Origin of the sequence: Spirosoma pollinicola (genome assembly GCF_002831565.1) — a bacterium.
GTDB lineage: Bacteria > Bacteroidota > Bacteroidia > Cytophagales > Spirosomataceae > Spirosoma > Spirosoma pollinicola.
Window position 1 is genome coordinate 3,056,586 of record NZ_CP025096.1, and the last position, 57,671, is coordinate 3,114,256.

The 57,671-nt window shown below is 48.9% G+C and carries 45 protein-coding genes (2 of these 45 cut by a window edge); 8 read left to right on the forward strand and 37 right to left on the reverse strand.

Annotated elements, in window-relative coordinates:
- The 8 genes from CWM47_RS12810 to CWM47_RS12845 form a co-directional block, all read right to left on the reverse strand.
- Window positions 1–1,675, reverse strand: the 5' portion of a protein-coding gene (locus CWM47_RS12810; protein ID WP_240625885.1) for a DUF7133 domain-containing protein. 1,106 nt of this gene lie to the left of the window's left edge; the window shows 1,675 of its 2,781 coding nt (coding positions 1–1,675); the start codon lies at window positions 1,673–1,675; its stop codon lies beyond the left edge, outside the window.
- Window positions 1,676–1,941: 266 nt separating this feature from the next.
- A complete protein-coding gene (locus tag CWM47_RS12815) occupies window positions 1,942–4,128 on the reverse strand; it encodes a c-type cytochrome domain-containing protein (protein WP_100988356.1) in 2,187 nt (728 codons plus the stop codon).
- 121 nt (window positions 4,129–4,249) lie between these two features.
- The gene (locus CWM47_RS12820; RefSeq protein WP_100988357.1) at window positions 4,250–5,701 is read right to left on the reverse strand and encodes a DUF1501 domain-containing protein; all 1,452 of its coding nucleotides are present in this window, start codon (window positions 5,699–5,701) and stop codon (window positions 4,250–4,252) included.
- Between the two features lie 109 nt (window positions 5,702–5,810).
- Window positions 5,811–8,132: a PSD1 and planctomycete cytochrome C domain-containing protein gene (locus CWM47_RS12825; protein ID WP_100988358.1), complete on the reverse strand. Its 2,322-nt coding sequence runs from the start codon at window positions 8,130–8,132 to the stop codon at window positions 5,811–5,813.
- Between the two features lie 98 nt (window positions 8,133–8,230).
- Entirely contained in the window at window positions 8,231–9,667 is a 1,437-nt protein-coding gene (locus tag CWM47_RS12830; protein ID WP_100988359.1) for a DUF1501 domain-containing protein, read from the reverse strand.
- Window positions 9,668–9,914: 247 nt separating this feature from the next.
- On the reverse strand, window positions 9,915–12,278 hold the full coding sequence (locus CWM47_RS12835) for a DUF1549 domain-containing protein (protein WP_240625886.1): 2,364 nt from the start codon (window positions 12,276–12,278) through the stop codon (window positions 9,915–9,917).
- A gap of 117 nt (window positions 12,279–12,395) precedes the next feature.
- The gene (locus CWM47_RS12840) at window positions 12,396–13,892 is read right to left on the reverse strand and encodes a RagB/SusD family nutrient uptake outer membrane protein (RefSeq protein WP_100988360.1); all 1,497 of its coding nucleotides are present in this window, start codon (window positions 13,890–13,892) and stop codon (window positions 12,396–12,398) included.
- Between the two features lie 11 nt (window positions 13,893–13,903).
- A complete protein-coding gene (locus tag CWM47_RS12845; RefSeq protein WP_100988361.1) occupies window positions 13,904–17,086 on the reverse strand; it encodes a SusC/RagA family TonB-linked outer membrane protein in 3,183 nt (1,060 codons plus the stop codon).
- A 580-nt stretch (window positions 17,087–17,666) separates the two neighbouring features.
- Here CWM47_RS12845 and CWM47_RS12850 point away from each other — a divergent pair.
- On the forward strand, window positions 17,667–18,935 hold the full coding sequence (locus CWM47_RS12850; RefSeq protein ID WP_100988362.1) for a hypothetical protein: 1,269 nt from the start codon (window positions 17,667–17,669) through the stop codon (window positions 18,933–18,935).
- A 167-nt stretch (window positions 18,936–19,102) separates the two neighbouring features.
- On the opposite strand, the gene CWM47_RS12855 is transcribed toward CWM47_RS12850, so the two are convergent.
- Window positions 19,103–19,915 carry a helix-turn-helix transcriptional regulator gene (locus tag CWM47_RS12855; protein ID WP_100988363.1) on the reverse strand — a complete coding sequence of 271 codons (813 nt, stop codon included), beginning with the start codon at window positions 19,913–19,915 and terminating at the stop codon, window positions 19,103–19,105.
- Window positions 19,916–20,033: 118 nt separating this feature from the next.
- Window positions 20,034–20,762, reverse strand: coding sequence for a LytR/AlgR family response regulator transcription factor (locus CWM47_RS12860; RefSeq protein ID WP_100988364.1), 729 nt, complete (start codon window positions 20,760–20,762; stop codon window positions 20,034–20,036).
- 311 nt (window positions 20,763–21,073) lie between these two features.
- Between CWM47_RS12860 and CWM47_RS12865 the strand changes: the two genes are divergently transcribed.
- The gene (locus CWM47_RS12865) at window positions 21,074–22,954 is read left to right on the forward strand and encodes a sensor histidine kinase (protein ID WP_100988365.1); all 1,881 of its coding nucleotides are present in this window, start codon (window positions 21,074–21,076) and stop codon (window positions 22,952–22,954) included.
- Window positions 22,955–23,257: 303 nt separating this feature from the next.
- A complete protein-coding gene (locus CWM47_RS12870; RefSeq protein WP_100988366.1) occupies window positions 23,258–27,583 on the forward strand; it encodes an SdrD B-like domain-containing protein in 4,326 nt (1,441 codons plus the stop codon).
- 343 nt (window positions 27,584–27,926) lie between these two features.
- On the opposite strand, the gene CWM47_RS12875 is transcribed toward CWM47_RS12870, so the two are convergent.
- Window positions 27,927–29,030: an endonuclease/exonuclease/phosphatase family protein gene (locus tag CWM47_RS12875; RefSeq protein WP_100993854.1), complete on the reverse strand. Its 1,104-nt coding sequence runs from the start codon at window positions 29,028–29,030 to the stop codon at window positions 27,927–27,929.
- Window positions 29,031–29,398: 368 nt separating this feature from the next.
- Here CWM47_RS12875 and CWM47_RS12880 point away from each other — a divergent pair, with 368 nt between their 5' ends.
- Both CWM47_RS12880 and CWM47_RS12885 read left to right on the forward strand, forming a co-directional pair.
- On the forward strand, window positions 29,399–29,851 hold the full coding sequence (locus tag CWM47_RS12880; RefSeq protein WP_240625887.1) for a YsnF/AvaK domain-containing protein: 453 nt from the start codon (window positions 29,399–29,401) through the stop codon (window positions 29,849–29,851).
- A 47-nt stretch (window positions 29,852–29,898) separates the two neighbouring features.
- The gene (locus CWM47_RS12885) at window positions 29,899–30,855 is read left to right on the forward strand and encodes a YsnF/AvaK domain-containing protein (protein WP_100988367.1); all 957 of its coding nucleotides are present in this window, start codon (window positions 29,899–29,901) and stop codon (window positions 30,853–30,855) included.
- Window positions 30,856–30,957: 102 nt separating this feature from the next.
- On the opposite strand, the gene CWM47_RS12890 is transcribed toward CWM47_RS12885, so the two are convergent.
- The 22 genes from CWM47_RS12890 to lysM all read right to left on the reverse strand — a co-directional run bounded on the left by CWM47_RS12890 (window position 30,958) and on the right by lysM (window position 51,811).
- The gene (locus tag CWM47_RS12890) at window positions 30,958–31,269 is read right to left on the reverse strand and encodes an AtuA-related protein (RefSeq protein ID WP_100988368.1); all 312 of its coding nucleotides are present in this window, start codon (window positions 31,267–31,269) and stop codon (window positions 30,958–30,960) included.
- Window positions 31,266–32,588 carry an acyclic terpene utilization AtuA family protein gene (locus tag CWM47_RS12895; RefSeq protein WP_100988369.1) on the reverse strand — a complete coding sequence of 441 codons (1,323 nt, stop codon included), beginning with the start codon at window positions 32,586–32,588 and terminating at the stop codon, window positions 31,266–31,268. The genes CWM47_RS12890 and CWM47_RS12895 overlap by 4 nt, the downstream gene beginning before the upstream one ends.
- Entirely contained in the window at window positions 32,585–33,880 is a 1,296-nt protein-coding gene (locus CWM47_RS12900; protein WP_100988370.1) for a CitMHS family transporter, read from the reverse strand. The genes CWM47_RS12895 and CWM47_RS12900 overlap by 4 nt, the downstream gene beginning before the upstream one ends.
- Before the next feature lie 114 nt (window positions 33,881–33,994).
- The gene (locus tag CWM47_RS12905) at window positions 33,995–35,620 is read right to left on the reverse strand and encodes a carboxylesterase/lipase family protein (protein WP_100988371.1); all 1,626 of its coding nucleotides are present in this window, start codon (window positions 35,618–35,620) and stop codon (window positions 33,995–33,997) included.
- A gap of 58 nt (window positions 35,621–35,678) precedes the next feature.
- A complete protein-coding gene (locus tag CWM47_RS12910) occupies window positions 35,679–36,557 on the reverse strand; it encodes an alpha/beta hydrolase (protein ID WP_100988372.1) in 879 nt (292 codons plus the stop codon).
- Window positions 36,558–36,786: 229 nt separating this feature from the next.
- The gene (locus CWM47_RS12915) at window positions 36,787–38,340 is read right to left on the reverse strand and encodes an ABC transporter permease/substrate-binding protein (protein WP_100988373.1); all 1,554 of its coding nucleotides are present in this window, start codon (window positions 38,338–38,340) and stop codon (window positions 36,787–36,789) included.
- Complete coding sequence (locus tag CWM47_RS12920; RefSeq protein ID WP_100988374.1) at window positions 38,333–39,067, reverse strand: ABC transporter ATP-binding protein; 735 nt, start codon at window positions 39,065–39,067, stop codon at window positions 38,333–38,335. The genes CWM47_RS12915 and CWM47_RS12920 overlap by 8 nt, the downstream gene beginning before the upstream one ends.
- Complete coding sequence (locus tag CWM47_RS12925) at window positions 39,064–39,345, reverse strand: DUF427 domain-containing protein (protein ID WP_100988375.1); 282 nt, start codon at window positions 39,343–39,345, stop codon at window positions 39,064–39,066. Before CWM47_RS12925 ends, CWM47_RS12920 begins: the two co-directional genes overlap by 4 nt.
- Window positions 39,346–39,401: 56 nt before the next feature.
- On the reverse strand, window positions 39,402–41,330 hold the full coding sequence (locus CWM47_RS12930) for a CocE/NonD family hydrolase (protein ID WP_100988376.1): 1,929 nt from the start codon (window positions 41,328–41,330) through the stop codon (window positions 39,402–39,404).
- 122 nt (window positions 41,331–41,452) lie between these two features.
- Entirely contained in the window at window positions 41,453–41,611 is a 159-nt protein-coding gene (locus CWM47_RS38765) for a hypothetical protein (RefSeq protein WP_170069425.1), read from the reverse strand.
- Complete coding sequence (locus CWM47_RS12935) at window positions 41,595–42,197, reverse strand: zeta toxin family protein (protein WP_240625888.1); 603 nt, start codon at window positions 42,195–42,197, stop codon at window positions 41,595–41,597. The genes CWM47_RS38765 and CWM47_RS12935 overlap by 17 nt, the downstream gene beginning before the upstream one ends.
- Window positions 42,181–42,381, reverse strand: coding sequence for a helix-turn-helix transcriptional regulator (locus tag CWM47_RS12940; RefSeq protein WP_100988378.1), 201 nt, complete (start codon window positions 42,379–42,381; stop codon window positions 42,181–42,183). Before CWM47_RS12940 ends, CWM47_RS12935 begins: the two co-directional genes overlap by 17 nt.
- Window positions 42,378–42,851 (reverse strand): hypothetical protein, encoded by a 474-nt coding sequence (locus CWM47_RS12945; RefSeq protein WP_100988379.1) that lies wholly within the window; start codon window positions 42,849–42,851, stop codon window positions 42,378–42,380. Before CWM47_RS12945 ends, CWM47_RS12940 begins: the two co-directional genes overlap by 4 nt.
- Window positions 42,852–43,009: 158 nt before the next feature.
- Window positions 43,010–43,336, reverse strand: coding sequence for an L-rhamnose mutarotase (locus CWM47_RS12950; protein WP_100988380.1), 327 nt, complete (start codon window positions 43,334–43,336; stop codon window positions 43,010–43,012).
- A 4-nt stretch (window positions 43,337–43,340) separates the two neighbouring features.
- Window positions 43,341–44,732 (reverse strand): L-fucose:H+ symporter permease, encoded by a 1,392-nt coding sequence (gene fucP / locus CWM47_RS12955; RefSeq protein WP_100988381.1) that lies wholly within the window; start codon window positions 44,730–44,732, stop codon window positions 43,341–43,343.
- Window positions 44,733–44,767: 35 nt separating this feature from the next.
- Window positions 44,768–45,553 carry an L-fucose dehydrogenase gene (locus tag CWM47_RS12960; protein WP_100988382.1) on the reverse strand — a complete coding sequence of 262 codons (786 nt, stop codon included), beginning with the start codon at window positions 45,551–45,553 and terminating at the stop codon, window positions 44,768–44,770.
- Between the two features lie 107 nt (window positions 45,554–45,660).
- Window positions 45,661–46,641 (reverse strand): type I phosphomannose isomerase catalytic subunit, encoded by a 981-nt coding sequence (locus CWM47_RS12965; protein WP_100988383.1) that lies wholly within the window; start codon window positions 46,639–46,641, stop codon window positions 45,661–45,663.
- Between the two features lie 24 nt (window positions 46,642–46,665).
- A complete protein-coding gene (locus CWM47_RS12970; RefSeq protein WP_100988384.1) occupies window positions 46,666–48,021 on the reverse strand; it encodes an alpha-L-fucosidase in 1,356 nt (451 codons plus the stop codon).
- 97 nt (window positions 48,022–48,118) lie between these two features.
- Window positions 48,119–49,207: a M20 family metallo-hydrolase gene (locus tag CWM47_RS12975; protein WP_100988385.1), complete on the reverse strand. Its 1,089-nt coding sequence runs from the start codon at window positions 49,205–49,207 to the stop codon at window positions 48,119–48,121.
- Between the two features lie 64 nt (window positions 49,208–49,271).
- Window positions 49,272–50,156 carry a S1 family peptidase gene (locus tag CWM47_RS12980; protein WP_100988386.1) on the reverse strand — a complete coding sequence of 295 codons (885 nt, stop codon included), beginning with the start codon at window positions 50,154–50,156 and terminating at the stop codon, window positions 49,272–49,274.
- 135 nt (window positions 50,157–50,291) lie between these two features.
- Window positions 50,292–51,185, reverse strand: a complete 894-nt coding sequence (locus CWM47_RS12985) for a DUF937 domain-containing protein (RefSeq protein ID WP_100988387.1) — start codon at window positions 51,183–51,185, stop codon at window positions 50,292–50,294.
- A gap of 164 nt (window positions 51,186–51,349) precedes the next feature.
- Window positions 51,350–51,811: a peptidoglycan-binding protein LysM gene (lysM, locus tag CWM47_RS12990; protein ID WP_100988388.1), complete on the reverse strand. Its 462-nt coding sequence runs from the start codon at window positions 51,809–51,811 to the stop codon at window positions 51,350–51,352.
- A 223-nt stretch (window positions 51,812–52,034) separates the two neighbouring features.
- Between lysM and CWM47_RS12995 the strand changes: the two genes are divergently transcribed.
- Both CWM47_RS12995 and CWM47_RS13000 read left to right on the forward strand, forming a co-directional pair.
- Window positions 52,035–53,381: an SGNH/GDSL hydrolase family protein gene (locus tag CWM47_RS12995; RefSeq protein ID WP_100988389.1), complete on the forward strand. Its 1,347-nt coding sequence runs from the start codon at window positions 52,035–52,037 to the stop codon at window positions 53,379–53,381.
- 10 nt (window positions 53,382–53,391) lie between these two features.
- Window positions 53,392–54,183 (forward strand): outer membrane beta-barrel protein, encoded by a 792-nt coding sequence (locus tag CWM47_RS13000; RefSeq protein ID WP_100988390.1) that lies wholly within the window; start codon window positions 53,392–53,394, stop codon window positions 54,181–54,183.
- A 101-nt stretch (window positions 54,184–54,284) separates the two neighbouring features.
- Here the strand turns inward: CWM47_RS13000 and CWM47_RS13005 are convergent, their stop codons facing one another.
- Entirely contained in the window at window positions 54,285–54,902 is a 618-nt protein-coding gene (locus CWM47_RS13005; RefSeq protein ID WP_100988391.1) for a PliI family lysozyme inhibitor of I-type lysozyme, read from the reverse strand.
- Between the two features lie 61 nt (window positions 54,903–54,963).
- Window positions 54,964–55,302, reverse strand: coding sequence for a winged helix-turn-helix transcriptional regulator (locus tag CWM47_RS13010; protein ID WP_100988392.1), 339 nt, complete (start codon window positions 55,300–55,302; stop codon window positions 54,964–54,966).
- Between the two features lie 414 nt (window positions 55,303–55,716).
- Here CWM47_RS13010 and miaA point away from each other — a divergent pair, with 414 nt between their 5' ends.
- On the forward strand, window positions 55,717–56,610 hold the full coding sequence (miaA, locus tag CWM47_RS13015; RefSeq protein ID WP_100988393.1) for a tRNA (adenosine(37)-N6)-dimethylallyltransferase MiaA: 894 nt from the start codon (window positions 55,717–55,719) through the stop codon (window positions 56,608–56,610).
- Between the two features lie 46 nt (window positions 56,611–56,656).
- On the opposite strand, the gene CWM47_RS13020 is transcribed toward miaA, so the two are convergent.
- Both CWM47_RS13020 and CWM47_RS13025 read right to left on the reverse strand, forming a co-directional pair.
- Window positions 56,657–56,950, reverse strand: coding sequence for a rhodanese-like domain-containing protein (locus CWM47_RS13020; protein WP_100988394.1), 294 nt, complete (start codon window positions 56,948–56,950; stop codon window positions 56,657–56,659).
- A 41-nt stretch (window positions 56,951–56,991) separates the two neighbouring features.
- A protein-coding gene (locus CWM47_RS13025) for a T9SS type A sorting domain-containing protein (protein ID WP_100988395.1) crosses the window boundary here: on the reverse strand, window positions 56,992–57,671 show its 3' end. 1,297 nt of this gene lie beyond the right edge of the window; the window shows 680 of its 1,977 coding nt (coding positions 1,298–1,977); its start codon lies beyond the right edge, outside the window — the gene reads right to left on this strand; it ends in the stop codon at window positions 56,992–56,994.

Consider the following 57,671-nt stretch of genomic DNA (forward strand, 5'->3'; position numbering starts at 1 on the left):
TATCCCCTGCTTTATAAACGGTTTCACTGGCCCGAAGTGCCTGGATACGTAAGCGCGGCTCAGGATCGGTCAGCATTTTTTGCACAACGCTCGTTTTAAGTGCGCTCAGCCCTTCGAGCGTCCAGAGCGCATGCGTGCGGGCCAGCGTATTCTTGTTGGTAAGCGCCATAGCCGTCAACTGAGGTACCACCGAAAGATCCTTACGCTGCACCAGCACCTGCTGGGCCATATCGCGCCACCAACCATTCGGATGTGCCAGATTCTTCACCAGATCGGCTGTCTTTTCCGTGTACATGTTGGGTCGGGTTTTATCCCGTTCCTTCCCATCGTACGTGATACGCCAGATGCGCCCCAGACCAACGACTTTATCCAGTTGGTACTGCTCGATTTTTGTCCGCAGATAGGTGCCTTTTTGTGTCCACTGCCCCTCCTGAATGATGCCGTGGTACATATCCGTAATGTATAGCGTACCATCGGGGGCGGTAGTCATATCAATGGGCCTGAACAGCGGGTCGGTAGAGCGCAAAAACTCCGACTGCTGATCCTGGTAAACGTTATGCAGCGTCGTTAATCCCTCCGTAACAACGGGGTTGATCTGGCGAACAATTCGGGCAACGGGCTCGCCGTAGAAGTATTGGCCCTTTAGCTCGGCGGGCAGGCGGTCACCACGGTAAACGTCGTTACCTGCCGAACCCGTTACATGATTCAATGAGCCATCGGGCTGGCGAACTTCGTCCATACCGCCCTGCATGTCGGCCAGTTTTACGGGCGCACCCCAGGGCACATCGAAGCCTTTGGCTAACTCATTGGGTACCTCAAAATTACCGTACTGGATAGGAAACTGGAAATATGAAGGTACACCACTGGCGCCACCCTGAAACCACAACTTCCCGTTATCGTCATGCGTAATACCCCACTGAGCCCGATTAAAGCCCGTTTTTTCGCGGATAACTCCGTTGGGCGTTTCCCGAACCCGGAAGGCATTGACCGTACTATAGAGCCAGTTATCCATACCCCAATACAGGAAAGCCTGCTGGTGTTCGACGTTCCCGGATCGACCATACTTATTGGTAAACAACTCTTTTTTATCGGCCTTCCCATCGCCGTTGGTATCGGTGTATTTGTAGACATTGTCGGCATCGGATTCCATCGTCAGGATGGCATCTTTACCGTAGGGCAACACAAAGCGGGGAAAAATCAGATTATCGACAAAGGCCGTTCCAGATTCGTAGATACCATCGTTGTTTTTGTCTTCCCAGCGCGAAATCCGGCTCGTTGGCTGTAGCTCGTCTTTAGAATCGGCGGTGAGCATATACGTCCGTAGTTCCAGCACATACATACGTCCGTTACCATCGAAGGAAATAGCTGCCGGTTGTTGAATGGCTGGTTCCGTCAATACGGGTTCGATTTTGTAGCCCGGTGGCAACAGAAACAGCTTGGCTTCGTCTGCCGGCGACAGGGGCTGCACAGGCGCTTTGGCCTCTAGATCAATCCCTTTCCAATCCGGATCGTCGGGATTAGCGCCTTCGGGTAACGTTGGTTTGGGCAGGGTATCAGCCACAACGGAATTTTGTTGCAGTCGAATTTGAAGAATTGGGTCAGATCCAATAAAAGACGACATAGCAACTGCCACAAGGGCAACTGTCAGACCGATGGTAGAGAAAGATTTCAGCATAATCTTAGGGTAAATTATACGGCAAATGACTGTCCACTAAGTACCGGTTTCCGTAACAGCAATACGTTTGTGTACTGGTTACTGGTTGTGGGCGAAATTTGTCAATTGGTAGATTGGAGTCCTACACTCACTCTAGAAAGAATAGCTTGCTGTATAATAACAAAGCACTACTTTTTCTGGTGAATGTGCAAACTCAATAGACTACTTAAGGCTAAACACCGACAGATATACCGTTTAACTCGACAAAAAGCTGATGCCTGTTACGGCTAATTGATAAACACCTCATCGACAAGCAACAGGCCCTGATTGCCTTTGTTAGCGTGCCATTCCGGGAGTTTGGCCACTGGTTTCGCAACGATCTTGAGGAACGAAACGGTTTGCGGTTTAAAGGAGCAAACGACCGCCTTCAATATGGGAGTTGCTTTTTTTACGGGCTGCTCGGGCTTGAGCGTCGCAATTAATTTCATCTGTTCGCGACTGTTGCCGCCCCAGATCTCAACCACCGACGGCGGGAAAATACCCGTTTCTTCCTCAACCATGATACGCAAAGCAACAGACGACACAGTAATCGGTTTGTTAAACTCCGAGACCAGTGCCATGTTATTTTTCCGGAATCCGCCCCAGTTGTTAGCCCAGGCGGGACTGTTGGCGTTGAAGGTGCCGAGTTTGCCATCAAAAAACGTGTGCGCACCGTCGGCCTGATGAACGGGATTGAGCGGCAAGAGCAAGTTCACGCTATCGGGTTTGTAAGTGCTTTTGTAAAAATCGAAAGAAGCCACGTTGCTGCCATACCAACCCGACTTATAGGCTTTTGCTTTTATGAGCGTGGGTTGCGTGAGGGTCGTTTGGTTGGCAAAAACCTGTGAATGGAGGCTATCGGGTTCTGTCCCATCGGTTGTGTAACGAATTTCAACACCTTTGATGGGGTGCTTAAGCTGGAGCGGTATAGCCTGAGTGAAAATGGTAGAGCTATTCTTCACCTGTGGCGGATTGAGCTTGATGGGCTCACTGTCGGCTCCATCGAACCCGGCAATGAACTGAATGCTCTTGTAGGCCTTTTGCAACTGCGCTACCTGCGAAGGCGTCAGTTTTGTGTTCCAGACAGAAATCGTTTTGAGCTTTTTGAAGTTGCCAAGCTGTTTTTGCAGGGCATCAAACGTGACGTTTGTACCCGTCAGCGAGAGGGTTTGCAGTTGTTTTAAGGCCGACAGCACCGATAAACCGGCGCCGGTTATGTCCGTAAAATTCAGGTCTAACTTCTGTAGATTCTCGAACTCGCTAACCCGCTTTAAATCAGCATCTTTTACAGGCATTTTGTTGAGATTCAGGTAAACGACCTGCTCTTTAACAGAACTTAATTCTGTTAGTTTATCGGGTGTAAACGTAGCCTTGTTATACAGATTAACCGCCAACGCAGGCGACTCTTTTGCCAGTGGAGCCACCGTCCGATAGTCGTTGTTTAGCCCCTTGACGGTTTCTTCATCTGCCGCATCGAAATCATATTCATCAACGGGCTCAACGGGTTTAAATAAGGCCGATGCCATCAGGCGCAGCGAGTCGGTTGGGGGCAGGTCCAGCAGTTTCTTTTTATGTTCGGCACGGCCTTTTACCCATAGCGCCAGCAGGGTTATTTCCTGTGGGGTAAGCTGGGTTTCCCCCGACGGTGGCATGTGTTTTTTCTCGTCGACCGGCAAATGAATCCGTTCCAGTAGTAAGCTTATGTCGGGCTTACCGGCAACGAATAATTTACCTGTTTTACCGCCCTTCAGCATTCCCTCGATGGTAGCCAGACTCAACTGCCCCTTCAGTTTATCGGGATTGTGGCAACTGATGCACTTTTGTTCAAAAATGGGATGAATCACATCGTCATACACAAGGGCTTTGTCGAGTGCTACGGGAGCCGGTTTGAATCGGCTGCTTATCGGCTCGAACAGGAAATTATCGCCGTGGGTTAAACTGGCCCCATAATGACCCGCACCAATCAGGAACAGCACCGTCACGACTGCACCAGCCTGAGCCATTCGGGGGGTGTACCAGGCCTTGCTCCTACCCCAGTAGATCAGCGAAGCCGCAAAAAAGATAGCGACTCCCGACCATTTGTGCCACTGCAACACCTGACCGCTATACCCATCTTCTTTAGCCAGAAACAGGCCCATGATAACCGTAACCCCCGCCGACAACGCGCCAAGAAGAAGCAGATTGCGCAGAAAGTCGCGATAAAACTCCGCCAGGGCGGGGTTCGACGCGCTGGTTGTCCGAAAGCGAAACGCTTCCATGACCATAGCCAGCAACAGAATGACAATAGGAAAATGAAGCACCAACGGGTGCATACGCCCCATTGGTTGCAGCCAAAGAGGCACCGCAAACCTGTTGTTGAAGAGCAGCAGGAATACAATAAAGATACTCGACGCAAATAACGCCTGCTCCGCAAAACCGATTAGCTTTTTATTCATTTTCAAATCACCAGATTATGCATTAGTTGTACCAAACAGCTTCTAGCTGTTTGAGAGCGGCTAATTACTCGCCAACTTGTTCCTCGACGCAAACAGCTAGAAGCTGTTTGGTACAGTCAAATCACACAAGAATATCATGGACAACTTTCCCCGACACATCGGTCAATCGATACCGACGGCCTAAATGTTTGAAGATTAGCTTCTCGTGGTTCAGCCCCATCTGATTCAGGATAGTGGCCTGAAAGTCATGCACGTGCACCGGATTTTGCACGATGTTGTATCCCATCTCATCTGTTTCGCCATACACGATGCCGGGTTTGATACCACCGCCCGCCATCCAGACAGTAAAGCAGCGCGGGTGATGATCGCGACCGTAGTTATCTTTTGTCAGCTTGCCCTGCGTGTAGCTGGTACGGCCAAACTCACCGCCCCAGATGACCAGTGTTTCGTCCAGTAAGCCCCGTTGCTTGAGGTCGGTTACCAGCGCAGCCGATGCCTGATCGACGTCCTTCGCTTGCTTCGCTATCTCGAATGGGAGGTTGCCGTGCTGGTCCCACCCCTGATGGTACAACTGCACAAACCGCACGCCATTTTCCGATAGTTTACGGGCCAGCAAACAGTTGGCGGCAAAGGTGCCCGGAACCAGACAATCGGGACCATAGAGCTTAATTATATCGTCCGGCTCTTTCGACAAGTCCATTACCTCGGGCACAGCAGTCTGCATCCGGTAGGCCATTTCATATTGCTTCACTTTGGCACTTATTTCTGGATCACCAAACTCCTGATACGATAAATCGTTGAGTTGTGCCAGATTGTCGAGCATATCGCGTCGATCCTGCCGGTCCATACCGTCGGGGTCGCGCAGGTACAAAACGGGGTCCTCGCCCTTGCTGAACTGAACACCCTGGTGAATGGAATCCAGAAATCCGTTCGACCAAAGTTTGGAGTAAACGCCCTGCCCGTTGCCAATTCCGCGAGATAGCAACACGGTGAAGTTCGGCAGGTTTTTGTTTTCGTTTCCCAGTCCATAACTCAGCCACGAACCCATGCTTGGCCGGTTGCCCTGCTGTGAACCCGTTTGCAAAAAGGTAAGTGCCGGGTCGTGGTTAATGGCCTCGGTAAACATGGATTTGACGATGCAGAGGTCGTCCACGATTTTGGCCGTATATGGAAATAAATCGCTCACCCACGCCCGCGATTGACCATATTGCTTAAAGTCGACAAACGAACCTACCAGCGGAAACTCTTTCTGGTTGGCAGTCATGCCCGTAAGCCGCTGCGTTCCCCGAACGGAAGGCGGTATCTCCTGCCCCATCATCTCCCGCAATTTGGGTTTGTAGTCGAACAGTTCCTGCTGCGACGGTGCGCCGTTCTGAAACAGGTAGATAACCCGTTTGGCTTTGGGCGCAAAATGCGGAATACCGGGCGTCAAGCCGTCTTCGGCTCCGCTCCCACTGAACAGATCAGGGATTAGCAAAGAGCCCAGAGCCGCACTACCCAAGCCCAAACTCAGTCGGGAGAGGAAGCGACGTCGGTTAAAATTCAGACCGTGTTCGAGAATTTCTTTTTCCATGAGTCTCGGTTAATTTAATCCCTAAATCTCCTAAAGGAGACTTGAGCTTGACTGTTCTCAACTAAAGTCCCCTTTAGGCCGGGCCGCCGTTGCGGGATTTAGGGGTTTCTCAGGACTTTGTGATGGTTTCTTCCAGATTATAAATGGTCGTCACGACCCTCATTAGCGCTGCCAATTTCGTCTTGTCGACTCTTGCCGGGATTGGGCATTCGCCTACAGCCAATGATCTGGTGACGCTCATTGGCGTGAGTTTTTTCAACTCTTTGTCGTAATAGGCCGTCAATAGCTCCGTCTCTTTTTCGCTGGGTTTCCGGCTCACGATCATCCGAAAAGCTTTACTGATCTTATCGTTTACGCCACTGTTTTCCTGCAACAGCCGGGCCGCCAATACCCGCGACGCTTCCAGCACGGTTGGGTCGTTCATCATAACCAATGCCTGCAAGGGGGTGTTGGTTTTAAGCCGTTTCACCTCGCACAGATCGCGGTTACTGGCATCAAAAATCGCCATCGAAGGCGGAGGGACGGTGCGTTTGATGAGCGTGTACATACCCCGCCGGTACAGGCTTGACCCATGATCCTGATTGTATGCCGACAGCAACCCGCGCCCCGATGTCGCTCCCTCCCACAAACCCGCAGGCTGATACGGTTTTACGCTTGGCCCGCCAATGGTTGGGTTCAGTAGCCCGCTGCTGCTTAACACCAGGTCTTTCACAAATTCGGCGTCAATACGGTAGCGTGGCCCTCGTGCCAGCAATATATTATCCGGGTCGGCGGCTAGTTTCTCGGGCGTAATGACCGCCGATTGCCGGTACGTAGCCGAAGTTACCATCTGTTTCACGAGCCGTTTGATGTCCCAGTTATGCTCCATGAAATCGACCGCGAGCCAGTCGAGCAGAGCCGGGTGCGACGGCAGATCGCCCTGCATCCCGAAATCGCCGGCTGTTTTCACAATCCCTTTCCCAAAAAACTCCTGCCACAACTGGTTCACATATACCCGTGCCGTGAGGGGGTTCTTTTTATCGAACAGCCACTTTGCGAGTCCCAGGCGATTCTTGGGATAGCTGGAATCGAAGGGCAGAATTGCTTTGGGCGTTCCGGGCTGCACTTCCTCGCCGGGGGCATCATACACACCCCGTTTTAGTACAAACGTTTTTCGGGTCGTGTCCAGATCACCCATAACCGATACAATCAGGCGATTGGTATCGCGCTTGTTGACGAACGACAAAATACCCTTCACGTCCTCATCGCTAATTTCCATCAGGGGTTTCTTGGCATAGGTATCCGGCCCGCCGATAACCGACTCCATACCCACCTCCTTCACGTTATTGAAAAACGCGAACAACTGGTAATATTCTTTGTGCGAAAATGGGTCGTATTTATGGTCGTGGCAGTGCGCACATTCGAGCGTCACACCCAGCAAACCTTTTCCGAACAGATCATTTCGGTCGGTTACGTACATGGTTCTGTATTCCTCCTGAATGGTGCCACCTTCTTCAGTTATTTTATGATTCCGATTGAAACCCGTAGCCAGCAACTGTTCTTTCGTTGACTCCGGCATCAGGTCGCCCGCTAGCTGCCAGCTCACGAAATCGCTGTAATGCATATTCTTGTTGAAGGCATGAATGACCCAATCGCGCCAGGGCCATTGCGTGCGGTAGCCATCGTCCTGATACCCGTGCGAATCGGCATAGCGGGCCAGATCGAGCCAATGCAAGGCCATTTTTTCGCCATAGGCCGGACTTTTCAGCAGTTGATCGACAACCTTTTCGTAGGCGTTCGGGCTCTTGTCAGCCAGAAAGCCATCCATCAGTTGCAGACTCGGCGGCAGTCCGTTCAGGTCCAGACTCAACCGCTTTAGCAGACGCTCTTTATCGGCTTCATCGTTAGGCGAAAGTCCCTTTTGTTCCTGTTTTTGAAGAATGAAATAGTCAATCTCATTTTTCGGCCAGTCGGTCTGTTCTATCGTTGGGAGAGCGGGCTTTTTCGGAGCCACAAAGGCCCAGTGTTTTTCGTAGGTAGCGCCCTGCTTGATCCACTTCTCGATCAGCTTTATTTCGCGGGCGGAGAGTTTTAGATTCGATGCGGGCGGAGGCATCATGACCGATGTGTCGGGCGAGCTAATCCGCAAAAACACTTCCGACAATTCGGGTTTACCGGGCACCAGCGCGTGGGCAGTTGGGTGCTCTGCCAGCGCTTTGTAGGCGCTTTCGGCCATGTCGAGTCGCAGCCCGGCTTCGCGTTTGTTGGCATCGGGTCCATGACAGGCCAGGCATTTATCCGAAAGGATTGGCCGAATATCGAAGTTATAACTGACCAAATCCGGGACACCCTCCGGCCCCGTATGATCGGCAACCCGGTTGGTCGTACAGGACTGTATGTACCACACAAAACCAGCAATTACAGCCAGCAAATAGTAAGGAAGCTTACCCATACGTCAAGGTTGGTTTAAAGCTCTGCTGTTGTTTGACATAGAGACACTAATAGCGCGTTTGATAGCGCGAACGTCTTCGTTCGTGCTATCGTCACACATCAAATCAGCAAGTCCAGAACGGGTTTACCCAGCCCATCGGGTGTTGAATAAAACGGGCGTTTCTCCACTTCATAATGCGTTTCTGGCGGAATGCCCAGCGCATGATAAACCGTTTGGTGAATGCCTTCTATATGCACCGGATTCTCGATGGTTTTGCAGGGTCGTTCGTCGGCAGTTTTGCCATAGACAAACCCTTTTTTTATACCTCCGCCGAACATGAGAATGGAACAGCCATCGGTAAAGTGTCGGTGCATACCATAAAATTTCAGATCGGACAGAATCTCAGGCTGTTGCACCTGCTCCTGCACCTTCGCACCCGGCCGACCTTCGACCATCATGTCGCGGCTGAATTCACTAGCCAGTATGATCATCGTACGATCCAGACGTCCGCTCTTATCCAGGTCTTTAATAAGTTGCGCCACAGGGCCGTCGATCTGTTTTTTCATATCTTCCAGACGTGTATGGCCGTTTTCATGCGTATCCCAGCCCTTAAACGGCTCATATTCCGTCGTGACGCTTATGAACCGGGCACCCTGTTCGGTAAGTCGGCGGGCCAGCAAGCAGCCCAGACCAAACTTGCCTGTGTTATAAATATCGTAGCTGGCTTTGGGCTCTTTGCTCAGGTCGAACGCTTTAGCTTCGGGCGAGTTGAGCAGCATATAGGCCTGTTCCATCGACCGTTTGAGCGACTCTTTCTGATAATCGCTGCCATACTCGCCCATCGGTCCATTGCTGATCAGGTCGTTGTATAACTGATTCCGTCGCTCAAACCGTTTGGCATCCATACCCACCGGCGGGCGAACGCTCTCCAGTCCCTGACTAGGATCGGGAATAAAGAACGGACCAAACTCATTTCCCAAAAAACCAGCGGTGTGAAATGCTTTTAGCTCTTCGGCCTCGCCCACCGTAAACCGCTGGCCAATATCGATAAAGGCAGGAATTACGGGGTTCTTCGGGCCCAGTTCCTTTGCAATCCAGGAGCCCAGATGGGGAGCAGCCACGGTTTGAGGGGGTTCGTAGCTGGTGTGCCAGTGATACTGATGGCGCGAATGCAGAATATGCCCCATGTCTGCGGCTACATACGAGCGAATCAGGGTTCCCTTATCCATAACCTTGCCAATAGATTGCAGTCCATCGGAAAAGTTGATACCATCAAGCACCGTAGGGATAGGCTTAAACGTGCTCAACACCCGATTGCCTTCCATGCCTTTCTCAAAAGAAGTGTAGCGTTTGGGGTCGAAGGTTTCGGTGTGGGCCATACCGCCCGCCATCCACAATAGAATCACGGTATCGGCGGTGCCGCTGGTTTCGCCCGGTTTTGGAGTCCGGCTACACCCCGACAACAGACTCGACATGGGCGCACCAGCCGCAAAAGCCGCCATTGTAGCCGCACTTGTTCGTTGCAGAAACTCCCGTCTATTCCAGTTATTTTTCATTTCGCTGTCAGTTCTAAAGCACGTATACGATCTCCGCGCTCAGTAGTTGTGCATCAGATAGTTATAAGCGTTTATTTACTACTTCTTACTTAAAAAAAATACACCATCACTGCTTTAAACGGCAATAGAACGCTGATTTTTATGATTACTACGATTTGTCAAGATTGAATTCAACAAACCACTTGGTTCTTCCTGGGAAAAGCAGTGAAAATCATAGTACTTATACCAATCAGCGTTCTATCGAACTTCAATAAATCAGTTGAAACTCGGGGTGCAGGCTAATGGCCCAAACCAGATCCTGAATGCCCTCGGTAGTGGGATTTTTGCCCACTATTTTCTGGGCAACAGCCATTTCTTTGGGCTTAGGCTCCCGGCCTAACGCTTTCCAATACAGGTTTTTCACCAGAACATCCGTTGTTGGGTAGGTCGCTTTCCATGCCTGGGCACCTCGCTTGAGGGCATCGTTGAATTTCTCGCCGTTGGTCAGTTCCAATGCCTGCAACAGGTTGGCCTGCGACGATCGGCTGGTGCTGACCGTTTCGCGATTCGGGCGACCCAACGCCGTTAGGAATGGATCGTTTTTCACTAAAGATGCCCTCGGAAACGGCACTTCTCTCTTTATATTTTTGGGAAACTGTTCCTTAACAATGGATGTATCCACGTAGATCGGGCTGAACGCCAGACTTACCGCATCGGCAAATTGCTCGGCTGTGAGCCTACGACGAACCATGCCTTGAAAAACAAATTTGGGTGATGTAATCAGATCGGCATCTTTAAGGCCAACCGAAGGCAACTGGTATGTTTTTGAGGTTAGAATAGTAAACATCAGCTTCTTGATGTCATAGCCATTGGTCACGAAGTCGGAGGCCAGCCAATCGAGTAAATCCTGACTCCAGGGATCGTTGTCCATCACATCGACAGGCTCGATAATACCCCGGCCCATCACCTGCGCCCAAATCCGATTGACAACCGTACGATACAGACGACCATCTTGAGGCTGAACCATAAAATCAGCCAGTTCCTTCAGGCGCTCTTTGGTTGTTGCCTTTCCATTGATCGTTCCCAGTTTCTCAAAAATAATTCGGGTTCCGGCCATTTTGCCAGTGGGTTTATCGCAACGGTTGATTTCCAGCGTTGTATCGGCAAAGACATTGGCAAAAGCGTAGGCATCGGCCAGTTTCCAGTCGCTGATGAAGCTGTCGTGGCACGACGCACATTTCAGGTTCAGCCCCAGCAATACCTGCGACACATTCTGGGCCGCCTGCATTTCGGTTCGCTGGCTTGAGTTGATCGTGCCGCGCCATTTGATTCCTTTAATGAAACCAGCCGACGCTTTGGTAGGGCTAACCAACTCCCGAACAAACTGATTATAAGGCTTATTGGCTTTCAGTGACGTATAAAGCCAACTCGTAATGTCGTGCCGCCCACCCGTGATGTAGCCGGTACCGGTATAATCGTTGCGGAGCGCATCATTCCAGAAAGTGAGCCAATGCTGGGCGTAATCGGTATTTCGATTGAGCAGTTCCTTAACCAGAAGCTCCCGTTTATCAGGCCGCGTATCGGTTTCGAAAGCTTTTAGTGTTGCGGGCGTTGGCAACAAACCCACTACATCCAGATACACTCGGCGCATGTAAGTACGATCGTCAACCAGGTTTTTCCATGTCAGTTTATGTTGTTGAAAATAGACGTTCACGAAGCGGTCAACAGGGTTCGTAATATCGGCTGTCGCATCGGGCAGGGCGGGTAGACGCGGGGCCAGTTCGGCTACGCGGTAAATACTTTTTTCGGGACCACTCGGCCAGGGCGCACCCTGTTGAATCCAGAATTCGAGCAGGGCAATATCATGGTCGGTCAGGCGCTTGCCTTTGGTGGGCATCGCATCTTCGTGGCCCGCCGGGAGTTTAATACGACGGATTATATCGCTCTTTTCGGGATGGCCCGCTACCAGAATCTCGCCATCTTCTCCTCCCTTCATCACAAATTCTTTCTTATCCAGTCGTAAACCGCCTTTGGTTTTGGTGGCGCTATGGCAACTATAGCAGTTGTGCGCCAGAATGGAGCGCACTTCCAGATTCAGTTCGCCAATCTGCTTATCGTCCAGCGGCTGGTTTGCGGTGGTTGCACTGGCAAAAGCAAACTGCGATCCACTGCCAGTAGGACTCCCCGAACCCTTGCCAAAGGGCAGCACACTACTCAGGTAGTCGTCGCCGTGGGTGAGCATGGCGCCAAAATGACCGGCAAGGCTAACGCCCAGAACGGTAGCAATGAGCAGTCCCCTATACAGTTCGATTCGCCCGGAGCGCAGGGCAAGTACGGTCAGTAGGGCCAGGGTCATCGTTGCCAGCCCCGACCATTGGTGGATGGTTACGGTATCTCCGCCGTAATCGTCCTGATTGACCAAAACAAGACCCAACGCTGCAGCCACCACAGAACTGATGGCACCAATCCAGACCATTGCCCGAATACCAGCCTGCATATCGGTCGATTTTCGGAACCACCCAACCGCTTCGAGCAACAGGGCAATGCACAGCAAACCAACCGGAAAATGGACGATTAATGGATGTAAACGGCCCAGGAACTGCCAGAGCCAAAACGATTCAGTTAGTATCACTACGTATTGATGAAATGAGTCGTGAATATTATTTTTTAATGTTTTGCCTGTACTAATCTCCGTTATACAACGGAGATTAGTACAGAAAGGTGCCTATAAATGAATGGCTTAGCTTATTTATTGGTACCCGGCGTTTTGAGTCAGCTTGCTATTTATCAAAATTTGCGGAGCCGGTATCGGGAAAAAGTACTCATAATCGCTGAACACATAATCCTGCGCATTAAACGCGATTCCACCTCGATCTACTGTTGGTTTCGCCTTTTCCTTAGCGCCGTATGCGTTCATGAAAGCGGCTAGTTCGGCTGGCGTCATGGTACGCTTCAGGTCAAACCACCGCTGGTTTTCGAACGCCAGTTCAACCCGTCGTTCTTTCAGAACAGCCGTTTTAAAGGCTGCTTTGTCGAGGCCCGTTAGCTCCTTAAGTCCCGCCCGTGTGCGTATCTGATTCAGGTAGCCAAACGCTTCGGCGGTTGGACCCGACTGCTCATTGATGGCTTCGGCCAGCATCAGCAACACATCGGCATATCGAAGCACTGGCCAGTTATCGTCAGTGCGGCCTGTAATGGTGTGTGTATGGGTGAATTTAATCACATACGGAATAGGAACCACCGTACCGTTCAGCGTGTAACTGGTTTTTAATGAGGCATCTTTCCGCAGATCGCCGGGTTCGTAGGCCGCAATCAGGTCGTTGGTTGGAATGTTCCGTCCGCCCGGCGTTGTGTTGGCAAATCCGGTTACCGCCCCTGCCGATAGCCGGGGTGCAAATGTGTAAGCAAAACTGCTCCACTCGCCCAGATCATTGCCGCCCTGATACTGAATTTCGAAAATTGATTCGGGGCCGTTCTTTTTAGCGGTATTGAAATTGTCGGCATAGACCGGATTGAGCGAGTAGCCCGTTATCTGCTTGAGGGTTGTTACGGCATCGGCGTATTTTTTCTGTGTCAGATACGTCTTGCCTAATAGACCTAAAGCAGCTCCTTTTGTGGCGCGTCCTGTCTGCGAAGCAGGGTATGTAGCGGGCAGCAACGTAACGGCTTCCTTCAAATCTTTCTCGATCTGCGCCCATACATTGGCTTGGGGAGATCGAATCAGGTCAAACGCCTGGTCGGGTTTGTCCAGGGTCGACGTAACCAGCACAACATCGCCAAAATACTGAACCAGATTAAAATAGAAGTAGGCTCGCAGAAACTTCAACTGCCCTTCGATGGGTGCTTTCACAGAGGCATCGAGCGAACTGCCTGTCAGTTTTTCCAGCGTGTAGTTCGTGTTGTAGAGCGCCGAATAATACAGGTTCCATACGTTGGCAATTTCGCCATTACCCTGATTGACGGTCGAAAACTCAAACGCTTCCCAACCGGCAGCCCCGCCCCGGTCGAGCGGGTTGAAATCGAGCGTTGTATTGTCGGAGGGGAACTCCTGAAAAATATAGGCCGCGCCTGTAATACCCTGCAACTGGCCATAAACGCCACTTAACGCCTGTAAAAACTGGGTTTCGTTTTTATAGAACAGGTCGGTACCAATCCGCGTCGGGTCGGTAGTAACCAGTAAATCATCGTTGCACGAAAGCTGACAGAAGCAAAGGAAAAGGGTTCCGATAAGAAGTCTATTTTTCATATTCGTGTCGATTAGAAGTTGAGTTTTATACCCGTAGCAAACGTTCTGGGAACCGGATATGACTCGTCGTCATTGTTCGGTTCGGTTGTGCTTCGTACGCCCGCATCTGGATTATTGCCCGGATATTTGGTGAACATGATCAAGTTGTTGCCCGTCACGAAAACCCGGGCGTTGCTCAGAATCGACTTGAACTTTGGAAAGTTATAGCCAATCGTAATGGTTTTCAGCCAGACATAGCTGCCATCATACACATAGCGATTGCTGCTCTCCCGCGACCATTTGAAATAGCTCGTTCCACCCTGCGAATGCACATCAGCCGGGTTTGTGCCGGGATTACTTGCCGACCGCCAGCGATCTTTTGCTTTGTCCAGCACATTGAATACGCCATCCATATTCATAGTTGAGGCTTCGATATTTCGGTAGATGTCAAAGTCCTGAGCGCCAAGAAACATAAGATTTAAGTCGAACTTTTTATAATCGGCGGCAAACGTCCAGGCCCAGGTAAATGCCGGATTTGGATTGCCTATTTCGACCATATCCTGCGTATCGTAGGAAATAACCCCATCGCGGTTGGTATCCTCGAATTTCATACCGCCAGGAATGACGCCGTCCTGTTTGGGCGCTGCGTCGATTTCAGCTTGTGTATTGAAAATACCCAATTTGTTGTAGCCGTAAATCATGCCCACCGGGCGACCCACTTTCTGCACATTGTAGCCGCCATAAAAACTACCATAATACAGTGCGTCGCTGGCTCCTTTAATGGCCAGAATCCGATTTCGGTTGAAACTGATGTTGGCATTGGTGCGGAAATTGACCTGCCCGATGGTCGTTCGAAATTCCCCGCCAATTTCAACGCCGTGATTCTCCACTTTACCAATATTAGCCAGGCTGGTTGTAAAGCCCGAAACCGACGGGATGGACACCGGCAAAAGCATATCGTTGGTAATCTTCTTATAATACTCGATGTTAAAAATCAACTTGCTGTTGAACAGAGCCAAGTCCATTCCAATATCCAGTTGATTCGATTTTTCCCATTTCAACTCCGAATTGGCAAAGGAGCTAACGACTTTACCCGCCGAAAATGCATTGCCCAATATGTAGTTGTTAGCGCCTACGAATGCCAGGCTCGGGTAGTTACCAATGTCATTATTGCCCGTTACACCCCAACTTGCCCGTAGTTTAAGATCGCTCAACCAGGCTGTTTTCGGCATAAAGGACTCTTCTGTAAGCCGCCAGCCAATAGAAGCCGCCGGAAAATCGCCGTACTTGTTCTTGGCCCCAAAACGCGAACTCCCCTCCCGCCGATACGAAGCCGAAAACAGGTATTTGTCCTTGTAAGCATAGTTGACCCGACTGAGTAAAGCCAGCATACTCCAGCCAAACTCGTAGGACGTAGCCGACCGAATGGAAGCAGAGCCAAGGTAAGGCACCAGGTCATCGGGGTAGGTATTGCCAGTGCCCGTAAACCCGCGAACTTTCTCCTGTTGAGCGGTGTAGCCAAGCAGCACATCCAGACTATGGTTCGCTGATAGCTGGGGTTTGTAGGTCAGTAACTGATCCAGCGAATAGTTGGTCAGTTCTTCTGTATTATCGGTTTCGGTAGCGATCCGTGGAGGAGCACCCGCCGTTCCGGATGCTACCGGGTTGCCAATAGTGGAGGGGATGTACTCCTTGAATGTATTGTTATTGAGTTTGACATTCGCAGACGTTCTAAACTTGAAATTCCGAAGGAAGGAAAGTTCAATAAACCCATTCGTCAGCAAATCGGCGATGTTCCGCTTCCGATACACATTTTCCAGTACAAATAGCGGATTAGGAAACCCAAATACACCATCGACGCCGTTTATGTAGGGCACAAGTGAGCCATCAGGATTGTAGGGTGTAGCGCGGGGGTCCATCAACAAGGCACCTCCTACGAGGGCGCTACGGCCATCGGTATTCGCCAGGTTTTGCCGGGTATAGGTCCCGTTGATATTCAGACCGACATTGATAAATTTATTGATCTGTCCGCCCAGATTGGAGCGAACGGAAATACGGTCGTAATTCGTTTTTTTAATGATCCCGTCTTCCTTATAATACCCCACCGACAATAACGATTTGATAGGCCCGGCCCCCGACGAAACCGTTAAATTAAGATCGGAATAGGGTGCATTGTCGCGCATGATAAGGCCGAACCAATCTGTCGAATACTTGGTCTGTTCCGGAAACCGATACCCGATGGGTACTTCACTTTCGGCAGGCTCCCGATTCTGAAGAATACGGATCTGATCCATGAAAATGTCTTTTTTGAATTGAGCGAACTCCACCCCGTTCAGCATTTTTACCCGACGGGAATTGGGAACGCTCTGAATACCATAATCCATCGACAGATTGACGTTCACTTTTCCATCTTTGGCCTGTTTTGTGGTGATGAGTACCACACCATTCGACCCTCTGGCACCGTAAATAGCCGTAGATGCGGCATCTTTCAGGACTGTTACACTTTCTATATCGTTTGGATTTAAGTTTTGTCCGACCGACGTACCCACGGCGAACCCGTCGATAACATAGAGCGGATTACTACCAGCCCCCAGTGAGCCAATACCCCGAACACGTACCTCAAAAGCACCACCCGGCGTACCGCTTTTTTGTTTGACAACAACTCCCGGCGCACGTCCCTGAAGAATCTGGTTCGGGTTGTTGGCAGGTTGTTCGCCAATATCTTTCATGTTGATGACTGATACCGCCGAGGTAATATCCTGTCGGCGTTGCGAACCGTAGCCTACTACCACCACTTCATTCAGCGTTTGGTCATCCGGTAGCAGCGTAACGGTCAGCGACGTCTGATTCCCTACCAGAATTTCCTGTTTCTGGTAACCAACAAAACTAAAAACCAGGGTAGCATTGGCGTTGGGTGCCGAGATACGATAGCGTCCCTCTCCATCGGTGGTTGAGCCCTGCGTTGTTCCTTTTACGACTACACTTACGCCCGGCAACCCGGCACCTTTCTCATCAATCACTTTTCCCGCCACGATTACCTCGGCAAATCTTGAGGTCACGTGTGTAGCCTGACGTTCTGAATGATTCAGCGTAATCAACTGAGATGCGCTGGATGATGTATTAACTCTCCGTGTATCCGTCCCCTGCCCGTAGACAAAGCCAGAAAAACTGCCGACCAAAATACTAAATGAAACTACTTGATAAAGCTTCTTCATAGCATTAACGTTTAAGGGTTGAGGCACTCGAATTGCTTGAAAATAGACTATTTTATGACCAAATATTACAGCGTATGGGAAGCTAACTTTCCCACACATACCTATTTTTTTAACATATTTTTAATAAATCTATTTAGTTAATAAGAAATAATATAATTTAAGTCACAAGAAGTCAACTGTAAGTGATGAATAGAATGACATCTATTTTTACTAATTTGCGTATACCAAAACGGTTCAGTATCTCAACCTGAATCATGGGTATCTGCCTGTTCGTTATTAGCTTCTTTCCACTTGGAACAATGGGGTGAATTATAAGATGGAAGGCGGCCAACTAAGACACGACGCATTACAAGCAGTTAAAAACCATATTACTATACCAAAATCAAATACACGTTTAATGAAACAAAAAATAGCTTTATCGATAGAAACTTCTCACTAATCAATAGCGTTATTTGTTAAGCAGTCCTCCCTTTTGGTAACCAATCTAAAAATCGCTAGTTTAGCCTTCGGATAGCATACGCATCTGTTGGCAAGAAAAGCGATGTGCCATCTTAACCACCGTTCTAATTTATATCAGTCAATGACCATAGCCTCGGGGATATTTTTTGACCAGAAAAGCCCCATTCACAAACTCAACATCCAGCAGACAAACTACACAATAGAACAGGCCGAAGCGGCCAACACGTCCTTTGATCTGGCGGTTAAGCAGTTCCTGCGCGATTGGATCGAGCAAGGAACCGTATCGACCAAGAGCCCGGAAGGTGATGGAGGTGATGTCGAGGAATTTGTGGAACAGGGAGCGCTACGGACTTTCTTTAAACACCGGGAGGATGCTTTTGAGCGACTGCTCGAACAGGAACATATAGCTCGCCATTTGCTGCGGCCTATCGACGAAGTCTATTTTCAGAATGATGCGTATGAGCCTCTTCTGGCCCAGTTCGAAAAACGTATATACAATATAGCCGCTCAGCGTGAGCAATTGGAAGTGCCGTTTCGCTACAGCCCCCTCAGCCGACAGGGCACGCACGGCGATACGATCCACCACACCGATGCCAACGGCGAGCCGCCCAGAGAAGACATTGGCGTCTATTTCGGTACACGCCGTACCGATAGCACGGCCTTGACCATTTTAGCCCATCAACTGCGCTGGGAAGCCATAGTACCGGCTGAACTGCCCGTCCATGTCATTACTGAAGGCTATATGGACGATTCGCTACGGCGGGTAAAAGCCATGGCCGAGCAATTGAACGAAGAAAGCGCTACGCAGCCCCATTGCTTTGTTATTCAGCGACGCCATGCTGCCGATGATCGGCATCTGGGGGCGGCTTTACTAATTATGAATCCTCAGCAACCCACGTTGCCGCAACGCATCATTTTTTGCGATACCTTAAAACCGGGTCAGCAGCCACCCTGGTGGGATAAGTTCAAGCATAAGATAGACGCGGTTTTTCCGCAACCTGACGGTCAGGCACCCGCTTCGGATCGGCTGGAAGATGGTGGCGTCAAACTCCAGCGTTTGCACGATGGCGTACCCGTTCGCCATCAGGATATTGACTGTGCGTTCTACACGGCGTCGATGTGCCGGGCGCTTATCCAACTGGTGAAAGCAGATGCTGATTTGATCCTGAATGGATCTATTGACGACGTTGTCAGCCAGATGACCTCCCGGATGCCCGAGTATTACGAACAGCCCAACCTACCCAAAGAGCCTGCTCTGGTTCGGGAGGTCAACGTAATTCGCCGATGGAATACGGGCTGGCAGGCGTTGAAAAATATGATGCAGAATCGACTAACCGATTTGGCCGCACAATTGACGGTACCGAACGACCAGCCGCTTGAATTTTCTTGAGCGCCCTAAAAACGGCTGACGTTGGACTCGTAGTTAATTGAATCAAAAACGGGCTGACTTATAGAGTTAGTCCGTTGCGTTTATAGGGTGCCGTTCATCACGAGTGATATGCCGAAACCACCTGATTTTACTTGAAAAATAAACGCTTAAACGGGTTAAATACCAACTTAAATCTCACTTGGCGGAGAATTGAATTTTTTCTTATAAATACGTGTAAATCCTGACGGATGATTGTAGCCTAGTTTATAAGCTATTTGCGTAATCGAGTATTGGCCTGTCTGAAGCAATTTGCGGGCATATAGAAGTTTTTTATCGAGAATATATTGATGGGGGCTTTCGCCGTATATCTCAAAAAATAAAAGCTTGAATTTACTTACGCTCATACCTGCCATCCTCGCCATTTCTCTAACGGGTATAATCGGAATTTCAATATTCTTCACCAATTCCTTCTCTATCTCCTGAATTTTCCTAAACTCAACTATTTTAAAATTCTGAGGTTCCTTAAAAACTTTGTTTATCTGAATATCTACGATAAAATCATATAAAAATTGAAAAAAGTAGTTCTTTTTCAGAAGTTGCTTTTGTGTCGTCATAAAATACTCTTGCTGAAATAATCTATATTTTAATTTAAAAATACTTGATTCAGACAACCAGTTATCAGCAACGGCACTAACTTTTTGTTTTATAGTTTCCAGGCTATCAATTTGCGTACATAGCCACTCAAGGTTTATAGCAGCACCAATAAAGGGAGATTGGTCTGCTACAACCCCTAAAAGTAAATAACTGCCATTTACTTCTCTAGTAAGGGTGTTCACAATAGCATTCCATTCTTCCTCCTGTTCGTTTAGACTCCCAACAAACGTCGAATTCGAGCTAAAATCCCAGAAACACTCATCGATAAGCCACTTATAATCAGCAGACTGTATTGGATTTGCCCTGTCAAAAAATCTAAATTTCAGAAAAATCATTGCTCCAATCATTGGTATATAACGTGTACGGTTAGACCAATTTGGAACTTACTGAAATACCTTTTGACGATTCTTTGCCGTTATTAGATACAAACGGCTCTTTTTCAGATACAAATAGCAGCAAGGGCCTCTATTTATTTTTTATAAAATTGGTCACGATGTTTTTATAACTTCTACCAATAGGCAAGCAAGAACTACCAATTAATTGTACAGTATCATTTTCAAACTGTTTTATATATTGCTTATTAACAGCATATTTGTTGTGAATACGAATAAAACTAGTGTCTAATTTATCTAACAATAATTTAGTCAACGATATTTTTAAAACAAACTTTTTACCAATGGTATGAATAAAACAATGGGTTCTTTCTGCTTCTACGAAAACAATTTCTTCGAAGAATACTTGCTTGTATTGACCTGTTTTATGGCTTAAGTATAAGTAATTCCGATCAAGAAAAGAATACCGCTTGCTGGCCAGATTGGCATCTAGAGTTTGTTCAATTATTGAATGTAAAGAAAATTGATGAAAAGGCTTTATCAGATAGTGAACGCTGCGCTGGTGTTGCGCCTGTAGGAAGATTTCTTTCTCATGAGAATTAGTCAGTAAGATAATAGGTATAGTAGACTGCTTCAGAGATTTTAGTAACTCGATTCCAACCGCTTTTTTCTGAATAAATATATCTGACAAAATAAGATCGACCCGGTTTGTCTTAAGATAGGCCAATAGATCGTCTAATTGGTCAACAACCCGTATCAAATGGTATTCATACCGATCGGAAATCATCTCCGATACCATTATCTCTACCTTAATGCGATCAACAGGATCGTCTTCAAATAGCAGAATATTTATACTAACCATTTTAGCTATACTATATATAAACAAAGACTCATTAGGCGTAAAAGTATATATATTTAATATAAATCGGGTAAAAAAACTTTTTTGACAATTACAATGACTTTTTAACTAATGCTACTGTACATTATGGCGGGACAGATACCTTTCAATAAATATTTATTAAAATTATGTATACTTATTATTAATATATTTGACGTAAATTTATAGACTTATTGCACATTTTTGGGTATAAGCGGTGCTCAGCCTATCATAATTAGCTTTACAAGGTTGAAATGCCAGTTAACCTTTGAAACCGTAATTTTATCTACCAAATTATGCCTTCTTTTTCCGTTTACAAGTACTTGCTTATGTTCCTGTTGTATACACTAAGCGTTTCAGGACAAGCTATACAACACAGGCAGTTTAGAAATTATCCTGTTCTGACAAACCTGGATAGCCTCGAAAAAGTAGTTTACGCCACCAAAAACAGCCCTACCCGATATTTGCAGGGGCTTATTTTGCTGGAGCGTGCCCGACTCTTCCGGTCTACAGCCGTTAACAAGGATTTGGAATCGATAAGAATACTGTCTCACCAACAGCATGACCTCTTAGGGGCAGCTATGTACCAGTTTATGAAAGCCCGAATTATACGGTCAGACGATGTAGAAGAGTCAGCCAGGCTTGGGCTGGCAGCCGCTGCTTATTTTGAACGAACCCAGGACACAACAGGCATGATGAATTGCTATTCTCATCTTCTGGACCTTAACACGATTGACGCCGTTGACAGACATCGACAGAATATGGTGAGCTATTATAATAAGTTAATGACCCTGGGCAGTCAATCCAGTTTTGGGCTCGATAAACTGATTCGCGCACGGGCGGTACTGGCTTACGGTCGTGATTTGTATGGCGATGAGAGCCTTGCCCTGGGTGAAAAAGCCTTTACCGAAGCCATCGCGCTCATTGACAAAAACGTCCAATATGAGTATCAGCGAACTAGTTTCTATGGAAATATGGGCAATTTATACAGCGTCTTTAAACAGTATAAAAAATCATTAGCCTTATATCTGAAACTGTATGCTATAGGCGATAACAGTACCGCGACTATCAATAATTTTAATTTATCGAATAGATACCTGGAAAACAACGACTACAAAAATGCTGAACTTTACGCAACTAAAGCACTTGACTTTTTCCATTTATATAAGGATAAAAACACGGTAATGCTGCTAAAAATTTATAATCATCTGGCAACGGTGCTCTATAAAAACAAGCGCTACGAAGCAGCGTGGGCCAGTAGAAATAGCGAAGACAGCCTGACCGCCATCAATACCGAAAAACTAAAGGCTACTGCTTTTCTGGATCTACAAACTAAGTACCAGACCGATCAAAAAGAGCAGGAAAATCAGCAACTACAGCAAGAGAAACGACGCTTGTTTTTTTATTTAGGCAGTGGCCTTATTTTTCTGTTATTGATTGGTTTTGCCCTTATTCGTCTCCGTTTGGCGAATCGTCGGATTAAGGAGCTTATGACACACCGGGACCAGTTTTATACGCTGGTGGCTCATGATCTGCGTGAACCTATTACAACCCTCACCGATATTGGGGCTGTGGTTAGTTTTCTGGTCAAAAACAACCGCACGACCGACCTCATCAAGGTTACCAATCAGATCGAAACAGTTAGCAGTCAAACCCAACTCCTGCTGGCCAACATGCTCGAATGGGGCGAATCGAATAACTATGGTCTCATAAGCAAACCTCAGGCAATTGATATAAGCCCTCTTGTGGAAAAGTTGTATGAAACCGCTAAACCTTTAACCGACATCAAGCAAATACTCATGTCGATTGACATACCGACCGAGCTGAAGGTGTTCACCGATCCAAAAGCCCTCTCGACCATTATCCGGAACATGATCGATAATGCAAAAAAGAACACGGATAGTGGTGGTGCAATCAGGTTATTTGTCGAGAAGCTAGACAACACAAAGCAGGTAGCAATTAATATAAAAGATTCTGGTCGGGGTATATCCGCCGATAAACTGGCCTTTATTCAACAGGTGTTTATAGGACAAGTGAAGCCCGATGTAGGCGATCATGGCCTGGGATTGGGTATTATTCTAATGGCCTCGTTTGCTAAAAAAAGTCAGGCATCCATTAGAGTAACCAGTGAAGTAGGTGTTGGTTCCTGTTTTAGTCTAATCCTGGAACAACGTTAAAAAGCGTGCCCGGCTGTTATAACTTGGCTATCTATTACCTGCTTATATACATAATTTGACTTTTTAGCACACTATCCGGCCCAAAATTTGCAAAGGGCATTTTTCTTGAGTTTACTGCTTAAAGCAAGGGGCTACGTGATCACCATAACAGCCCCTTGTCCATTCTAGAGCATTTCCGTAGCTACAACGTTAAGCTCATATCCACCATATAACCAAAATGGTAAGTTATATGACGTTCTAGCAAATTGGGTGGTTTGACTCTTGCTAAACATCTGACAAATGAATCCCTAATTATTTGTCAGGATGGAAAAATATTTATCTATATACCTAACCCGGACAGCCCACCACCTTTTTCATGTGTTTGTGGCATGGCTATACCGGCTGTTGAATCTGCACGAGCAGGTAGCAACCCGTTTTCTGGTGTTTGCCAGGAGTACCCTGCAGCCAAAACCATTCCACATCCAGCGTCTTAACTTCTGGCAACGGGCCATGTGTTTCCTCCGGTCGCGGTGGACAGACGAACAGCCCGAAACGAATTGGCTGATGAGTGGGCTGAACTTTGTCGCTTATCCGGTTGACTCTATCCGAACAGGCAGATGGGGGGTACTAACGGTTCTCCCGCTACTATTTATTGCCTTTTGTACGCTGATGATACCCGAGCAGGCGCAGGCGCAAAGCCCCGTAAGCTACAGTTATGCGTGCTCCAGTGCTACGATGCTGGTTTCGGACTTCAACGCATCCTTCACCGAACGAACCACCACGGCCTTTCCCTTCCCCAATCCAGCCGGAGCGGGGCAGATGCCAACGGGAACTTGCTCGTTAGGCCAGAACTCGGGCAATGACGGTATCGCCGTCGACCCGGTCCGTAACCTTGCCTATATAGTCAATGATAAAAGTGTCCGCGTCTATGACTACGCGCTGGGAACCTTCACGACGACCTACACCTACCCCACCACCGACGGGCTCTACGATGTGGCCTTGTCCAGGGACCAGGCCTCGCTTTACATAGCGGTCCGCAACGCGGGCACCAGCACCATTGGGGTGCTGCAGGTCGATGTGGCCACGGGCGCTATCCTGGCCTCCCGGCCGACGGCCGACTTCATCGGTACCAATGGCCAGTTGTGGGGAATCGCAGTCGATCCGACTACCGGGGCCGTCTATGTGAGCGGGGGCTACCGGGCTTTCCCCTACATCTTCGACCAGATTCTCTCCCTGCCTGCCAACCTGTCGGGCACTCCAACCCCGATTTATACGGATACGATTCAGGATGACGAAATCCTGGGCCTGACCTTCGCTCCCGATGCTACCTTATGGGCGGCTACCTTGAACGGGCGGCTGATTCACCTGACGGGCTCGGGCAGCGTGCTGGGCACCTTTGCCGCACCAGCCTCGTTGAGTCCGGCGAGCGGCAGTATGCAGGCTTATGATCTGGCCATTGGGCCCGACGGCAACCTCTACATTGCCACCTTCGTTGGTCCCTGCGTGATGAAGTTCGATGTGAGTACGAGCAGCTTCAGCAGCTACATCCCGAACGTGCCCGGTGTGCTGGGCAAGGGCATTGCTTTCGTGTGCGGCACCTTCAAGTGCCCCATAGCAAGCTTAGGCGACTATGTATTCCTGGATACCAATAAGAATGGCATCCAGGATACGGGCGACACGCCAATTTCAGGAGTGACCGCTACGCTCTATACCAACGGAGTAGCTTCGGCAACGACCGTGACCGATGTATCGGGCCTTTACAGTTTCACGGGCTTGACCCCTGGCACATCCAATAGCTATGTGGTTGGTTTTACTGCCCCCAGTGGTTACACGGCTACCGCGCAAAACGCCGGTTCGGATGATACCAAGGACTCGGATGCCGATCCGACCACAGGTAAAACCCAATCGGTAACATTAGCAGTAGGCGAGAATAACCCAACCCTTGATGCGGGTTTCTATCTGTTGACTGCCAGCTTAGGTGATTATGTGTTTGAAGACGTGAACGCTAACGGTATTCAGGAACCCACCGACAAACCCATTGCCGGTGTAACGGTCACCCTACTTTCCTCGGGTACATTAGTGGCTAACACTACCACCAACGCCAGCGGTCTCTACAGCTTCACGGGCTTAACGCCGGGTGTGCCCTACTCGGTCAGCTTCACCGCGCCGACAGGCTTCACGGCCACGACGCAGAACACGGGCAGCGATGATGCCCTGGATTCGGACGGTAATCCCGTCACAGGTCTAACGGGTGTGTATACGCTGACAGCCAACGAGAACAACACCACTGTGGATATGGGTTACTACAAGCCTGCTTCATTGGGTGACTTCGTCTTCGTGGATGCCAACAAGAGCGGCCAGCAGGATGCGGGCGAAAGTCCGATGCCGGGTGTGATCGTTACCCTTGTGAGCAACGGTACAGTCATAGCCACGACCACCACCAACAGTTCGGGCTTGTACAGATTCACAGGTTTAACCCCCGATGTACCTTACAGCGTCAGCTTCACCACGCCAGTGGGTTACACGGCCACCACGCCCCTATCGGGCACCGACAAAACGGTGGATTCTGATCCGGTCAATGGCATTACGGCGAGTGTAACCCTAGCCTCGGGTGAGAACAACCCAACCCTGGATGCCGGTTTCTACCTGGCTCCGGCTATGAGCGTTACCCTGACAAGTGCGCCGGTCTGTAATTCAGCCACCAATACGTATGTAGCTACGGCCACGGTAAGCCTGACCAGCGCCAGTGCGGGTACGCTGACCATCACTGACAATGGCACCACCATCGGTACCATTTCTATAACCGCAGGGCAGGCCACGGCCACCCTAAGTGTGACGGGCGTGAGCGATGCCGCCAGCCACACACTGGTAGGTACGTTCAATGGTTTAACCGCCACGGCCACCTATACAGCACCCATTCCTTGTACAGTCTGCTCGACCAGTATCACCATGGCTAGTTTGCCAAACGGACAGGTGGGTACGGCTTATAGCCAGACGCTGACGGCCAGTGGCGGCACAGCTCCCTACACCTACGCGGTGCGGGGTACGTTGCCCGCCGGGCTGACGCTCAACCCCCTAACGGGTGAGATCGCGGGTACGCCGACAGCGGCCGCTGCCAGCAGCTTCACCATCACGGTGAGTGATGCCAGATCCTGCTCGGATGCCCAACCGATGACCATCATGACCAGCGTTGCGCCGGTCTGCTCGATGACGGCCACGGCTACGCTAACGACCTGTAACACAGCGACCAATACCTACACGGTGACGGGTAGCGTATCGGCCACCAACACCACGGGCAACCAGTCGCTGACCATCAGCGTGGCCAGTGCCTACACGGTGGTGACCCTGACGGGCAACGGGCCGGTGAGTTACACGCTGACAGGGCTGGATTCGGATGGCTTGACCCATATGGTAACGGTCATGAGTAGTGCCACTGCCTGCGGTATGACTTCGGTCACGTACACTGCGCCAGTAGCCTGCACCGCCTGCTCGGTCACACTCACGGCAACCAGCTTACCAATTGGCATGGTCGGTCAGCCTTACAGTGCCAGCCTAACCGCTGCCGGTGGAACCGCACCGTATAGCTTCTCGCTGGTAGGCGGACTATTGCCAACCGGTTTGACGCTCAATACCAGTACGGGGTTGATCAGCGGCACACCGACTAACGCAGGCAGTTTCTCTACAACAATTCGGGTTACTGACAGTAAGGGTTGTACGATTAGCGCCCCGCTGAATGTGATAAAAATCGATATGAACCCTGTTTGCTCGATGCATGTGACGGCCACACCAGGCCAGTGTACCACGGCTACAAATACATATACGGTGACCGGCACGATTAGCCTGACCAGTAATACAACAGGTGGTACGCTGACCTTAACAGATGGGATGAACAGCACAACGCTGAGCATTTCCAATTCAGCAACCTCGGTGGCTTACTCGCTCACGGGCCTAAACTCAGACGGATCGAGCCATACCATTACGGCTATTTTAAGTGGTTGTGGCAACACCAGTACGACCTATACTGCTCCCCAGAGTTGTACGTACACCTGCCAGCCACCCATTCACGTATGTAAAGGCTCGGACTACGCTTACGTATTAACAACGACGACTGGCCAAAGCAGCTACCAATGGTACCGTGATGGAATCGCTATTTCGGGTGCGACCTTGAGTTCCTATACCGCTACTCAGGCCGGTAGTTACTCGGTAGTTGCCAATGGCAATTCATTGGACCAATTTCCCAATGGTGCCTGTTGCCCAGTCATAATCGTTGAAGATTCGATTGCGAATTATCAGGCTCAGGCTCAGGCAACCACCTGTAATTCATCGACGGCAAATGCGGATGGCCGGATTCTGGTCATCAACTGGAAGCTAAGTGCAAACGATACCACAACCTACCATTATCAGGTATCGCTGGGCAGCAGTTTCAATGCGGCTCAACTTATTGCCGGTAGTATCAGCACACTTGTGCCAGCCAGTGGTGTGTTAGTGGCGAATCTGGCTAACCCCACTTCGGTGAGTGGCCAGACGTATACAGTACGGATCACCAGTGGTTTGGGTTGTTATCGGGATGTAGTGGTGACGTTGCTGCAAACCAGTTGCGCCTGCCCACCTGCCAAATGTGTGCCGTTTACGATTCTGCGCATAAGGTAATAACGCTGATAATGCGGGCAAACTGATGGATGCAACCTAGTGCATCGATAAAGAGCCGTGTTACTTTAACTGTAGGAAAAAGGTCCCTGGTAGCAATATCAGGGACCTTTTTCCTACAGTTAAAGTAACACGGCTCTTTATCGATTTATTTTAGTTAGTTAACTGAAATTCATATTATTAACTTTAACATCCAGACGATAGGAGGAATCTTCGAACAAGACGAAGTGCTCCAGTTTACCAAAGATTACCGCTATTGAGGCTCGGTCTTTTATTGGGCCGACAGAGCCAGGGCAAAATACCGCGAAGCAAGTTATTTAATGAGCAAGCTTTCGTAAGATCCCAGTTATTGAGCCGTATTTGACGTCTCTTTCGCTTCGGCAATTTTCTCGCGTGCCACCTCCAGATCATCCCCCTCAGGTTCAGGTATTTCTACATCCGCAATAACCTGTTCCTGATCAGGTACATATGTTAACGCAATGAACATAGGAAAGTGATCGGAACCGCAATTTGGCAAACGAAGAATCTTCTGCAAGTGAAAATGGGGCGACACAAACACATGGTCCAACGGCCAGCGCAAAAAGAAGTACCAGGCATGAAAGGTGTTGTACAAACCCCGGCCAATGCGCGGGTCAAGTAAGCCGCTCACGCGCTGAAACAAACGGGTGGTGTGCGACCAGGCTACATCGTTCAGATCACCTGCCACGATGATGGGACCCACCTTTTCTCTGGCTTCTTTGCCCACAAGCAATAATTCGGCATCGCGCTCGGTTGACCGGTAATGCTCTGTTGGGCTGGGAGGCATAGGATGAACACCATAGAAATGAACGATCTGAGCCGAGGGTAATTCAAGTTGCGCATAGACTGACGGGATATCGTCCTGAATCAGGAAACGCAGCTCGTGTTGGCGAATCTGGAATCGCGAGTACAGCAACATGCCGTATGTATTCTCCAGTGGATATAACACCTGGTAGGGATAATCTTTCTCAATCGACGATATCTCGTCTTTCCATCGCTGGTTAGCCTCCAGCAGCATCACCACATCAGGCTTGTGTTTGTTTACCAAATCCCGAACATCAGCCGTTCGGGTATTATCCATCAGAACGTTGGATACCAGCAGCCGGATGGTATTATCCTCCACTTTGTCATTGCCTATTCCCGCAACCAGGCGGACCACTTGTTTTCGATGGAGGGGTGTAAAAGGATAAATTAACCAGCCCTGATAAATCAGCGTTGCAAACAGACCCAGAGGCACAACGTAAAAGAAATCGGACATGGTGTGCGGCACGACAAACCAGCTAATGAGGCCAACAGCGGCCAGCACTGTGAGTTGTAAATGCGGAAAATCCCACATGCGAATCCACCAGTAATCAAGACGGATAAGATTTAGGAACGAGACGACTGTAATAACAAGAGCATACGTAAGTAAAACGTAATCGACAGTGTGCATGGTGGTTAAATGAATAGCTAATGAAGAGTGTAACTGTAAACTATGCACAGCGGTTTTGTCAAACATAGATAAACATCCAATAATCAGATAGTTACAAAATTATATATGTACAATCATTGCCTGCACAAACAATCCGGTAGTTCGATACCATCTGGCAGTGGTTGACTTTGTTAAGTCATTATTACCATTTTATTTTTATATGATCTATTTTAACTATATACGCATTATACACCGTAAAAAATGCGACCTTGGTTTACAGTTAGTTACGCAGACAAATAGAAATAAAGGTTAGGCAGGGATACATAATCTATCATACATATAGAATAAATATTTTAAACAAAGTTTACCTTTTTAGCCTTAGACTGAGCATGAACTACGAAGCCGATTCAACGCCATTATCGAACGTCATGCCTTCTGCAACGGAGGAAGAATGGATGGAGCAAACCCACCGGATTGCGGTTATCCAGGAGCAGGTTCAGGTGAACAAAAAGGTGATTGAGACGGGTGTAGTGACCATAGCTAAACGCGTACATGAAGATAAACAGATTGTTGATCTACCAGTTGTTCGGGAGGAAATTACGGTTGAACGGGTAGCCATCAACCAGTACGTGGAAACGTCCCCCAGCGTTCGTTATGAGGGCGAAACCATGATTATTCCTGTTTTGCAGGAGGTATTTGTTAAACGGCTCCTACTGGTCGAAGAGGTACATGTGATCAGACACCGGGTACAAACGAGTGAGCCGCAGGAAGTTATTCTGCGAAAAGAAGAAGTCGTGATTGACCGAAGACCGGTTACTGCCGACCTCCATGAAACGAGTTAAATGTAGTGAATCAAATAGATCAAGTAAACTCAACAAAACCACAGAAAATGGCACAGCAAACAGTAATCGGCGTATTCGATAGCGCATCAGATGCGCAACAAGCCGTAGACCAACTAGTTAATAACGGTTTCTCACGTGACAGCATTGACCTGTCGGCTCAACAATCGTCAGCGTACACCGACAGCACCACCACCCGCGTTGATCGGGACGATGACAACGATCACGACAGCGGAATTGGCGGTTTCTTTAGTTCACTGTTTGGCAGCGATTCCGATGATTCACGCAAATATTCAGATGCAGCTAGTCGTGGTTCGCTGGTAACAGTTCATGCTCAATCGTCGGACGAAGCGGAGCGAGCAGCTGATTTACTCGATGAGTATGGTGCCGTTGACGTTGACGAACGGGCAAATGAATATGGTACAACTCAGTATGGCTCTACTCAATCGTATGGAGATACTGCCTACACGGGTACTACGGGAACTGGCCTTGCAGACACAACAGACTACAATACTACGTCTGATTTGACCAACACAACGGATCGGAATCTATCAACAGATCCCAATCAGACGCTTAAAGTAATCGAAGAAAACCTACAGGTAGGCAAACGGGAAGTTGAGCGGGGTGGTGTTCGGGTACGCAGTCGGATTATTGAAAAGCCGGTGGAAGAAAGCCTGCGCCTGCGCGAAGAACGGGTTAGTGTGCAACGCACGCCTGTCAACCGTCCTGCTACAGCCGATGAACTGAATGCCTTCCAGGAGGGACAGATCGAACTGGTTGAACGTGCCGAAGTACCCGTTGTTTCGAAAACGGCCAACGTCGTTGAAGAAATCTCGGTTGGCAAAGAGGTGAACGAGCGCGTTGAGACAATACGCGATACCGTTCGCAGCACAGATGTAGAGGTTGAAAACCTGCCAGATCAATCGGGGCAAACGACTCGTACCACCGGGTACACAGGTACCTCTGATCTGGATGACGATACGAATACTAGCTATACCAATCGGTAGTAAGTCAATAAAGTGAATAGCCCGGTTCTGGAAACAGAACCGGGCTATTTTTATGAAAGTTGTTTGACCGTTCTCTAACGAACAACTCAATGATCAACTAAATTAACTTTCAATCTCCATTTCGAGCAAGGCATAACTCAGGGTTTTTCCGTGAGGATCCATTGTAAGTGAAGTCGTTACGCCACCTGTTAGCGCCTGTTGACACACAAACTGAAGCGCAGGCAGGTTCGGCATTTCGTAGCGGGTTACCTCACCCGAAACAATGTCGCGTAAGTGGTTCTTTACCGATTCGGCAGTAACCTGCGTGCATAGCAATGCGTAATCCTCATCATTATAAGGAATCAGGGAAAGCGTTAGCGTATTGCCTTTGTCGCCTGCCCGGCTATGGGCCAGTTTATAGAGTTTGATTTTCAAGCGTGTCGTAGAATGAATTGGGGTGTTAGTTTAGTGCGGGGGATAAGTGTCGAAACGATGCCCACAACCTCGTGAATGTACTTACGAGCCCCGCCCCCACCGGCGGGTCCGTTGGTATAAAGCGCTTCGACCTCTTCGCCTACTAAAGCGGCCTGTTCAGCAGTCTTGGCACGGCCCGCTACCCGCAGCCGAATCTCATACGGATCAGGGTAAGTACCGAAGGTTTTCCGGTGAACGGATACACTACCGATGTAGTCGATGCGCAGATCAGGGAAGCGGTCTTGTAGCCGATTCTGAATGATTGCTCCGGCTAATTTTGCCCGACCCAGGGCATTCGAACCCGCATAGGACAGTTCGCCTTCGCCAATATAACCGGCTTCATAACCCACGCTTACTTTGAGCGTATCAGGTCGAACCTGTCCCCGCCCACCCGTAGCACGCACCTGGTTTGGGGCGGTTTGGGTTAAATGTACCTGCGTAAAATCGGCAATAACATCGGGCGTGATGTAGCGGCTGGGGTCCATGACTTCATACAATAATTGCTCTTTGGCCGTTGCAACGCTCAGTAGTCCACCCGTACCGGCTACCTTGCCAAAGACCGCTGTACCATCTGCCGAAATATCCGCAAACGGATGGCCCAGGTGCGCCATATCGGGTAAGTCTTTCTTATCGGGATCGGCAAAGTAACCACCCGTAAGTTGCCCCGCGCATTCCAATAAGTGGCCAATCACGGTTCCCTGTCCAATCTGGTTCACGTCGTCCAGCGACCAGCCGAACTCATACGCCAGTGGAGCTACAAATAGAGATGGGTCGGCTACGCGGCCCGTAATGATGATCTGAGCAGAGGTAGCCAGCGCAGGCAAAATTGCGTCGGTGCCGAGGTAGGCATTTGCCGAAATCAGTGGCGCGGAATCCGTTAATGGTTTTCCTGTTTCCAGTGCTTGTTCATTGCCCGTGAGCTGATCGAACACATCGTCGCCCGTAACAGCGGCTACCGTGACGGACAGGTTCATTCGTCGGGCAATTTCGCAGATTTTTTCGGCAGCGGCCAGCGGGTTGGCCGCGCCCATGTTGGTAATCAGGCGCACGTTGTTGGCCAGCAAATCGGGCAACAGGCTTTCGATTCGACGTTCGAGCAAGGGGTCGTACCCTTTGGTTGGGTCCTGACGTTTGCGTTTTTGCGCGAGCGAAATGGTTCGCTCGGCCAGGCATTCGAGCACTAAATAATCCAGCTTTCCCTCCTGAACCAGAATCACCGCCGGTTCGAGCCGGTCACCGGAAAAGCCAGCGCCACAGCCAATTCGGATAGTTTCTTTCATAGATGAATTGACCCGGTCAAGAGAGCCGCCAGCGTCATAACGAGCGTAGTACCGAAAGCCCATTTAAGGATAAATTTCTGGTGGTCGCCCAGATCAACCTCCGCCAGACCAATCAGCAAAAAAGTCGAGGCAGTGAGGGGGCTAACCGGGAAACCAACAGTCATCTGCCCCAGCAAAGCTGCCCGCCCAATTTCCAGTGGGTCAATGCCGAATTGCGTCGCCGTTTGGCTCAGGATCGGCACTACACCAAAATAATAGGCATCGGGCGTAAAGAGCAAACTTGCGGGCATACTGGTAATGGCCGTGAGCGTTGGCAGCCAGTTGGCGTGTTGTTGCGGAATCAGCGAAACTACCGATGTTGCCATCGCATCGATCATGTGGGAGCCTGTCAGGATTCCCGAAAAAACACCGGCGGCAAAGATCATACTCGACACCATGAAAATATTGTTGCCATGACTGCGCACAACCTTCTGTTGGTCGGCCAGTTTGGGATAGTTGATGAGCAAAGCCACCACGCTCGCCACAATGAAAAGGGCCGCGGCCGGAACCCAGCCTTTCATGAGCGTGGTGATGAGCGCAATGGTCAGCACAGCATTTATCCAGAAGAGTTTTGGGCGACGGAACTGCCGCTGTTCATCGGTCAGGTTTTCGTGATGAACATAGCGCAGGTCAGAAACACCCAGGCGTTTCCGCTCTTTCAGGCCAAACCAGTACGCCACAAACAACACCCAGATAACACCTGCAATAATGGCTGGAATATTGGGGTTGAAAAGTTGCGTTGCATCTGTTTTCAAGGTCGAAATGGCCCGCGCCGACGTACCCGACCACGGAACCAAATGCATGGGTCCAACGCTCAGCGCCACAATGCCCGACAGCATCAGTCGATTGATATTGAGTTGTTTGTAAATCGGCAAAAAAGCCGACATAACGATCATAAATGTTGCCGTTCCATCGCCATCGAGGTGAACGATCATGGTCAATATAGCCGTTCCCACAATGACCTTGAGCGGGTCGCCTTTGACATAGCGGATGATGGCGGCAATAACGGGATCGAACAGGCCCACATCGAGCATTGTTCCGAAATACAGCACAGCAAACATCAGCAGGATACCCGTTGGGGCCACCTGCTTAATACCTGCCAGCACCATCTCGCCCAGTTCTTTCGGTCCAAAGCCTGCCAGAAGCCCCATGATAACGGGAACCAGCACCAAGGCCGTAATGACCGACAGACGCTTGGTGATAATCAGTATTAGAAAAACGCCAATGGTGGCGAACCCTAAGAGAGACAGCATGGTATAGGGTATATTTTCAATACAGACAAACGTTTTGGGATGAGGTTACTTTTGGGGCAGGATTACAGGATGGTCAGTCCGTTTATGGCCTATAATCCTGCTCCAAAAGTTTATTTACAACGACTTCCCGGCCACAATTTGCAGCAATTCTTTATCAGGGTTGGTTTTCACCTGATTTACGTTGTCGAGAATCATGGTTGCCCCATTTTCGGCAGTGTAAGCTGGCCAGGTGGGTAAACCCTTATGATTCGGGTTACCCGTCCGGGCGAAGGCGATCCAGGCCCGGCTCATTTTGTCGGCAAGGGTTTGAGCTTCTTTTCCACCACCCGTCATTTCTTCACAACGGCTGATATTATCGAAAGCAAAGGGGATTTCCATACAGTGCATAGCTTTGTACATGCCATCCATTACCGGCGACTGCCAGGTGAACAGGTACATATAAACCGGAGCCGCGCCCGGAATTGCTTTCCCGTTTGCCTGTTTAACGGTGAGGGGGCGAAAGTTGAAGTCAATGTCCAGGTAATCTGATGGTTTCACCGTTTCGGGATAGGCTTTCTTAACAGCCGCCATATACGCGTCGGCTTTGTCGCCGTATTTCTTCTGCACATTCTCTTTTACCCCGTCCATCGTAATGTCGCGGGTGGCGGGGTTGAACGGAGTAAACTCATTTTTAGTCGAGCCGACCAGCAGCGGAACATTTTTCGACAGTTCTATTGCGGCTGCGTCTGTAGGTTGATAGGGCAGGAAACTACCGTCGTGAATTGGTCCCCAGCCCAGTCCGAAAGTAGGTTTCCCTTCGGCTTTCATCCCGTCTGATACTTTCTTCAATGCGCGTTTGCTGGCGGCATTCAGGCGTTCATAGGATATTTTCTGAAGTGAATCGACTTGGCTGGGTTGTAAATTCAACTCTGTCAGTAAGGCAGCACTCACCTGCTTCATCAGCGCACTTTCCGTAAAACTGGTAATGTAACTGCCGCTTTGCACAATGGCTTTGTGGAACAATCCTTTTGCCGATGGCGCGTTCATGAGGCTGGTCACTTTACCACCCCCGCCCGACTGGCCGAATATGGTCACGTTGTTCGGGTCACCACCGAACTGATTGATATTCTGCTTCACCCATTGCAGGGCAACTACCAGATCCATCAGGCCCGCATTCGCTGAATTTTTGTACTTTTCACCATAGGCCGACAAATCCAGAAAACCCAGCACATTGAGCCGGTGATTGAGCGTAACTACGACAACGTCGCCTTTTTTGGTCAGATTTTCGCCATCATACGATGGCAATTCGACAGATGAGCCAGCCGTGAAACCACCTCCGTGCAACCATACCATAACCGGTCGTTTTTGAGCAGGCGTGGCCTGTGGCGTCCAGACGTTCAGGCTCAGGCAATTTTCGTTGGTAAAGCCCCAATCGTGGTGAAAGGGAAATTCAATGACATCGTTTGTCGTCGTTGTTATGTCCATCGGGCAAACGGGGCCGTAAGTCATCGAACTCCGAACGCCTGTCCAGGAATCTGGTTTGGTGGGGGCTTCAAACCGTTCGGCTTTCGCATACGGAATGCCTTTAAACGTAAACGTGCCATTGTGAATATAACCCCGCACACTGCCCGATTCGGTGCTTACTGTGGCGATACCTTTTCCCGCCACAATGGGCGAAGCGGTTTCCTTTGCTGATTGCGCTACGGCCAGCAGCGGCAGGCTGAGTACCAGCAGAGAAACGAAAGTTGATTTGATTTTCATGAAAGCAGGGGTTGGTAAGATGTTTCAGTATTATTGGAAGGCACTAATCTGTTAGAGATTACTTCATAACAAACACCCCATTCGCTTTGAGGATGTTGCTGAAGAACAGCAGTTGGTAAGGCAGGGCATTTCCCCAATATTCCCAGGTATGGGCACCGGGCCGCTCGGTATAGTCGTGCGGGGTTTTGTTCTCCATTAATCGACGGTGCAGATCACGGTTTGTTTCGATCAGGAAATCATCGACACCAATATCGAAGATCAGCGGCAGATTATTGGCCTTAAGCTGGTCGGCCAGTGTTACCATTGTATAGCCTGGATAAGGTGCATCGCCCTCTTTAGCTGTCCCCAAAAGTTTAACAAAATTATCGGCACGTGATTTGGCGAAATCGGCGGGGACTTTCCAGGTAGCGGTGTTGATGTTCATAACACCACTCATACTCCCAGCGGCCGCGTACAGCTCAGGGTGGCGGCTCGCTATAAACATAGCGCCGTGCCCGCCCATCGACAAACCGGCAATGATCCGGCCCTTTTTGTCGCGAACAGTCTTGTAGCTACTGTCAATTTTGTCGATCAATTCTTTCGAAATAAACGTCTCGAACTGGCTGGTTTTAACCAGCGGACTATCGAAGTAGTAGCTGGTTGGGTCGCCATCGGGTGTGACGATGATCAGGTTATACTGATCAGCCATCCGCTGCAACAGCGTCTTGTCGGGCACTTTAGTAAGCCAGTCACGGAAGTTCCCAGAGCCTCCATGTAGCAGATAAAGCACTGGTAGTGGCTGTTTTATTTTCTTGTATCGTTCCGGCAATACGACCCCTGCCCTGAGCGTCCGGCCCATAGCGGCACTGGGAACATCGAGCGAGTCAACTTTTGCTTGAACAGCAATTAAAGGAAAGATTAGCAGACAGATACAGACTGCCAAGCGAAACAAACTCATAGGTAGACAGGGTGATTAATAACGAGGCTCATTGACAAACTATAATGCCCCGATTCTGGGAGCAGATAGCTTTACGTCAAAAATACACAAAGAAGAATCTTTCTAGCAGTATTTGCTTATTCTTTTGTAAAATTTCTTGTAATGCTGGGGTTGCGAGCCTGAAATGAATGGCTGGATACGCTGCCTTGGTGTCAGTTTATTTCCGTAGTGTGAGAAACGGTATGAACCTTTACTTCAAATACCTCACCAATTCCTCAATAGATCGAATGCCTACTGTTTTGGCCTGATCCCGACGCATCATGAGGCAATAGCTATTGCTGAATCCAAGCGGTTTCAGCCAGTCGAGCTGATATTTTTCCTGAAATTGCTGTTGGCAAAATCGATACACCGAGTCTGATTGCATCGTTAACTTCTTGAGGATTGCCGCCGGGGGTTGCAGCACAACCAGCAGACCCGTGCCGGTGTATTCGGGATAAAAATCAATAGCGCCGGTGCGGAGGGCGTCGAAACAGATTTGTGTGCCGCCCAGACCCGTTTTTGTCACGACGCGCAGGCGGGTTTGACCTTCAATCAGTTGCCGGTAAATCTCGGCCAGAATGTACTGTTCGGTAAATACCTTTGAGCCCATGACCACCGTTTCGGGACGGTCACCTGCCGCCGGAATTTTGTACAAGCCCACGCGTTTCAGAAAATCACGAGCCACCTGCTCCGGCGACTCTTTTTTATAATCGGCTTGGTAGTTCAGGGCCGTCATGACAGAATCGGTGAGTTTACCAGCCAAAAGATTGAGCGTTGGGCCGAGATCAGGGTAACGCTTGAGCGTAGTCTGCCGCACAACCGGGGCCGCATCGTAGGGCGGAAATGCATGTTTGGTATCCTCCAGCACCAATAAATTAAACGCCTTAATACGGCCATCAGTGGAGTAGCCACTAATAATATCGACCTGCTCCCTTCGAATGGCTTCATACATCAGATTCTGGTCGATGAGCCGGGGCCGAAGCTGTAGCCCATAGGTTTTCTGCAAGCCCGGATAGCCATCGGCACGGCCATAAAACTCGTGGGCAAAACCCGCTACCAATTTGTCCTGCCGACCCGGCAAGAGGTAAAACGCCGATAGAAACGGCACCAGAATGACAAATGCCAGTGCGCCCACTCTCAGTTTTTTGACAGACAGGTTTTGTAAACGGGCCAATCCAAAATCGAAGCCAACCGCCAGTAAAGCCGCCGGAATGGCCCCGGCCAGCATCATACTGACGTTACTCAGGGCGATGCCGCTAAAAATAAACTCGCCCAAACCACCCGCAGCGACATAAGCCGCCAGTGTAGCCACACCCACATTGATGACGGTTGCCGTTCGTACACCCGCAAAAATAACAGGCAGCGCCAGCGGTAACTCGACCTTCGTCAGGACCTGATTTTTGGTCATACCTACCCCCGTTGCAGCTTCTTTTATTGACGGGCTAACTTCCGTAATACCCACATAGGTGTTCCGAATAATGGGCAGCAATGCATATAGAAACAATGCCACCAGCGCCGGGCCAACGCCGATACCCAACAGCGGAATCAGGAAGCCCAACAGCGCTACACTCGGCACGGTTTGCAACACGCCAGCCACGCCCAGAACGCCACTCGCCAGCCGGGTTCGACGTGAAATGAGAATGCCAAGGGGTACACCAATCAATAACGCCAGCAACAAGGACACAAACGTTAACCCGATGTGGGTTAACGTTTGCTCCAGCAGTTTATCGGCATGATCGCGGATGAACAGGAAGAAGTTAGTCATGTAGCCGATGAGGTTTGTCGTCCAGAAAATCGCGAACAAAGTCAGTGGCCGGGTTCGTCAGTAACTCGTCAGGCGGACCGATTTGGACAATCTGCCCCTTGTCCATAAGCGCAATACGGTCGGCGAGTTCGAGGGCTTCACTCACATCGTGCGTAACCAGAACGACGGTCGTTTCGCGCAGTTCATTCAGTCCGAACAACTCCCGCCGAACGTGTTTCCGGGTGAACGGATCGAGCGCGCCAAAGGGTTCGTCCATGAGCACCACGGGCGGATTAACAGCTAATGCCCGCGCCAGTCCAACGCGTTGCCGCTGGCCACCACTTAATTCGGCCGGGTAGCGGGTTAGCAATGCGACGGGTAACTGAAGTTTCTCCATTAACTCATGAGTTCGCTCCTGTATTCGGGCTGGCTCCCAATTGAGTAGTTTGGGCACAGTAGCAATAGCATCGGCAACGGTGTAGTGCGGAAAAAGACCACCATCCTGAATGACGTAGCCAACTCGCCGGCGCAACTCAGGGCCCGCCTGCTGTCGTACATCAATACCATCGACAGTGATTGAGCCGGAAGTTGGCTCAATCAGTCGGTTGATCATTTTGAGCGTCGTGGTTTTACCGCACCCACTCGTTCCGAGCAACACCAAGGTCTCGCCCTTCCCTACCGTGAGTGATACGTCATTAACAGCTGTATAAGAGTCAAATTGTTTGGTCAGATTTTGGATTTCGATCATTCAACTACTTGTACGCCTTTCCAGAACGCTACCCGGTTTTTGATTTCGCTAGCGGCCGATTTCGGTTCGGGATAATACCAGGCGGCATCAGGGTTGGTTTTGCCGTCGACCGTCAGGGTATAGTAAGATGCCAGACCTTTCCAGGGGCAGGTTGTGTGCGTTTCGCTATCGACCAGAAATTTAGCCTTAACCGAATCTTTCGGGAAGTAATGATTATTTTCAACAATGACGGTGTCGTCACTTTCGGCGATGGTTTCACCGTTCCAGATAGCTTTCATAATAGTGTTATTTATAGGGTTATAAACTAACAACCCTATAATTCAGCAACTAGTTTTTACTTCATCACCTGAACCTCAATGACTGAGTTATCGTACACCCGGTGCGTTGCTTTCTGGAAGTCAGCGGCATCGGCTTTGTAGATGTTATCCACATATTTCTGTGGATTCCGGTCGATCAGCGGGAACCACGTACTTTGCACTTGAATCATGACCCGGTGACCTTTTTTGAAAGTGTGCAACACATCCTGTACCCGGAAATTCACGTCGGTTACTTCACCCGCTTTGAATGGCTCCGGCTTCTCGAATGAGTTGCGGAACCGACCGCGCATAACTTCCGAACGAACCATTTGCTGGTAGTTACCTAATGTGATGTTTTTGTTCGGCATGTAAGCATGATTCGGTTCGTTGGGCGGGTACACGTCGATCAATTTAACTACCCAGTCGGCATCGGTACCCGTTGTGCTCACTTTGAGTTTGGCCATAATTTCGCCCCCCAGCGTCATATCTTCGGTCAGCACCTCCGTCTGGAACGTCAATACATCGGGCCGACGGCCTGCAAACCGTTGATCCTCCGACATATAATTGAAGGGTGTGAATCCTTGTGTCGTCGTAATATCTTCCGTATACGGAACAGGCTTCATGGGGTCGCTGATGAATTCCGAGAACAGATTGTTCGTTGCCTGCATTGTCCGATTGTTTGCCAGTGTCCCATCCGACATCAGGAAAAACTGCTTAACAGGAGCATCGGCAACGGGCCATTTGTCGAACGTTTTCCATTCGTTACGACCTGTATTGAAGAGGTAGGCTTCGGGTAGCCCGGTTTTGCCATCGCCCGCTCCTTTCAGGAAGTGAGTAAAGAATTTCGCTTCGATATTCCGTTGATAGAACGTCGCGATGCTATCGCCAAAATAAACATTACTGTGCAGCGTATGGCCCGTCTCACGCGACCAGCGGCCATGCCCAAAGGGTCCCATCACCAGCGTATTATAGGCATTGGGAGTACTCTTCTCAATTGTTTTGTAGATGTTTAGCGGCCCATACAAGTCTTCGGCATCGAACCAGCCACCAACGGTCATCACGGCGGGTCGGATGTTCTTGAGGTGTGGCAGAAGGCCCCGTTTCTGCCAGAATTCGTCGTAGTTCGGGTGGTTGACCGTTTCCTGCCAGTAGAAATTATCCTTGTAGTATTTATCCGCATTTTTCAGCGGCCCCAGGTCATACTGCCATTGAAAACCATCATTCGAACCGGTTTTAATCATCTGGTCGTTATACCAGGCCTTGGTCGTTGGCTCGGCATGCTGGACGCCAAAAACCGGAAACGTAAACAGATACGCTTGAATAAATGCCCCGTTGTGGTGAAAATCATCAAAGAAGAAATCAGCTATGGGAGCCTGTGGCGAAGCGGCTTTTAAGGCCGGGTGCGCGTTTGGCAATGATGCCGCCGTGTAGAAACCGGGGTAGCTAATGCCCCACTGCCCCACCCGACCGTTGTTATTTGGCACGTTTTTGAGTAGCCATTCGATGGTGTCGTAGGTATCCGAGCTTTCATCAATGGCAGTCGTGCTAACAGGCGTGGTGGTCTTCTTTTTTCCCTTCGCCACCACCGCCGGTTGCTGATTGGTAACGGTTGGTGTCATGTTGGTCCAGGTGCCTTCCGATGCCCAACGGCCACGAACATCCTGATAGACAAAAATAAACTTGTCGCGCATGAGCGTTCCCGATGGACCAACCTGTGCCGGATAGGCATCGGCACCGTAAGGGGCCACGCTGTAGCAGGTCCGCTGCATCATGAACGGGTACTTTGCGGTTGCCGAGGCATCTTTCGGCACGTACACGGCGGTGTGTAGTTTTGTGCCGTCGCGCATCGGGATTTTGTATTCGAATTTCTGGTAGTTGTCCCGAACGAAGTTGCCGGTTGAGGTCAGTTGTGCCTGTGCGGGCAGGATTAACGTAACGAGGATAAGTAGGTAAAGCCAGTATTTCATTCTTGTTAGCAGGTATTTTTGGATGAAGTTGCTGGCCGTAAAGATAACGATATGCTCAACACCGCGACCAACAAAAAACGCCCGACATATGTGGGCGTTTTGACGTCATTGTTTACGTTCGTTCATAAGTCCCGGGCTCTGACGTGGACAATTTTGCCATCGCGTTCGATGACGAGGGTGTCGTCTTCACGTTTTGCTTTCTCCACTAATCGCTTGTGAGCCAATCGAAAGCCATCCATTACTTTTTTCGAAATATTTTCCTGTTTAACTGGCGTTTCCATAGCTGTTTAATAAATAATTCCACAAAATCTGATCCAGAACAATCGTCGGCTTTAATAAACCACCTTGCGCTATTTCAACTGGTTCATCTCCACTGTTGTTGATTATGAGAAACGAATCACAAATCGGCAGGTACAAGGTAAATAAATTAGTCAATGCTCGTTCGTATCTCCGATGAACAACGTCAGTAGGAATATTGTGCCCACCCATTGATACTCGTTTCGCTACACGATCAACGGCCATCTCTGCCGATGATAAATATACAAAAAAAAGTGTGATTGTATAACCTGCTTCCTTAGCCCGACGAATTGTTTGCACATACGAACGAGTAGACAATGTTGTTTCGAAGGCAAAATCAACACCTTGTTTCATAAGATGGTCAACCCGTTGCAACATGATTCGTCCAGCCTCAAAAGCGACCGAATCTGGCTTAAATGGCGATAATCCTCTCGCTATTTCATCTGCATTGACAAACTCCCACACATCCAAAACTTCAGGTAGTAGTGTATAAGCAGCAGTGGTTTTTCCGGCTCCATTTGGCCCGGCCATGATATACAAGTTCGGCATTGTATCAATCGGTTTCTTCAAGCGTAAAGATATGCTCTACGGCCTTGCCAAATACCGTTGCCAATTTTAGAGCTAGAATCGTGGAGGGTACGTAGCGGCCTGTTTCAATCGAGTTGATCGTCTGCCGACTCACACCAATGCGATCTGCCAGATCCGCCTGCGACAGGTTATGTTCCGCCCGCTCTACTTTCAATCGGTTTTTCATAAAGCGAGTACTGTGTGGTTATTCCGGTAAATAAGCCACCGAAAACGACTAATAAAGACCAGCAACACCGTGAACATATTGTAAATCATGACGTTAAAAAAGGCCATATCATAAACAGTTAAGATGGCAATGGCCAGGATAATGTAATTAGCATAGACACTCCATTGCAAGGCTTCAAGGCGTAATTGCCCAATCATCTCGTCTTCCACCTTCTCACAGGAAAAGCCTATTAGCAGCAGGCCGATAATAATACCGATAGCAGCTACTTCATCCGTTAGATCCTGATTCTCGGTTACGTGCCCTACCGAATTACCTGATAGTATGGTTATTGACTCACTAAGCCAGTTGGCCGTTAGCCAGCTAATCTTAAAATCTACATATAAAGCCGCCAAGCCAAGAATTGCTGATGGCACGAAAATTAACCAGCCGATTAGCCGGAAACGATGCGGGAAAAGCCACTTTGTTTTCATGTGAATGTAAAGTTTATTTGACACACCAAACGTAAAGCAAGTTTTTCATAATGTCAAATAAACTTTACAAAACAATATTAAAAAAAAATGCTAGGTCATGGATAAAACCTAGCATTTTCATGGCAAGATGGCACGGGTAAATACCCGCGCCAGAGCGCTCACAGCTTGAAAAACCGCTCCATTAGTACCCACTTCTCACCGGGTTTTGCCGTGGGAATTGCTTGCTGGTAGCCCCACATCAGATTCTCCCATTTTTGTACGATGGGGCTGGCGGCATCGGCGGCAGATTTGGCTTCGAACGAAAATGTCTCGTCGGTTTCCATGATCATAAACATCCGGTTGCCAGTGCGGAAAAGCTGCATATCGGTAATACCCGACTCGCGAATACTGGCTTCGATTTCAGGCCAGATTCGCTTGTGGTGCTGTTCGTATTCGGCAATCAGGGCCGGGTCGTCTTTGAGGTCGAGGGCAAAGCAATAACGCATTGGCTTAAGGGGCAATTTCGGGGGCGATGGTGGATGCGTGCAAGTCAGCAGTCGTGATCTGATACCCGCGTGTGGCGTAATATAGAATGTAGGCGAAGCAAACCAAGGGCACCAGCAACGCATACACGGCCCCTTTGGCAAATAAGGCCCCAGCCACGAGTGGCAACAACGCGCCACCTACAATACTCATAATGACCAGCGACGATGCAATTTTCGACTCCACACCCAGCCCTTTGGTAGACAGCGCGAAGATGGTTGGGAATTGGATAGACTGGAAGAAATAGGTAAAACTGAGGGCGATAACAGCCGTCAGACCACCCGTGGCCATCGCCAGAATAACCATAGCCAGTGCTCCGGCGGCATAGACAGCCAATACGGTATTGGGCTTGATGCGGGTCATCAACGAGGTACCCACAAAGCGACCGAGCATGAATAAAACCAGCGCAAACGATGCATGGAAACCCGCTATCTGTGTGGGCGACATATCCGTTGGCGAACCCGTTACCGAGTTAATGATATTCATATAACCTTCAGCCAATGCCCAGTGGCCTTCCCGCGAAAAATCGAGTTTAAGGTCAACAAAGTAGCCCCAAAGCGTAGCCTGCGCGCCTACATTGACGAACTGCGCGATGATACCAAGCGTCAGATGCCGGTGCCGAAACAGGCTCGTAATAGGAATGTTCCCCGCCGACTGCTCTTCCTCCTCCCCCACTTCAGGCATTTTTGTAACAAAAAACAAGACGGTCATCAGGGCTATTATCGTCCCGATTACCAGGTAAGGCCCCTGCACCGAAAGGGCTTCCTGCACCCGAATGGCTTGTGCCTCTACGGGTGCCATTGCTTTCAGCATATCGGGAGTGTATTCGGTTTTCGAGAAGATAAACAACGCACCGATAATTGGCCCCAGAATGATGCTGATCCCGTTGAATGACTGCGAAAAATTGAGTCGCCACTCCGCTTTGTTGGGGTCGCCAAGTACCGTAACGTAGAGGTTGGCGGCTGTTTCCAGGAACGCAATGCCGCACGCCATTGTAAACAGGGCCAGCAGGAAAAAACTATATACCCGCACTTCGGCGGCTGGGTAGAACAGGAACGCCCCGCCCCCGTACAGGAGTAAGCCAAGCAAGATTCCCCGCTTATAGCCAAACTTCCGCATGACATAGCCAGCGGGCAAAGCCATAAAAAAATAGCCGAGGTAGAACGCAAAATCGACAATACCGGCCTGAAAGCGATCCAGGTCCAGCGCGATCTGAAACTGTTTGATCAGCGATCCATTGAGACTGTTGGCCAGTCCCCAAAGGAAAAACAAACTGGTGACGAGCGCGAATGCCAGGCCATAATTTCCGGTAGACCCGGACTTGATCTTTGCCGACGTTGTCGAAGCAGGTAAAGCCATTCTGATTTTAGCGTTTAGGAGGGGGATTAAGAAAATTAATCGGTAATGGATCGATCCAGATGTGTGTAGCCACCATCGACGTGGATGAGCTGCCCGGTGGTGTGGCTCGATTTATCGGACAACAGAAACGCGACTGCATTCGCCAGTTCTTCGGGCGTAGTCATGCGGTGTTCAAGCGGAATTTTCGACACGATCTGCTTTAGTTTCTCGTCTGGATTAGGAAGGGTTTTGATCCAGCTGGCATACAATGGGGTCCAGCTTTCAGCCACCACCACGCAGTTGACGCGGATGCCATAGGGTAACAATTCCACCGCCCATTCGCGGGTCAGCGCGTTGCGCCCGCCATTGGCAGCCGCATAAGCAGAGGTGTTCCCCTGCCCTGTTTCGGCCACTTTTGAGCCAATGTTGACAATCGCTCCTTTCGAGGCTTTCAGGGCGGGTAACGCATGGTGCGCCATCAGGTAGTAATGCACCAAATTCTTGTGTAGCGACGCCATAAAGCCTTCGTATGACCCGTGTTCCAGCCCTACGCTGTCATTGACACCGGCATTGTTTACCAGCCCGTCGATACGGCCAAACTGAGCCAATGTTTGCTCCACCGCCCGCTTACAATCGTCGGGCTTGGTTAACTCGGCAACAAACTGGTATGCCTGTCCACCCGAAGCGCGAATGGCATCAACGGTTTTTATATTGTCTTCTTCGCTACGGCCAATAATAACCGGAATAGCCCCTTCTGCAGCGAGCACCGTCGAAATACCTTCGCCGATTCCTTTAGCCCCGCCCGTAACAATAATGATCTTATTCTGTAAGTTTAAATTCATGCCTGGTTAATTGGCTATCCCATAAAACATCAACGACGAAACGAGAAAGACAAATGATTGTCAATTCTCCTTTCGTCGTTAAAAACCAATGCTGTGAACAGCTAAAATCAGGGAACATAAGTTTCCAGTACGGTCATGTCGCCGTCGGGAACGAGCGTCACGTTATTGACCGATGCGGGAATCAAAGCACACTGGCCCATTTTGAGCGATACGTTATAGCCGCCTGGTGCTTCGATGGTGAGCCCACCAGCCACACAAATCAAAATCACAAACGAGTCGATATGCGTGTAATCGTGCTCAACTTCTTCATTGAAGTTCAGCACATTCGTTACAAAATAATCGCTCTTAACGGCGTTGACGCTCTCGTTCAGTTTCTTGTCATACTGGGTTTTGTACTGGTCGTAGTGGTGATAGTTAATGGCATCAACGGCCAGATCAGTATGCAGTTCCCGCTTTTGACCCGTGGTGGCATCAACCCGGTCGAAGTCGTAAATCCGATAGGTCGTATCAGACGTTTGCTGAATTTCGGCCAGCAACAAGCCCTTACCGATGTAGTGAACGCGACCGGCGGGCAGGAAGAACACATCGCCGGGTTCAGCAGGCTCAATATTCAATATATCCTGAATGGTTTTGTCGGCAACCGCTTTTACGTACTCGTCTTTGGTTACCTCTCGATTAAAACCGGAATTGAGTTTAGCGCCTTCGTCGGCCTGCATGATGTACCACATCTCGGTTTTACCGAAGCCGCTTTTGCGTTCTGCCGCCAGTTTGTCGTCGGGGTGTACCTGAATAGACAGGTCGTCATTCGCATCAATAAACTTTACCAGCAAGGGAAAACGGTTGCCGTACTTGTTATATACATGCTCACCAACCAGCTCACCTTTATACTGCTCCACCAATTCGTGAAGGGATTTACCTTGTAAACTGCCTTCTTTTACAACCGACAGATTACCCTCTACGTCAGACACCTCCCAGGTTTCACCACAATTTGGCAACGGAGAAAAGTCTTTCCCAAGAATGGTGTTGGTCTTCTGGCCACCCCAGATTTTATCTTTAAAAATAGTCTCGAATGTAAGCGGATACAGCATGTAGTTATTCGTTAAAAAGAGTTCTTATTCTTTTGCCGATGCCTTGAAAACGCCGACTTCAGCGAGTTGTACCGGTCCGTTGGCATTTGTAATAAACAGGCGAAGCTTGGAAGATGTTACGGCAGGGAAGCGAAGAAGTCGTTTATAGCCTACTGTTGTGAACGTCTGCAAGGACTTCCAGTTGCTGCCATCCCAGTATTCGACCCGGCCGCTGGCCACGCGCTGGCCGTTGGCAATATTCTCCTGGATCGAAATCCGGTCGAAGGATTTTTCCCCGCCAAGGTCAATCGCCAGCGGTTGATTTGCGGATAAGGTTGTGAACGTAGTGAGCTTTTTATCTGTCAGCAACGGCTGTTTAGCGACCAGATTCTGCTTAAAGGTTTCGTCCAGAATAGTCCGAAACTCTTTCAAACTGGCGATGTCTGGCTCCGAAAACAGGCCATCCCGATTTGGCGGCACGTTGAGCAGCAACAGGCTATTCCGACCAACCGACTGATAGTACAAATCCACCAGGTTCTTTCCTGACCGCACTTTTGCGTCTTCGGCAGGGTGGTAAAACCAGCCCGGACGAATGGATACGTCGGTTTCGGCGGGAACCCATTGCTTGCCCGTAGCATCGCCCCGGTTCAGGTATTTGGCGTCAGCTTTTCCGGGAGCCAGGCCATCGGTGTTAATCGTAGACCAGCAGGTTTCGCCCGCGTTACCCGACTCATTACCAACCCAGCGCACATCGGGACCGGCATCGGAAAACATAACCGCATTGGGTTGTAACTGGCGCACCAGTGCCCAATACCCGGCGAAATCATACGTCATGTCTTTGGCGTTTTCGCCTTTGGCCCCATCGAACCAGACTTCCGAAATAGGCCCGTAGTTGGTTAACAACTCACGAAGCTGGCTTTTGTAATAGTCATTATAGGAAGCCGTTCCGTAGCGGGGCTCGTGTCGGTCCCAGGGCGAAAGATATACCCCGAATTTCAGTCCAAATTCGCGGCAGGCATCGGCAACTTCTTTCACCACATCGCCCTTTCCGTTTTTCCACGGGCTGCTTTTTACCGAATGGTCGGTCATTTTGGAAGGCCACAAACAAAAGCCATCGTGGTGTTTGGCCGTGATGATCGCCATCTTAAAGCCAGCTTCTTTCAATGCTTTGATCCACTGCCGGGCGTCGAGTTTGGTGGGATTGAAAATAGACGGACTTTCGGTGCCGTCGCCCCATTCCTTATCGGTATAGGTGTTGACGGTAAAGTGCAGAAAAGCAGTTGTTTCAAGCGGCTGCCAGGCAAGCTGGCGGGGCGTCGGTTTTGGTAACGATTGAGAATAGCTTAGAAATGAACTCAGAAAACCGGCAATGAGTAAGCCACTTAGGCAAATTTGCTTCATGTTATTGGGATTGAAATAGGTATTGGCATTACAAAGAAGGCACTAAATCCTATGCAGTCGATAAAGCCGATATCTTTTTTAACTACAGAATCAATCATCACACAACCTGCTCCAGCATCTGAATATAGCCGTTTACACCCTCGCCTATCTCATGCAGGTAGATGAATTCATCGGCCGAATGGGAGCGTGCGGAATGACCCGGTCCACATTTGAGCGATGGGCAGTTTAGTACGGCCTGATCCGATGTAGTCGGCGAGCCATAGGTATGCCGCCCCAACGCAAGTCCCGCCAGTACAATAGGATGATCGGCCGGAATGGACGACGGTTTGAGCCGGATTGAACGGGGCTTCACCTCCGACTGGATATTGGCCTGAATCGTTTCGATCACGTCTTCGAGGGTGTATTGTTCCGTTACGCGTACATCAATGGTGAATGTGCAGATATCCGGCACCACGTTGTGCTGGGTTCCGGCGTTGATGATCGTGACCGATAATTTTATAGGCCCCAGCGTTGGCGAGACTTTCGGGAATTGATAGGTAGTGAGCCAGTTTATATCTTTTATCGCTTTGTAAATGGCATTGTCGCCCTCATCGCGGGCGGCATGACCACTCACGCCCGTAGCGGTGCAATCGAGAACAAGCAACCCTTTTTCGGCAATGGCCAGCTGCATTTCGGTAGGTTCGCCCACAATGGCAAAGCTGAACGTTGGTAGTTCGGGCAACAGGAGTTCAAGGCCATCGCGTCCCGAAATCTCTTCTTCGGCGGTGGCCGCCATAACGATATTATAGGCCATATAGGGCCGGTCGTAGAAATAGACGAAGGTAGCCAGCAACGACACCAGGCAACCACCGGCATCATTACTGCCCAAGCCAAAAAGTTTTCCGTCGCTCTCTAACGGAAAAAATGGGTCCAGCGTCCACGACTTATTTGGCTTGACGGTGTCGTGGTGCGAGTTTAGTAATAGTGTTGGCTTGGCAGGATCGAAATGGCGATTTTTCACCCAAATGTTGTTTTTCAGTCGCTGACAGGGAATCTGTTTTTCCTGAAAAAACGCTTCTATTTCAATAGCCGTTTGATTCTCCTCCCGACTGTAGGACTGAATGGCAATCAGGCGTTTGAGTAAGGCGAGAGCCTCATCGGCAAGAATCAGTTGCCGCGTGGGCAGGGATGCGGTGGGTTGAGACATAAAAAAAGCGTTGGCCGCTCAAAGATACGGCCAACGCGATAAAATCATTCAGCATCCTAATCAGCTACTCTTCATAGAATTTCACATTCTTCTCCCGCAGAAACGCTTTGATAACATCGACGTGTACACATTGGCCAACGTTCAGGAACGGGTAGTTCGACACCCGGCTTCTGCGTCCGTTTACCAATACTTCCTGATCTTCAATATCGAAGCCCAGATGCAAATGGCGCGTAGCCGACTGCATACCAAAAACAAGCCCCTTGGCATCAAAAAGCGGCCCGCCACTTTGTCCCCGCAAACCGGGTGTACTCAATTCGATTCCCGTAGCAACGTTGTTGTCGCCTACCAAACGAGTGACAATGCCATCAATTGGAAAACTGGGAGAGACGATTCGCCCGGTGGTTGTCCACTCGATATCATCGTTACCGGCGTTATAGCGGAAGTTGGTAAACTCTGGAAATGGATATCCCAGGCGGCATAAACTCCGACCGGGTTTTACCCGGCTGGTATCCCCCAAAAATACAGCGTGCGAGCGATACAACAAGCGATTATAGCCTTCGAAACGCAGCAACGCGAGATCCTGCGTGGGATGATTATCGATATTTAGCTTTTGAAACTGGTCAACGCAGCCAACAAAATTGTTCCGTACGCGGATAATTGTGTCGGCTGTAAGTTTAAACTTGGCCTCTAACTGGCTAATGAGATGAGCCGCATTCTTTTCCCGCAATGCCTCCCGCCGGGCTCCCTGAAACTCCCGATAATGATGGTAAATGGAATCGCTCTGCCCGATAAGTTCGGCGACATGCTTACACGTGATAGCACAACCCTCTTCATTAACGAAAAAAAGTGTGGCCGTACCGGGTACAATTTCATTGTGGCCATAAAGCCGAACAATGGAGTGCATGGGTTGGGTAAACTGATTAACGCGTTCAATGGCGTCAACAAACATAAAAAGTTACAGGTAAGTGAGCCTGCAAGTTAACAAATTGTAACTGGTTATGTTGGTCAGTGGCTGACGCATGCATATTGCTTTCGCCGGTCTGCCGGTGAGGTCATCTACTGACCAACTAACTAATTTACCGATTTACTTCTTCACCCCCAGCGGGCCGGAAGCGGTCGAATCGCTCGTTTGCCCGTTGGCATCCTGAATACTTTTTTTCGTGGCAGCCGATGTGTCTTCAACTTCATTAGACTCAACCCGGGAGGTAGAATCTGTACTAACGCCATCGGTACTATTCTCGTTTTGGCTACACTTTTGAATCAATAGTGCCAGAACCAATACGGCAATAGCTATCAAAGCCCACCGAAGCCAACGAACATTTTCTTTACGTCGGTCGCCTTCTGTACTCTTTGGAATATTGGGATTAACGGGTGTTCCGCTCAGATTATCGGCGCCCTGTACTTCTGTTTGGGGGCCTGCGGGCGTAACCAGTTCATCGAAACCGAGCAGACTGCCAATACCATCCAGACCCGTTGGAAGGGCCTTCCGGAATTCAGTTGCCTGCCCGAGCAACAGACTTTTCAGGCTGTCAGCCGTTAAGCCTTTCTCCTGCTCTTGCCGACCTAAAACGCCCATCAATACCGATCCTGCGAGTCCTAGAATTGTTTTCGCCGACTGCGGTTTTGTGCCACTATAAACGCTGATAAGTTCGGTTGTGCGGGTGAGTTTATCACCAAAGATATGGTCGAGAAAACCTTCATCGGCCGTCGTAGCCTCGGTGATCGTCTGCATCGTGTCGACAGCCTGGCTCACGTCGTAGGGCGTATTACCATAATCGCCTTTGTCCAGGTAACTGATAATCGCCGATGGGCCACCGGAGGCCTGAACGCGCCGGGTCAATCCACCAAGTAATGTTGGTATCGACCCGTTTATAGCTTTCAGTGTATTTGCAGACGATTCATTGAGCGCACTACTAAGCTGGTCGACTACAGTTGGCGTAAACTGTTCTTTAAGAAGAGATAATAAATGAACGGCCATGATTTTTTCGTTGAGTTAAGATCAATAAAACCGCTCATGAGCCCGAATGTTCTTTTTAAGTTCGTGTAGTAAGTGAAATGAGTCAGTAAGTGGCTAACGCGTGAGTCATTACTTTCGCGTTAGCCACTTACTGACTCATTTCACTTACTACACGAACTAACTAACTACAATTGCGGAATCCGCAGCACTTGATCAGGATAGATCAAATCGGGATCTTTCAGCATGGGTTTGTTTGCTTCGAAAATGATGCCGTATTTCATCGGATCACCGTATACTTCTTTGGAAATTTTCGATAGTGAATCACCTGATTTCACGGTGTAGTATTTGCCTTCAGGAGCAGGCTCATCAACAACCAGTTGATTATCAACTGCCGATACACCTTCTACGTTACCAACTGCCAGCGCAATTTTCTCCGAATCCTCCTGCGACTTCACAGAGCCCGTAATGGTAACGGTATCGCCTTTTGTTTTGACGGTTAGGCTATTATAAGCCAACCCCAGTTGTTTGACGTGGTCGAGTAATGCCTGAGCACGAACTGGTTCAACAGCGTCGGCTTGTGCAGGTGCGACCTCATCTTTATGAAAGATTTTCTCGCCTACGCCTTTAAAAAATGATAAAAGACCCATTGGTTTAGTATTGTTTTTAGTGGAAAATGTGACTAATCGTTGGCAATTACGCTAACTCGTTCGTCACAAACAACAGTCTCCCGCCAAGCTTTGTTTAAATTAAATATACTTAATCTCAAGGGCTTTTAGACCAAACTACATATAAGTATAGACATAAAGGTCTTATTTTTGCGTTCTTTATTACAAGTTTATCTATATTTTCTACAATCAACAACTAATCCGAATGCAAGTAAGGAACAGGTTTCGGTGGGGGTTGATACTAACAACAATTGTTGGTATTAATGCCTGCACAAATAATGACATTGACCCAAACGCGGGTAGTGGTGTAACGCCTACAAAAGGAAGTGCCGATTTTACAAAATACGTAGCTGTAGGTAACTCGCTAACAGCTGGTTATGCCGATGGCGGCCTCTATCGGAATAGTCAATTAAACTCCTATCCGAGCATATTGGCAGGCCAGTTTGCAACGGTGGGGGGAGGCAGTTTTGTACAGCCTTTGTTCACGGAAGCACAGGCAAATGGGGCAGGCTATTTAAAGCTGATTAAGGTTCCTGACCCAGCCAATCCATTTTCCCTTATCACATCTATTAGCCCGGTAGCACCGGGCGCTGCACGAGGGGGCACTACAACAAGTGGCTCACCATTATTGACAAAATTTACGGATGCTAACCAAAATCTGGGTGTACCGGGGATTCGGGTATCTGACATTTTAACGCCTGGCTACGGCTCTGTCCAGGGTAATCAATATTTCGAACGGTTATTAACAAATCCGCTTACGACTTACTTCCAGTACATGAGCGACAACCTGAACGGGGCTACATTTTTCTCCTGCTGGTTAGGCAATAACGATGCACTGGGCTATGCCACAACAGGGGGTGCTACACCGTTGACACCCATTGCCTTGTTCACGACAAACTTCACTGCCGCTATGAATAAGCTGACAGAAGGCGGTCGGAAGGGGGTTGTTGTCGGCATCCCTAATATCATAACCGCTCCTTATTATACGACCGTAACCGTTCCGCTCATACTGGCTTATATTAATGGCGTATTGAAACCAACACCAGCTATTACGAGCCTGTATATTCAAACATCCACTGGTGTGCGTGCTACCCAGACAGGTGATTTGTTGATGCTATCAAACGCAACCGATTACGGCAACATTGGTATGTCAACCGTAGGTACGAAAGCGGGACCCTACGGTTTGACGCCAGCCAACCCGCTTCCTAACAATATCGTATTGGATGCTAGTGAAGTAGCCTTGCTTAATACCAGCATCAGTGCTTATAATGGGGTTATGAAAGCGCAGGCAGATGCCAAAGGAATCGCTTATGTTGATCCGAATGCCGTTTTGAGTCAGGTGGCAGCATCAGGTGGGCTTATCCAAAATGGTGTTACCTATACATCCAGCTTTATTCAGGGTGGCGTATTTAGCCTTGATGGTATTCACCTCACACCAGCCGGTTATGCGCTGATGGCCAATGAAATTATTAAAGGTATCAACGCAAAATACACATCTACGATCCCAACGGTTAACGCTGCCAACTATCGTCGTGTACTTCTGCAACAATAATCACTTATTCATGAAATTAAGTCAACTATCAATAGCTGCCCTGCTCCTGCTAAGCGCATCGGCGGCAATGGCCCAAACTCGTCCGTTCGAGTTTGGCATTAAAGGCGGTGGCACATTTACACATGGCTTCACCAATGTTCCCGCCCAAACGGTGGGTAGCGTACAAGTGCCCGCTTTAGAAAATAAAAATAACGGCATAGGCTACGGCTATTCGGGTGGATTGTGGGCCCGAAAAAACTTCAACAGCTTCTTCATTCAGGCCGAAGTTACCTACAACCGCTTCGTTTTGAAGCAGAAAACCGCAGTTACACTGGACGTCAACGCAAATTCAACGCTGGCCAATGCATTGCCCATTACTGTACAGCCCGGTCTGATCAACGCCAGTCTGAACGCTACATCAGAATCTGTTTTGGAAGCCGTTGATGTACCCATTTTATTCGGCAAACGCTGGATGGGCGGCAAGCTACGCGGCTACGCCGGACCGAATTTCATTTTTGTCCAGAAGGCAACACTCAGCCGGACTACAAGTGGAGTTATCAACGCAAATTCAGCCGTAAATTTCCCACAAACGGATATTCCTGCTTCAAGCGCGACGACAAATCTGCTTAATAAATATGAGGCTCAGAATCTGGAGGTAAAAGACTTTACCTATGCGGTAGAACTTGGTGTAGGCTACTCGCCTGTGCCGTTTCTGGATGTAGATGTCCGGTATGCAGTGCCCGTAGGTGGTGTGTACAAGGACTCAAACATTACCGGTTTCCTGGGTATCGCAACTGTTTCGTTAGGGTTCAAAGTGTTCTAGAAGAGCAATTTAACTAGACAAAAAAGGCAGTAAAGAGAATCGAGATTCTCTTTACTGCCTTTTTTAATGCGGGTTTTCAACCGCATTTGTGTGCTTTAAGTTTATTCAGCCACGAGGGCAAAATTTGTGCCTGACGCCTGCAATTTATACCGTATCATTTGATAACCGCCCGAGGGTTCAGCATTCGCATCGCCTGACGCGTATACCGGAAATTTTCGGCACAGAATATTCCGCTCTGCCCATACAATATCGTGGCCCATATATCCTTTTACTAATGGGCTTCGCCAGTTCACCGGCGTAATATCGGCCTTACGCTCCGGTAGAAATTGCCAGGCATATACACGACCAAACGAGCCGCTCCCATCGCTGGCGCTATAGACATACAGTTCAGGAAAACGGTTGTTATCCAGATCAGCCACTTCGGCACCCACGACTGCCCCATCGACCTTAATATGAAAGTTAGTCAGCAGTAATTCGCCCCGATAGGCTTTGATCTTCACCTCACGCACACGCCCACTATCGGCCGCCGTAACGGTAAACGTATAAATGTTATATCGTAACGATTTGGTAAACTGTGTATTAGTAGAAAAAAATCTACTAATACTTATTGCTGGTTTCTGATAAACTGATACCGTTGGCCAGATGTGCTGCCGACTGCCTTGAGCTACCTGAACAAGCCATGTCAAGCTTAGCAAAAGACACCACACCTTTCTTTTCATCGACTCCGTATTCCTGGTTTGCCAACCAATAACGACACGAAATCAAAAAAAGTTGATTTGATTATGGCTCCAGAAATAATTCACCGATCGAGGTCAATTCCAGTAGTGTAGGAAATATCTCGATACCTTTGGCGGTCAGACTGTATTCTACACGAGGAGGCACTTCGTTATAAGCCTTTTTCTCAAGCACACCCAGACTAACAAGAACCTTAAGTTCCTGTATTAACACCTTTTCACTTACTTCGGGAATCATCCTGCGCAATTCGCCGTAGCGCCGGGCCTGAGTACCTATCTGATAAATAATGTACAGTCGCCATTTTCCACATATAATGTCTAATGTTTTCTGGAGAGCTAAATGCTTGGGGTCAATAGATTTTCGAGTACTAATCTGGTCGTTCATGAGGAAATCAGTCACTAACCTTTAGGTTGGTAACCTACTGATTAAAAGATACTTATACCGGTTTAGGCAAATATATAAAATTGCAATAAATCCATAACCTGATCATTTATTCCTCTGATTATATAACCAAATAAATATTTGTTAAATAGCTATTAATCAACAAACAAATATTTATTTATATAAAAAAAGTATGGCATTTTTTTTTGCACTACCTGTCAATGGCTGCCGGTAAACTATTTTTCTAAATAGAATAAATAGTTAGCTATTCTTTTTATAAACGAAAACGCCTGTTGTAGATATACCAGCCCCTATGTTCATAGAATAGTTAGGTAATGGTCAGGGTGCATTGTTAACTATTAATACAAAAAACAACTGTTCCGCTTATAGTATCTTTGTGAATCCATCCTACAACATTTGAAAACATTACTTGTTATTGCGGGGCCTACTGCGGTTGGCAAGACTGCTCTTTGCGTTCAATTAGCAAAAACATTAGCGACAGACGTTGTTTCAGCCGATTCGCGACAGCTTTATCGCGAATTGACCATTGGCACAGCCAAACCATCAACCGAAGAGATGGCAGGAGTAAGGCATCATTTTATTAATTCGCATTCCATACTGGACCCGGTAAATGCCGGGCGCTATGAGCGGGAGTGTCTCGACGTTCTGGACAACTTATTCAAGACAAAGGATGTAGTGATTTTATCGGGCGGAACGGGGCTTTACATCAATGCCGTTTGCTTTGGGCTGGACGATATGCCCGCAGTAGACCCTGCATTACGCGAGCAATTGCTTACCCGACTTCGAGAGGAAGGCTTGGAAAAACTCCAGAATGAGTTACGGGATTTAGACCCTGTTTATACCCAAACAGCCGATTTACAAAATCCGGTGCGGGTAACGCGGGCTTTAGAAGTCTGCCTGTCAACAGGCGAACCTTACTCGTCGTTTCGTAAACAACAAGCAATCGAGCGCCCTTTCCGATCTGTATTGTTTGCTCTCGAACGCCCTCGCGAGGAGCTGTATACCCGCATCGACACCCGAATGGATGCCATGCTCGCGGCAGGCCTGATCGATGAAGTTCGCTCACTCCTACCCTACAGGCAATTGCCTGCCTTACAAACCGTTGGCTATCAGGAAGTCTTTCCCCACCTGGACGGTCTCTATGATTACGAAGAAATGGTACGCTTACTTAAACGCAATTCAAGGCGTTATGCCAAACGGCAACTGACCTGGTTCCGAAATCAGGGCAATTATCAGTGGATAAGCCCCGAGGAAGGAGAGATAATAATAAAAATGAAGAGTGAAGAGTGAAGAATATTTCTGTAAAAAATCATTCTACATTCTTCACTCTTCATTCTTACTGTGCCCGGTAGGACAGCATGCCGCCGATAACGTTACGAACGTTATTGAATCCGTTTTCTTCTAGAATTTGCTGTGCCATACCGCTACGTTTACCCGACCGGCAATGGACAATTACTTCCTCATCCTGTAAACCATCAAGTTCGTCTAAGCGATACGATAAATCGCCCAACGGAATGAGCGTCGCGCCAATGTTGTCGGCTTCGTATTCATCAGGCTCGCGCACATCAAACAGGTTTAGTTTTTCGCCCTTATCAAGGCGCTCCTTTAACTCCTGTACGGTAATATCCATGATTTGGGGGAGTTGGTAAGCGTTTAAAACTCACCAACGCGTTAATGTTGAATAATCAATTTTTGAACGACGGATCGCTTATCGGCAAACAGTCGGATTAAATATAGGCCATCAGGCAGATAACTCAAATCTAACGTTTGTTGCCCTCGACTTGGTTCGAGCGTAAGTAACAGCCTGCCTGTGCTGCTTGTAACATCCAGTTGGGTAAGGGGCAGATTGCCCCAGCGAATAAGACCCGTTGTTGGATTCGGGTAGGTTTGTAAAGGAGCCAGCGGTTCGGGTTCAGGAATGGCGGTTACGATGGTATCGGGTTTAGCCCCCATAACAGGACGCAGCATAAATGCACCATGTATGTTCAATGAGGCCGACGCTAAGTTCTGATCCCAGTTGCTGCCGCCATTATAGAAGATCTGCGAACCAAACGGGCTGTTTTTATCAAAGCCTAACCGAAGCAAAGACGTATCGGCATTGCTAATCTGCTGATAGCCAACATAGAACGTATCCTTTACCGAAACGCTTTTTGTGAATTTAAACTCAACAAATTCATTGCGGGATGTGGGGTACTGGGTTGAGAAAGACTGTTGATAAATAGCCGTACCCGGCTTACCGGCCCGGTTATTATAGACACTGATCACGAAGGGCTGCCCGCTCTGATTAGTTGTAAACGGCACGATACACGCTTTCACACCCCCAATAGCATCGGGTTTGCTCAGGATAAAGC

Excerpts from the sequence above, each read along its gene's own strand:
- CWM47_RS12815 (WP_100988356.1), bottom strand. The coding sequence starts at position 4,128 with ATGAATAAAAAGCTAATCGGTTTTGCGGAGCAGGCGTTATTTGCGTCG.
- CWM47_RS12820 (WP_100988357.1), bottom strand. The coding sequence starts at position 5,701 with ATGGAAAAAGAAATTCTCGAACACGGTCTGAATTTTAACCGACGTCGC.
- CWM47_RS12825 (WP_100988358.1), bottom strand. The coding sequence starts at position 8,132 with ATGGGTAAGCTTCCTTACTATTTGCTGGCTGTAATTGCTGGTTTTGTG.
- CWM47_RS12830 (WP_100988359.1), bottom strand. The coding sequence starts at position 9,667 with ATGAAAAATAACTGGAATAGACGGGAGTTTCTGCAACGAACAAGTGCG.
- CWM47_RS12840 (WP_100988360.1), bottom strand. The coding sequence starts at position 13,892 with ATGAAAAATAGACTTCTTATCGGAACCCTTTTCCTTTGCTTCTGTCAG.
- CWM47_RS12845 (WP_100988361.1), bottom strand. The coding sequence starts at position 17,086 with ATGAAGAAGCTTTATCAAGTAGTTTCATTTAGTATTTTGGTCGGCAGT.
- CWM47_RS12850 (WP_100988362.1), top strand. The coding sequence starts at position 17,667 with ATGACCATAGCCTCGGGGATATTTTTTGACCAGAAAAGCCCCATTCAC.
- CWM47_RS12855 (WP_100988363.1), bottom strand. The coding sequence starts at position 19,915 with ATGATTGGAGCAATGATTTTTCTGAAATTTAGATTTTTTGACAGGGCA.
- CWM47_RS12860 (WP_100988364.1), bottom strand. The coding sequence starts at position 20,762 with ATGGTTAGTATAAATATTCTGCTATTTGAAGACGATCCTGTTGATCGC.
- CWM47_RS12865 (WP_100988365.1), top strand. The coding sequence starts at position 21,074 with ATGCCTTCTTTTTCCGTTTACAAGTACTTGCTTATGTTCCTGTTGTAT.
- CWM47_RS12870 (WP_100988366.1), top strand. The coding sequence starts at position 23,258 with ATGGAAAAATATTTATCTATATACCTAACCCGGACAGCCCACCACCTT.
- CWM47_RS12875 (WP_100993854.1), bottom strand. The coding sequence starts at position 29,030 with ATGCACACTGTCGATTACGTTTTACTTACGTATGCTCTTGTTATTACA.
- CWM47_RS12880 (WP_240625887.1), top strand. The coding sequence starts at position 29,399 with ATGAACTACGAAGCCGATTCAACGCCATTATCGAACGTCATGCCTTCT.
- CWM47_RS12885 (WP_100988367.1), top strand. The coding sequence starts at position 29,899 with ATGGCACAGCAAACAGTAATCGGCGTATTCGATAGCGCATCAGATGCG.
- CWM47_RS12895 (WP_100988369.1), bottom strand. The coding sequence starts at position 32,588 with ATGAAAGAAACTATCCGAATTGGCTGTGGCGCTGGCTTTTCCGGTGAC.
- CWM47_RS12900 (WP_100988370.1), bottom strand. The coding sequence starts at position 33,880 with ATGCTGTCTCTCTTAGGGTTCGCCACCATTGGCGTTTTTCTAATACTG.
- CWM47_RS12905 (WP_100988371.1), bottom strand. The coding sequence starts at position 35,620 with ATGAAAATCAAATCAACTTTCGTTTCTCTGCTGGTACTCAGCCTGCCG.
- CWM47_RS12910 (WP_100988372.1), bottom strand. The coding sequence starts at position 36,557 with ATGAGTTTGTTTCGCTTGGCAGTCTGTATCTGTCTGCTAATCTTTCCT.
- CWM47_RS12915 (WP_100988373.1), bottom strand. The coding sequence starts at position 38,340 with ATGACTAACTTCTTCCTGTTCATCCGCGATCATGCCGATAAACTGCTG.
- CWM47_RS12920 (WP_100988374.1), bottom strand. The coding sequence starts at position 39,067 with ATGATCGAAATCCAAAATCTGACCAAACAATTTGACTCTTATACAGCT.
- CWM47_RS12925 (WP_100988375.1), bottom strand. The coding sequence starts at position 39,345 with ATGAAAGCTATCTGGAACGGTGAAACCATCGCCGAAAGTGACGACACC.
- CWM47_RS12930 (WP_100988376.1), bottom strand. The coding sequence starts at position 41,330 with ATGAAATACTGGCTTTACCTACTTATCCTCGTTACGTTAATCCTGCCC.
- CWM47_RS38765 (WP_170069425.1), bottom strand. The coding sequence starts at position 41,611 with ATGGAAACGCCAGTTAAACAGGAAAATATTTCGAAAAAAGTAATGGAT.
- CWM47_RS12940 (WP_100988378.1), bottom strand. The coding sequence starts at position 42,381 with ATGAAAAACCGATTGAAAGTAGAGCGGGCGGAACATAACCTGTCGCAG.
- CWM47_RS12945 (WP_100988379.1), bottom strand. The coding sequence starts at position 42,851 with ATGAAAACAAAGTGGCTTTTCCCGCATCGTTTCCGGCTAATCGGCTGG.
- CWM47_RS12950 (WP_100988380.1), bottom strand. The coding sequence starts at position 43,336 with ATGCGTTATTGCTTTGCCCTCGACCTCAAAGACGACCCGGCCCTGATT.
- fucP (WP_100988381.1), bottom strand. The coding sequence starts at position 44,732 with ATGGCTTTACCTGCTTCGACAACGTCGGCAAAGATCAAGTCCGGGTCT.
- CWM47_RS12960 (WP_100988382.1), bottom strand. The coding sequence starts at position 45,553 with ATGAATTTAAACTTACAGAATAAGATCATTATTGTTACGGGCGGGGCT.
- CWM47_RS12965 (WP_100988383.1), bottom strand. The coding sequence starts at position 46,641 with ATGCTGTATCCGCTTACATTCGAGACTATTTTTAAAGATAAAATCTGG.
- CWM47_RS12970 (WP_100988384.1), bottom strand. The coding sequence starts at position 48,021 with ATGAAGCAAATTTGCCTAAGTGGCTTACTCATTGCCGGTTTTCTGAGT.
- CWM47_RS12975 (WP_100988385.1), bottom strand. The coding sequence starts at position 49,207 with ATGTCTCAACCCACCGCATCCCTGCCCACGCGGCAACTGATTCTTGCC.
- CWM47_RS12980 (WP_100988386.1), bottom strand. The coding sequence starts at position 50,156 with ATGTTTGTTGACGCCATTGAACGCGTTAATCAGTTTACCCAACCCATG.
- CWM47_RS12985 (WP_100988387.1), bottom strand. The coding sequence starts at position 51,185 with ATGGCCGTTCATTTATTATCTCTTCTTAAAGAACAGTTTACGCCAACT.
- lysM (WP_100988388.1), bottom strand. The coding sequence starts at position 51,811 with ATGGGTCTTTTATCATTTTTTAAAGGCGTAGGCGAGAAAATCTTTCAT.
- CWM47_RS12995 (WP_100988389.1), top strand. The coding sequence starts at position 52,035 with ATGCAAGTAAGGAACAGGTTTCGGTGGGGGTTGATACTAACAACAATT.
- CWM47_RS13000 (WP_100988390.1), top strand. The coding sequence starts at position 53,392 with ATGAAATTAAGTCAACTATCAATAGCTGCCCTGCTCCTGCTAAGCGCA.
- CWM47_RS13005 (WP_100988391.1), bottom strand. The coding sequence starts at position 54,902 with ATGAAAAGAAAGGTGTGGTGTCTTTTGCTAAGCTTGACATGGCTTGTT.
- CWM47_RS13010 (WP_100988392.1), bottom strand. The coding sequence starts at position 55,302 with ATGAACGACCAGATTAGTACTCGAAAATCTATTGACCCCAAGCATTTA.
- CWM47_RS13020 (WP_100988394.1), bottom strand. The coding sequence starts at position 56,950 with ATGGATATTACCGTACAGGAGTTAAAGGAGCGCCTTGATAAGGGCGAA.